The organism is Gardnerella sp. DNF01189, from assembly GCF_049244195.1.
Classification (GTDB): Bacteria; Actinomycetota; Actinomycetes; order Actinomycetales; family Bifidobacteriaceae; genus Bifidobacterium; species Bifidobacterium swidsinskii.
On record NZ_CP058385.1, the window covers coordinates 692,059 to 749,729 of the forward strand.

Consider the following 57,671-nt stretch of genomic DNA (forward strand, 5'->3'; position numbering starts at 1 on the left):
CAGGTTGTATAGCGGCAAAATCTCTTGATTCATATCAAAAGACATTCCTTCAAGATTCTTCACTTTCGCAGTTACAACGCGATAGTTAAACAGCCAATCAGCAGGAGCATCCTCGCTAATAATTCGCGCAGCTTGAGCAAGCAATTTATCTGACTCTTTAGGATTCGCACAAAGCATAGCTTTAGCATACAAATCCTGGACTTGCTTATTGTCGTATCCGTAGTAATACGTAGGATCCGCCCACTGCCCAAAATCGTGACTCTCATTGTGATCAACCATCGACAAATCATACTGCTTATTCTTATAAACATCCTGAAGCCAAGTAGTAAACTCAACAATATTAACTTTCAAATTGATTCCAATAGGCTTCAATTGCGAGCGCAGCTGATCGCCAATTTGCGTGCCGTAAATATTCGGATAAGTAAGCGTCAAATCCATAGGATGTGATTCGTCAAATCCGACTTCCTTCATTAACTCCTTAGCGCGCTGCAAATCATGCGGATACAGCTTAGTTAAATCCTCATAACCAGGGTCAAGAGAAGGAATTGGACCGCCAAGAGCTAAATCCGTGCCGCCACGAGATGCAATAATTTGCTTGTGATCAATCGCGTAACGAATAGCTTTGCGCACGCGCTTATCTTTAGTACGTTCGCCTTTCATATTCATCGCTAGAACAAATTTATCTGTGCCATTACCTGCACTTACATCGTAACGCTTGGAATCATCTTTAAAAGGCTTAGCAAGTTGACCAGAAATAGGAGCCAACGCTTGCACAGAGCCGGAAGAAAGTGCGTCAACTGCTGCGTTATCGTCAACAAAATAGCGAACTACTATCTTATTAGTTTGCGCACGATGAATACCTTTATAACGCGGATTTGCTTTTAAAACAACACGATCATTTGGCACAAATTTGTCAATTAGATACGGTCCAGAACCGACTGCTTGAGTTTTTGCATCATACTTTGCGTTTTTATCAAAAACTAAACCTGAACGACTGCAAAGTGCCCACAAAAGCTTAGCATTTGGCTCTTTAAGAGTGATTTCAAACGTGTAATCATCTTTTGCTTTAGCAGACTCAACTTTTCCAACCATGTTAGAGCCGCGATATTTTTTAGCAATAAGCTCGTTAAACGACCATTCCGCATCATGCGCAGTAAGTCTATCGCCATTAGAAAATACAGCGCCCTTACGCATGTGGAATGTGTAACGCAAACCATCTTTACTTATTTCCCAGCTTTGAGCTAACGAAGGAACTACCTGATTAATATCATTGCGAGCAACTAAGCCTTCATACACGTTACCAATAAGCAACTGGTCAAGCGATGAACCTGATTGGTTACGGATATCAAGATTCGTAGGAGCTAACTTTAGACCTATAGATACAGTTTTGTTCGAAATTTCCGATACTGAATTTGATTTATTTGGTTTATTAGATGTAGTAAGAGTTGCAAAAATTGCACTAAACACCACTACCAAAACAATAGCTAAGCTAAATAGCCATATCTTGCCCATTTTGCGTTTCGAGCCTGAATAAGCATATTTTTCAGCTTCATTCAGCGAAGAGTCAGTGCTCGCAGCGAAAGAAGTGCTTTTGTTAGCTTCATCGTTAGTTTTACCGGAGAATTTTTCAGTCGCGCCGTTTTCTTCGTGCACGCTTTCCTCAGGTTTGCTGTTAGACATACCATAAACCTTTCTTAATGGCATATAAACATTATTTATTTGTTATTATTTATTTTTTATTTATTCTTTATTTATTCTTTATTTATTTTTGTCTTATAGCTCGCCGCTTTATTGGAAATGCACATTTGCAAACATAACTATTTGCATACCACATAAACCCAAATACAAGTCGACTGCATTACTAATCGTAGTCGATTGACAAGCCAGTCTCACCTATGGCGCGTCCAAAAAATCAAATCATATTTTGTATATTTTTGTAATATTTTTATACCAATACATATGAGATATATCCTACGAATGTGGTTAAATTCCAACAGAACGTAAACTTGCAAACGTACGCAATAATCGACATAAGATTACAGCGTAGAAGCGCGCAAATTCACGAAATATTAAGATGCATACACGTATCTCATATGTTAAAACTAAAGCGAGGAATGATGGCTGAGAACTTGAATACTACGGTAACTGTGAACGAATCCTCGGATCCGCAAAATAAAAGCGGCGAAGACCGTACAGCATTGAACCGCCAATTGGCGCAAATGCTTAAGGGTGGCGTAATTATGGACGTCACCACCCCAGAGCAGGCGCGAATTGCTGAAGATTCTGGCGCATGCGCAGTTATGGCTTTGGAGCGTATTCCTGCCGATATTCGTGCAGCAGGCGGCGTTTCTCGTATGAGCGACCCGGCTATGATCCACGGCATTCAAGAGGCTGTGTCTATTCCTGTTATGGCAAAATGCCGTATCGGTCACTTTGTTGAAGCACAAGTGCTTGAGGCTATCGAGATCGACTACATCGACGAAAGCGAAGTGCTTTCTCCAGCCGACGACGTGTATCACATCAATAAGCGCGATTTTGCTGTGCCTTTCGTTTGCGGCGCTAAGGATTTGGGTGAAGCTTTGCGCAGAATCAACGAAGGCGCTTCCATGATTCGCACTAAGGGCGAGCCAGGAACTGGAGACGTGATTCAAGCTGTGCGTCACATGCGCATGATGAATTCCGCAATTCGTAAGCTTACAAGCATGCGCGAGGATGAGCTTTTTGAAGAAGCCAAAAATTTGCGCGTGCCTTTCGAACTCGTAAAATACGTTGCACAAAACGGCAAGCTCCCTGTTGTTAACTTCGCAGCCGGCGGCGTTGCTACCCCAGCCGACGCTGCTTTAATGATGCAGCTTGGTGCCGAAGGCGTATTCGTTGGCTCCGGTATCTTTAAGTCTGGAGACCCAGCAAAGCGTGCTGCAGCAATCGTTAAAGCTGTAACTAATTACAAGGACGCCAAGATGATTGCTAAGCTTTCCGAAAACTTGGGCGAAGCTATGGTTGGCATTAACGAGCAGGAAATCAAGCTTTTAATGGCTGAGCGAGGCGAGTAATTTTGTCAAACTCACCTACCAATACTGATAACTCCGCTCATACTGTAGCAGTTTTAGCTGTTCAAGGTGCTTTTCTTGAACATCGCTTAATGCTTGAAAAATTAGGCGCACACGTTATTGAACTTCGTCAAGCGCGCGACTTGGAGCAGTCTTTTGACCGCTTAGTACTTCCGGGCGGCGAAAGCACTGTGCAAGCTAAGCTTCTTCGTGAGCAAAATATGCTCGAACCTTTGCGTGAGCGCATTGCAGGAGGAATGCCTGTTCTTGGCACTTGCGCAGGTTTGATTTTGCTTGCGAAAAACGTGGAAGGTGACGAAGTAAACGGTTTTGGCACTTTAGACGTAACAGTTAAGCGCAATGCTTACGGACGTCAGCTCGGAAGCTTCCATTGCGAGGCTGAGTTTGGTGAGCTAGGCAATGTGCCGATGACGTTTATTCGCGCACCTTACATTGCAGAAGTAGGCTCTAATGCCAAAGCTCTTGCAACTGTAGAAGGTCATGTTGTCGCCGCGCGCCAAGGAAAGCAAATCGGCACATCCTTCCACCCGGAGCTTGACAACGATACGCGAATCCACCAGCTTTTCCTGGATTTGTAATCTGATTCGTAAGCGCACCGATACAAAAAGCCTTCGCAGTAGCAATATCTGCGGAGGCTTTTTGATTACAGACACTCGCGCAGTGCTCAATCTGCACCAGTGCCCGAAGACCGGTAAAATCAGACACTAACGCAGAACGCATACTGCGCTAGTAACTAAAAATTGGCATTATACGTTACTCACGCAGAACGCAATCTGCAATAGCAACAAAGTTTTTAACGCGGACGTCAAAAACTTTGAATTTTATGTAATTTGCACAGTAAACGTATACATGCACGACAAACGTAATGCAATCGTAATACAGTGTAAAACGTTTATATAATATTGTATAACAGTGCAACACATTATAGAATGTAATAAAAGTTGATATATGAATATAAAAGAGCTAAAAAAAAAACAAATCAAAATTAAACAAAATTAACGAGTCAAGAAAACTAACGCGCTTATAGAAGCAAAAATTATAAGTATAAAATCAAGGAGCATATTATGGCAATCAGCGCAACTACAACAGCAACAGCAACCCCAGCAGCAGCAAAAACCGCAGCGAAAACCGCAAGCATCAACGTGCGCGTCACCAAGGATGTTAAAGCGCAGGCAGAAGAATTATTCGCAAGCTTCGGCATAACTCTTAGCGAAGCAATAAACATGTTCTTGCACAAGTCACTTATGGTAGAAGGACTCCCCTTCGACTTAAAACAGCCAAAATACAATAAAAAAACAATCGCCGCGTTTAAGGAATACGACTACATGAAAGCACATCCAGAAGAGTACAAGCGCTACGACAATGTTACCGAAGCATTGGAGGACGCACTAAAATGAGTCTAAAAGTCGTATTATTAAATTCATTCAAAAGAGATCTTAAGCGAATCAAAAAACGAGGATACGATATAAGTCTCTTAGATAGCGTCGTGCGAATGATTGCGTCGCAAGAGAAACTTGCTGAAAGATACTGTGACCACGCACTTACAGGCAACTATTTAGGATTCCGCAATGCCATGTAAAACCAAATTGGCTTCTTATATATCGCATAGATAACGATGATGTGGTATTTGTGCTTTCTCGCACGGGAACACACTCAGACGTATTCAACGAGTAGCGCTGCGAGTTGCTAAGCGTTGAAATCACAGTGTGCTTTCAACGCAAGCGAGGTCTGCCTTAGTCTCAATTGACGAAGGCAGGACAGATTTGTGTGGTAGTTCATTGGGAATTCGGTTGTGTTTTGCTTGCGCTGCGATTTAGCGCTGTTTGTTGTGCTTGCCGAAGGTGGAATCGTCACTTCGGAACCGAGCAAAGAAGCCGGTTGCCGCACTTACAGCAGATTTAATCATCGAGCCACTTACAACAGGATGCGCGAAGCAGTGCTTAGCACCAGAAGCAATATCAAGCGCGCCGCCACCAAAAGCCTTCGAAAACCCAGCTAAAGCAGAGCTTGGAAGCACAGACGCAACCCATCCATGACGACCAAATGCCCCAGCAACAGCGAACATTGAGAACAGTCCAATAGACAAGAACGTGAACATAATAGCCGACTGGCCGCCGGTATGAGGCAAAGGCACTGGCTGAACAAAGGTCTCCAAATAGTACATTGTAGTGAAGAACACTAAAGGCGACTTTTGATTATCAGACGCAGCAACATCTGCACCTTCGCTAAGTTCTGTCCAGTCGCAGTTAGTTCCTGTTCTGGCTGGCTTCTTAAACCAAATCTTATAAGTACTGCCCTGTTCCTCGGTACCTCCAGGTTCTCCGCTTTCTTCATCACTGCCATCACTTACAGATCGCGATTCTCTTGCGGATCGCGATTTCCCTACACGCGATTTCAACTTTGCACTACGCGAGCCAGAATTAGAATCTTCTCCTCCATCAGGTTCTCCACCAGGTTCCTCACCACCAATAACTTCGCCCGATTGAGAATCTATAGCACTTCTAAACTTTGAAGCGAAACTATTTTTTACAATTCTGTACGCATAATCCTGCGATTTTTCATCCTGCTTCTTCTCTAAATTACTCGAATTATACAGTGCAGGAACATAGTAAGTATAAGTAGTACCACCCGAATCTATATTGCAATCACATGTCATATTGTCATTTTTCATATCGCCAGGCTCCATTAGCTTGGCTTTAACAGGAATGTAGTATGCAATCTTTTTAAGATCATCATCGTTTGAAATTGTATCTAAAATCGTAACATTATTAGTTACGACTATATTATTGCTGTGACCATTCTCATCGAGGGAGAATATGTAACCACTAGCAAAATTTGCGATAGGATCATCATCAGGATTATTCTCAAAACCACTAGACTTCAAGTTATTCGCAATCAGCGTGCCTTTAAAACCACTGAACATACTATCAACAGAAAAGTAACGCTGCTTCCCTTCGTCATCCGTGTATACAGGTGTATCCGATTTTGTAAAAGCCTTATCGCTGAAATCTAATATAAGACTGTCGCCGCTTTCTGCTCCTGCATTGGAAAACATTGAACTAAGATTCGTAACTTTTGAAATATTCCACTTGCTTAAATCTGCAGCGCCAGTAAGTTTTTTGCAATATGCAAACATGCTAGACATGTCCTCAACATTGCTAACATTCCACTTACTCAATCCACTTATATCAGTCAGCTTATCAAAATCAGAACCGCTAATCTCATGGCTGAACATGCCGCTCATGTTCTTAACACTGCCAACATTCCACTTTTCTAGACTTTTAAGGTTACTCAAGTTAGTACAATCTCTGAACATGCTACTCATGTCCGTGACACTGCGAACATTCCAATCACTTAATGCACTTATATCAGCCAATCCTTTTATACCAATAGGATTAGGATCATCTCCGGAACCGTAGATATCCGTAGCGCAACCACTGAACATGCCGCTCATGTTCTTAACATTACTAACATTCCACTTTTCTAGACCTTTAAGGTCACTCAAGCTATTACAATCTCTGAACATGCTACTCATGTCCGTGACACTGCTCTTATCATTCAACCACTTACTCAAAGACTCAAGACTAGTTAAACCATTACAACCGATGAACATGCTGTTCATGTTCTTAACACTGCCAACATCCCAACCACTCAAAGGTTCAAGACCAGTAAGACTGCCGCAATTGTTAAACATGTCATGCATGTCAGTAACACTGCCAACATTCCAACCGCTCAAAGGTTGAAGATCAGAAAGAAAACTGCAGTTATAGAACATTCTATACGTGCTAGTTAATTTGCTTGTACTGCTCTTACCGCTTGTATTCCAATTAGATAATCCACTGATACTATCGAGGCTAGAGCATCCTGCAAACATGTCACCCATTTTTTTAACGTTACTAACATTCCAATTTTCTAGGCCCTCAGTATTTTTAATCTTGTCGCACAGCGCAAACATTGCCATCATATATTCAACGTTCTTTACAGTCCACTTTTTCAAAAATCCAAGCGAACTAATACCCTTGCAGTATTCGAACATACCAATCATTGCCACAACGCTTTTCGTATCCCAACCTTCCAAACCAGTAAAATCTGTTATGCTGGCGCAACCCTCAAACATTCTGTTCATGTTCATAACATTGCCAACATTCCACTTACTTAAAGGTTTAACCGAATCAATCGCCATCTCACCTGCATACCCGTCTACTGGATTCAAAGCATCATGTTGATTTTGGTTCTTAATAATAGACGCGAACATTCCAGACATACTTCTAACCTTGCTCACATCCCAATCTTCCAACCCTTTAAGCGATTTCAAGCTCATGCACCCCTCGAACATGTTGCTCATGTCCGTAACATTGCTAACATTTCTAGCCGCGCTATCCTTGCTAGCCTCCCTAGCCCAACCGCTCAAACCACTAATATCATCTAAAAACGTGCACCCCTCGAACATGCTCTTCATGTTCGCAACACTGCCAACATTCCAATTAGCCAAACCGCTAATATCTTCTAAACCAGTGCACCCCTCAAACATGCTTTGCATATTCGTAACCTTGCTCACATCCCAACCGCTCAAAAAACTAAAATCAGTTAATGAGGAATCCTTAAATAGGTAGGACATATCTGTAACATAACTTATATCGAAATTGTTTATGCTATCAATGTTACTAATATTTTTCCCTGAAAAAAGACCCACACCATTCTTTGACAAATGCCCGTACGCATATACTCTACCTCTGTAAAAACCAAGCGATACTTCTGTAGGAGAAAGTTTTTTTATTCCATTTATAATTTCACCAAACTCATCACCGTGATGATCAGCACTAACGGCACACTTGTCTGCTCCGGATGGAGGTTCGATTGAAAGAGTCTCGATTGTTTCACCTGAAGTTACCATGGCATTAGCCACGCAAGCAGGAAGCTTTTTAACTTCTTCTAGGCTTAATTTCTCACCATCACCAGCGCTGCGATCTTTGCCCTTAGCTTTGTTAGCGTCTTTGCTATCTTTTTTAGAAGCTTTGTCAGCATTTTTGTCAGATTTACCAGATTTTACAGCATCTTTACTGGCATCTTTGCCAGCACCTTTTCCAGCAATTTTACTGGCATCTTTGCCAGCATTGCTGTTATCTACAACCCCCCCCCATTAGATTCATTACCAGCTGCCCCATTAGCTGCCCCATCATTTCTCTTACCTTCTTTTTTATCTACCTCTTTAGCCTTATCCCCTTTAACTTCTTTACCAGCTCCCTCTTTAACTTCTTTACCAGATCCCCCTTCACCCGACTTATTTTGACCCCTATTATTCTCAACAACAGCAGACAAGACAGCAGAAAACAATGGATTCTTCGTTACGTTGGCATAAGCTATCGCAGGCAACACAGTTACGCTTAAAATCATAGAAGCTACGCATGAAACGGCACCAATTGCTGAAAGAATACGATGTTTCCTACTACTCATCATCAAACTTCCTCTCAAATGTGAACGAATCCACAGCCAGCGCATAAACAGTATGCAAAACAAATACATACCCAAGACGGTTCACCGGCGAACGTAATCTTTACACACAACCATCCACCATTATACGCCTAAACCCGAAAGAATAATATAACAAATTTATATAACAACCTATTGCACCAAAGTCGCACTACCGCACTATCGCAGGTTGCGCTTATAAATTTCAGCCATACCTTTGAAAATAAGATCCGGATCGTAATAGTCAATCGATTGCACGTCATTTTCAAAAAGCCTACCCAAGCCACCAGTAGCAACTACCTTAAATGGCTCGTCTATTTCAGTTTTAAACTGTGCAATTGTACGCTCAATTCCACCCAAGAAGCTGTAATATAATCCAGCTTGCATTGCGAGTTTAGTAGATTTCGCAAGAACAGACTGCGGTCTAGCTATTTCCACTTCTGGAAGCTGAGCCGTGTTATCCCAAAGTGCCGCAGCCGCAGTACGAATACCTGTGCAAATAAGTCCGCAAGTAATAGCACCACTTTTATCTATATAGTTGTAAGTTGTTGCCGTACCAAAATCAATAACTAGTACAGATCCTCCATATTCACTAAACGCACCAACGCAATCAGCTAAACAATCCGCGCCAAGAGTTCTTGGCTCATCAATACGAATATTCATACCGGTTTTAACACCAGGGCCTACAATCATAGGATCAATATGAAGAAATTTGATAATACTAGCGCGGAATGAATGCATAACTTTCGGCACAACAGAAGCAACGATAACATCTTCAACATCGTTTATTGTAAATCCGCTTAAATGCAAAAATTGCGCAATCATAATGCCATACTCGTCTGATGTATGATTAGACTTTGTTGTCATACGATAAGTGCCAACAATTCGGTTATTTTCCAAAAAACCCAGCACAATATTCGTATTACCAATGTCTACTGCTAATAACATGTGTGTCTACTTCCTATATTGGCATTTACGGATTAATTAAGTTAATCTGCAATCACGTGCGCACGTATTGTATGTGTATGTATACTATCCTATTGTATTTATACTACTTTTGCTAATAATCTTACATTTATACAAAATTAAGCTGCTTTTATGAAATCACTTAATTGTAATAAGTTACGAAATTATCTAACTACAAATCCTTGATTGTAACCATATTCTTGAAGATCTTTTTCCCACAATAAAAGACCATCTTTTAAAGAAATACGTTTACCAGGATCATCTGGAAGCCACAATTTACTTCCATCATCTTGAGTAACACCAGCATCAATCATGGCTTGCACGTTTAATCTAGCTAAAGATTTAACACTCCAGTCATATGCTCGACCCATAGTTGCTCTAAAATCACTTCGCGAGTACACTTCAAAAGGTAAATACCTGTATCCCGTATCCACGCGATTAGCGGCATCTGCAAATACACGATTAAACTTCTGACCGCCAAAATAGGGTATATCAATGCCTCGTGAATCACGAATAGTAGCTCTATCTAAAAATGACTTATCTCTAAGCGTAACAACATCTGCAGGAAACGCTCCACCATTGACACGAGTACGAATTCCATGCATATCATGGCATACAAAATTCACAAATCGCATTGCTGCTTCAGGCTTACGACTCGATTTAAGCACAGATAACGAAGAACCGCCCATTTCTGCATTACGCTTTTCTCCGTGCATAGTTGGCACATTCGTCACCTTCCACAATCCTGCAGTTCCAGGCACATTTTCCAGAAGCAAAGACGGCATCCAGGCTCCTGAGAAAACAGAAGCAATTTTTCCAGCTCCAACACCGTTCTTCCAGCGTTGACTCCAAGTTGTAGTTCTAATGTCAATCAAGCCTTCATCAATCATTGATTGCCAGAACTTTGTGAACTCTTCAGTACCCTTATCTTTACTCAATCTAACAGTAACTGTTTTCCCATCATGAGAAGTCATAAACGGGTGTCCACCTGCAAGCCAAATCATAGCGTTATAAAAACTTGCGTCACCTGAGTCTGCTGCAATATACACACCGATATCTTTAAGCTTACGAGCAGCATGACGGTAATCTTCCCAAGTGTGTATTTTTGTGGCATCTACACCAGCCTGCTTAAATACGTCATCATTATAAAACCAAGCCATTGGGCCAGAATCCATTGGTAAACCGTAAACACGTCCACCAAGTTGCACAGAAGACCATGTTCCAGGAGTATAGAAAGTGCGAGTATTTTTCACACGATCAGTAATATCTAAAAGCTGTCCACTTACCGCATATTGCGGAAGAGCAAAATATTCTAATTGAACAACATCTGGCATACCATAGCCATCTTGAATAGCGCTATTAAGATTGCTATATCCGCTAGTATCCTTTACAGTTACGTGAACATCCGGATTATGTAGTTCAAATTCTTCAGCAAGTCGTTTCATGCTTGGTTCCCAAGACCAAACACTAATTTGAGTTCTAGAATCTTTAGTTCCGCATCCGCAAGAAAATAGCAAAGAAAAAACACAAAGTATCGACAGAAGCAAGCGCGAAAAATGATTGCGTTGTTGCAAAATTCTTGCAAATGCAGACATAAGATTTGCCATCCGTTACTTTATGTTACTCAACGTTGTTATGCGCTTACTCAACAGTTACAGACTTTGCAAGATTACGAGGCTTATCAACATCATAACCTTTTAACTTTGCCATATCCATTGCAAATAATTGCAATGCAACTACATCTACAAGAGGACTTAGCAAAGTTGCACATTTAGGACGCCAGAACACAATATCTGCATAGCGAGAAGCATCTGGATCACCCTCTTCTGCAACAGCTATAGTGAAAGCTCCGCGCGCTTTAACTTCTTCAATTCCAGAAATAACTTTCGCATGAAGCACATCACGACCGCGAGAAGATGGCACAATCACAACTACCGGCTCACCTTCATCTACAAGCGCAATAGGACCGTGCTTAAGCTCACCTGCAGCAAAACCTTCAGTAAAGGTATACGCAATTTCCTTAAGCTTCAACGCACCTTCTAGTGCAACAGGATAGCCAACATGTCGACCTAAGAAAAGGAAAGATTTAGCTTCCAGAGTATGCTCAGCAGCTTTCATAATTGATTCAGATTGTGTATCAAGTACATGCTGAATTTTATCCGGCATCTCTTTTAATTGCGCAACGATTTGCTGAATTTCGTCGCGATACATAGTGCCTTTTACTTGCGCCAAAAACAGACCAAGCATATAAGCTGCAACTATTTGCGCAACAAAAGCTTTAGTAGATGCAACTGCTATTTCGGGACCTGCATGCGTGTAAAGAACTGCATCAGATTCGCGCGGAATGCTAGAACCTTGCGTATTGCAAATTGCAAGAACCCTACTTCCCTGCTCGCGCGCGTGACGCAAAGCCATAAGAGTGTCCATTGTTTCGCCAGACTGCGATATTGCAACCACCAATGTTCGATGCGTCAAAATAGGGTCACGGTAGCGAAACTCGTGCGCTAATTCAACTTCTACAGGCACACGAACCCAATGCTCAATAGCATATTTTGCAACCAATCCGGCATAACTTGCAGTTCCGCAAGCAACAACAATAATTTTGTCAATTGCGCGCAACACGTCTTGGCTAATATGAACTTCGTCAAGAACAATATTTCCCTGAGCGTCAAAACGCCCGCGCAAAGTGTCTGCAACAGCGTGCGGATCTTCATGAATTTCCTTATCCATAAAGGAATCCCAGCCGCCTTTTTCTACAGCAGACGCATCCCAGTCAACTGTAAAACAAGTAGGATTTTCAACAATATTATTGTCAAAATCAGTTAGAAGCAAAGATGCTTTGCCACTGCCATCTACATCTCCAATGCACACAGCTTGATCTTGACCAACTTCCAAGACTCGATCCGTATAAGCAACAAAAGCTGCAACGTCAGAGCCAAGGAAATATTCACCGTCTCCAAGACCTACAACCAACGGCGAATCGTGACGAACAGCAGCCACAATACCTGGCTGACGAACGTCAACAGCAAGTAATGTGAAAGCTCCTTTTAACATTTTTGCAGTACGACGAAGAGCTGTAAATAAATCCGGCTTGCCAGTTTCGTCTACAATATCATTCGCAATTTTACCAAGTAATTTTGCAGCAACTTCAGTATCTGTTTGAGAAGAAAATTCGTATCCTTCTTCGTGAAGCTGCTCTTTTAATACAACAGCATTTTCAATAATGCCGTTATGAATAAGCGCGATTTTGCCATCTGCACTAGTATGAGGATGCGCATTAATGTCACAAGGAGCACCATTAGTAGCCCAACGAGTATGACCAATAGCTGCACTCGCCTCAGGCATAGGATTTGCATCAATATCATTGCGAAGAACAGATAAACGACCAGCTTTCTTTCGCACAGTCGCACATTTCATTCCAGGAGCAACTAAAGCTACGCCCGAAGAGTCATATCCGCGATATTCTAGACGCTCTAACCCACCTAAACAAACTTCTAAAGGTTTTGCACAAACTTTTCCAAAACCTGCGTATCCTACAATGCCACACATAATCTTCTATTGTACGTTATGCGAGCGAGCGCACGCCAGAGAAGCACACAAAAACTACGCAAAACTACATAAATAAGATGTGTTTCTTACGTAAATTACAATACGTGATTTAGGAAATCTTTAAAACGATCAGTTTGCGGACTAGTAATAATATCTGCACTACCCTGCTCAACTATGACACCGCCATCCATAAACACAACCTGATCTGCAACCTCACGCGCAAAACCAATTTCGTGAGTTACTACAATCATAGTCATGCCATCTTTAGCAAGATTTCGCATAACGGTTAATACTTCACCTACAAGCTCTGGATCTAACGCGGATGTTGGCTCGTCAAATAGCATAATTTCCGGTTTCATAGCAAGAGCGCGAGCAATTGCAACGCGTTGCTGCTCACCGCCTGAAAGCTCTGCAGGATAATGGTTCATACGCTCATCCATGCCGACTCGCTTTAACTCTTCAATAGCTAAATCGCGCGCTTCTTGAGCTTTCATATGCATAACATGAATAGGAGCTTCCATAACGTTTTCTAAAGCCGTCATATGAGGGAATAAATTAAAACGCTGGAATACCATGCCAAGCTTCGCACGCTGTTGAGCAATTTCTTTGTCGTTAAGAGCCTGCAGACATTTCTCACCTTTATGCATTACTTGCTTTACACCGATGCGCTCGCCATAAATACTTATACTTCCTGCAGTCAAAGTTTCTAGTTGATTAATTAAACGCAATAATGTCGATTTTCCTGAACCGGACGGACCCAAAATAACTGTTACACTACTTGGGTTCACTGTCATATTAATACCGTTAAGTACATGCAATTGGCCGAAAGATTTTTGCACATCGCTAATAGCAACCGCAGGAAGATTAGATTTTGCTTCTACCATTTATTCACATCCAATTTGTTTATTTCATGCAAAATTTAAAATTTACAAAGAAAAATATTAAAATTTAAGCTATTATGCGCTTATTTAAGCATTAAATCCGAGCATAGCAGCATCATTTCGTCCTTTAACATTTTTCCGTTTAGCATCTAATGATTGATCGCCGCGCTGATCAGAATCAGTATTAAGTTGAGCATGCTTTACAATATCTCTTGCTTCAAAACCTTTAGCAAAATGCTTCTCGAGCATGTATTGCAAAACCATCAAAATGGAAGTAATAATCAAATACCAAATACTCGCAACAAGAAGAAGCGGAATTGGTTTATAGATACGGTTAGCAATAGCATTTGTAGCAAATTGCAATTCAAGAGTAAACGGAACTGCAAGAACTAACGAAGTCGTTTTTAGCATACCGATTGTTTCGTTACCAAGCGGAGGAACAATAATACGCATTGCTTGAGGAAGAATTACACGCCTCATAGTTAAAGCTCTACCCATTCCAAGAGCCTTAGCAGCTTCAACTTGTCCACTATCGACAGCTTCCAATCCTGCGCGAACAATTTCCGACAAATAAGCTGATTCATTCAAAGACAAACCAACTACAGCAGCAGTAAGAGAAGTCATAATTACATTAGAATCAATAGACCAAAATTCTACAGAAGTAAAAGGAATGCCAATACTAATTCTCGGCACAAGCACTGCAAACATGCCCCAAAATACAAGCTGCGTATAAACAGGAGTACCACGGAAAAACCAAATAAAGAACCAACTTACGCCACGAAGCACAGGATTAACTGACTTGCGCATCATCGCTAAGCCTACCGCAAACACGATTGAAATTACCATAGCAATTAGCGTAAGAAGTAACGTCCAGCCAATACCAGAAAGCACATTATCGCTTATTAAATATATTCCGACTACTTGCCATTCAAAACGAGGGTTAGTAATAATACTGTAAAGAAGCGAACATGCTATTACAGCTACAATGACTCCGGCAATAATAGGTCCTGGCTTTTTTACTGGCAAAATACGTTCAGAGTTAGTTACTCCGGACTTGCTCTTAGCAGAGTTACCAATTAAAGAATTCAAAATATGCTCCAATAAGTACGTTTATACAAAAACAGCAAAGTAAAGAAACAATCTGAGCCGAGAATTCAATCACGACTCAGATTAACAATATCATTTTAGATAATTATTCAATTATTTGATAGCTAAAGTTTCATAGCTAAAGTTTTATAGTTTTGGATTAACTACAGACTTTTCAATAGCAACATCTTCAACGCCCCACTTCTTCAAGATATCCTTGTAGACGCCGGACTTCATAAGCTTATCAATGCCAGCTTTTACAGCCTTCAGCATCGCTGCATCACCCTTTTTAACAGCCGCTCCCATTGGTTCAGAATCCTTGCTGTTTTCCAAAATTTCAAGCTTTCCAGGATTTTTAATTGAAGCGTAACCTGCAACAGGAGTATCTGCATACATAACATCAGCGCGACCGGAAAGAAGTGCAGTAGTTGCGTCAGTTTGCTCCTTGAAGCTCATGATTTCAAGAGGCTTATTTCCTTTAGCTGCGCACTGTTTCTTTGCTTCTTCCATAATAGGTTCGCCAACAGTTCCAGTTTCCAAAGTTACTTTCTTGCCACAAAGGTTCTTTGGATCTACTTTAGTAGGATTTCCCTTACGCACTTCAAAAGACAAACCTGCGTTTGCATAAGTAATAAAGTCTACAGACTTCATACGCTCAGCATTTACTGTAAAACCAGAAATACCGACATTATATTTGCTTCCTATTGCTGGAATAATTGAGTCAAACTGAGCATGCATAATTTTTGCTTTTAAGCCCATGACCTTTGCAAGAGCCTTCGAAAAATCAATTTCGTAACCTACAGGAGTTTTACCGTCTGCAGCAAAGAATTCTGCAGGGGCATAACTTACGTTTACACCAACAGTTAACTCTCCTGTTTTTGCAACTGGTGCTGGTACCAAGGCTGCAACAGCATCATCTTTTTGCACATGACTTACATCATAGCTACGAGCAACATCAGGGTCTGCTTCTTTAGAATCAGCAGGTCCACATGCAGCAATACTGCCAATCATTACTAAAGATGCAACAATAGCAACAGGCTTCATAGATTTAAACATAGTTCTTCTCCTCATGTATGTACTAAGAATCTATAATTTGCATTAATGTGTATAACTATACACGATAACCCTACAAATTCAACAGCCTTTTATACGATTATTGAATATACAAAGATACTCATGCGGTACATCTGCACAATAATTATGCTTTTCATAAACAAAAACTGCATATTATTCGCAATAATGTATAATATGTGCGTGTCGCATTGCCTCACTTTTTATCACGTGCGAAGCAAGCAAGTGTTTCACAAACGCATAAAAAAGAAGCGTCAACTCTTAATCAATACTACGAGAACGCAGATTACGGTAACGCATTTCACGCAAAGCCTCTCGCTTATCTTGCTCCTCACGCAAAGCCTGACGCTTATCAAATTCCTTTTTACCGCGCGCTAAAGCAATTTCTACTTTTACGTAGCTTCCCTTAAAATACAAACGCAAAGGCACAACAGTGTAGCCTTTCGCCTCAGTTTGCCTAGAAAGCTTAGCAATCTCAGCAGCGTGAAGCAGAAGCTTACGCTTGCGCTTAGGAGCATGATTATTCCATGTGCCGTTTAAATATTCAGGAATATTTGCTCCTTCAAGCCACATTTCACCACGACGATCAATATTCACAAATGATTCAGCTAAAGAAGCACGCCCTTCGCGAAGTGACTTAACTTCAGTACCAGTAAGAGCAAGACCTGCTTCATAACAATCTTCAATTACATAATCATGATGCGCTTTACGGTTTTGTGCCACAGTAACAGTGCCATCTTGCGCAGGCTTATTTGCCATAATTCCCCTCCAGTACACATCACACACAAAAGAAACTTGCCATAAGATACTACTATCTTATGGCAAGAACAATAAGTCGTAAACTTACAAAGTTTTCAATTTCAACAAATTGAAAACTTTGAAGTACTTATATTTAATAATGCACATACTCGTAATCGCCTGGATTATAAATAGTTTCATAAGCAGGGAATGTCGAAAAACCAGTTCCACCTTCAGAAATAAGAACTGATCCATCAGCATTCACACGTTCCACAACCGCAACATGTCCATATTGCCAATCAGCATTCCAATTACCAACACGTTGACCACGAGCAAACACCATAACAGCACCAACATGTGGAATTCTATTAACTAAATATCCAAACCTACGACCAGTATTCGCCCACTCAGCACCATTACCCATGTAGGAGCCAACAGGCAAACCAAGTTGCGAACGACGCAAATAAGCCCATAACGTGCATTGACGAGCAGGATAAGCAGAACCACCAACAGTGTTTCCAGTATTATGCCCGTAGCAGAACTTAGAACCTTCTGCGCAATTTCCAGGAACAGTATAATTCATACCATTAGCAGCACCATTAGAAAGTTGCATCGGAGGAAGGTAAACATTCTTTCCAGAGCTTCCATTCAATTGCTGGCGATTACCAGCATTCGGATCAGCCTTAGCGAATGACTTATTAGCAAGAGCACGCGCTTGAGCATCGATGGCAGATTTCATTGCTACAATTTCTGCAGCCTCACGCGCAGACTGAGAAGTCAAACTACTCTTTTGACCTTCCAGCTGCTTACGAATCTCTTCACCATGATCTCGCAAACTTTGCAAGGACTTTTTGCGATCATTGGCGGCTTTCGCAGCGATTTGAGCACTTTGCGCTTGAACATCCGCCTGCTGCTTTAACTTGGTTATTTCTGCTTCAATAGCAGCCAAACGCTGACGACGATTCATAGAAGTATTCAACTTAATAGCAGCATCATTAGCAGCATTTGCTTCACTTCTAGCAACAGCAGTCTCGGATTGTAACTTTCCAACAAACTGTTCTGTAGTAGTTGATTTAGTCACAATATCCATAACATTAGATGCCTGAGAACCATGGAAACTCTTACGAGCAAGCTGTGCTACAGCAGCCTTAGCATCATCAAAATCTTCACCAGTTTTTTTAATTTTCTCTTCCAAATCACGCTTATCTTTTTGTGCAGACTCTAGACGCTGCTGCGTTGATTCTACAAGACTGCGCGCCTGAGAAGCTTGCTCTTCTGCTTGTTGAGCAGCTCGTATTTGATTTGGAATTTTATGCTCATTTAAATCATTCAATTCAATGATCTTATTTGCAAGTTGTTTACTTACACCAGCAAGTTGGCGCTTCAAATTCTCGTTTCGTTGTATTTTGCGCCTATATTCCTTCATGTTGACAGCACTTGCTGTAGACGCATTAAATAATGCACCAGCAACACCAGCAAACATCATTGAAATAGCAACTATTAAACTCACTACAGTGTGAGTGCGTCGAATTGCATACATGCTATGTCGATCTTCGCTCATATCACTTCCCTTTCAACATCACTATTGCGAATTATACCGTAATGCAAGGAATCACGCGAGTTTCTACTTCAAATCTTCTAAAATATTACTTTCACAATGCTCATGCGAAAATAACGCAAATAATTACGCACCTATTATTTTGCATTTTAAGCTTTTAAGTATCGCCTCAAAGCAATAGCAGAAGCAACTATAGATAACACTACTGCACCAGCTACAAGTATTGGAACGCATAGCCACACAGTTGTTTGAGTAACAAATGGCATCCAACGCACATTCTGCGCAAGCCAATCAGTTACAAAAACTTTAACTACTAAACTTAGCGCAGCACCAGCAAGTAAAGAACCCACAAACGACGCGAACGCTCCTTCAAGAAGAAACGGCATACGAATAGTCCAGTTAGAGGCACCAACTAAGCGCATAATTTCGGTTTCTTGACGACGGCTAGCAGCAGACATTCGAATCGTAGTGCCAGTAAGCATAATCGCTACAACAACCATAACTGCTGCAAGCACAATTGTCACAACAGTAGCGCGATTAAGCACACTGAAAACAGGATCAAAAATCTGACGCTGATCAACAACTTCTTCCACACCATCGCGTCCAGAAAGAACTTCTGAAACAACCTGATATTTCATAGGATTAGTAAGCTTCAAGCGCAACGAATCTTGCATGTCTGCCGCAGTTAAAGTACGTCCTTGATACATTCCGTTAGGATATTGCTTTAAGAATGTGTTTTTATAAAATTCATTGCGGCTAACATAAGTGATATTTGAAACATCATCGCCTAATTCTTGGTGAATAATATGCTCCAATTTTACAATTTCGGCATTAGTAGGCGCTTTTCCAGAAGCACAAGAAGGAGATTGGCTAGTTCCATCCGGGCACAGCCAGGCAACCACTTCTACTTTGTCATACCAGTCACCTTTTGCCTTGGTAATCTGCGCTTGCATAAGCACTGAAACACCAATAAAAAGGAAAGAGATGAACGTTACAAGCATAACCGAAAGAATCATCGAAACATTACGACGCAAACTAATGCAAGTTTCGGAAAAAATAAATCGTAAACGCATTACTCTGCTCCTTCAGTTTTATTAATGTCATTATTGCTATCGTCAACACTAATGTTCTCATTATTAGTATTTTCAGCTGCAACAGGTGGCTTAGGCGGAGCTGGAGGCATAGGAGGAAGCTGAGATTTACGCTCAGATTCAGCATCGGATTGTAACTTACTTTCTGCTTCTGACTGCAACTCATCGCCGGTTTCGGATTGTGATTCTTCGCTCACTTCAGAGTTTTCAGCAGTTTCGTGAGATTCGTGAGATTCATTAGTTTCTGCAGTTTCGTGATTATCAGCAGTCTCAGCAGTCTCAGCAGTCTCAGTAGTCTCAGTAGTATTAGCAGTTTCTGCAGTTTCAGAATTTCCGGCAACTTCAGAGGATTCTTTATTATCTTCCGAAATCTCAACTTCTGAATCATTCTCTTCAACATCTTCATCATCGTTTGAAGAAATCAATCCTCGTCCCCAAGTCATCGTTGTTTCCAAAGACTGGAACACTTCGCCGTAACGACCAGTTCTGCCAGAATGAACAGACTGAGCCAAACGTGCGATTCCTTCATTTTCTGAAGTGTCACTCTTCAACGATTGCGTTACCACGTCAACAACTTCACGCGCCTGAGCAGCACGTTGAGCTTTTTTAGAAAGCCTCTTATGACGTTCAGTATGCTCAGATTGAGCAATTGACTTTTGAGCACCACGATCTGATTGATCTTGAGAATTTTCAACAGTTTGTTGTGCTTTAGAATTATGCTCAACTTCACTATCTGGGAAATACAATGCAGAATCATATGATCCTTCACGCTCATCACGCACAATTTTTCCAGCATGAAGCTCCACAACTCGCTTACGCATTGAGTTCACAATTTCCTCATTATGCGTAGCCATAACAATCGTTGTGCCAGTTCGGTTAATAGCATCCAAAACTTCCATAATTCCAAGAGAAGTAGTTGGATCCAAATTACCAGTAGGCTCATCTGCAAGAATAATTTGAGGGTGATTGACGTATGCGCGAGCAATTGCAACTCGCTGCGCCTCACCACCAGAAAGCTCGTGTGGGTAATTATTTTCTTTACCAGTCAAACCAACCGTTTCAAGAACACGAGGAACAAGTGAACGAATCGTAGACCGACTCGTGCCAATCACTTCCAAAGCAAAAGCAACATTTTGGTAAACTGTTTTATTATTAAGCAGCTTATAATCCTGGAAAATAAAGCCAAGAGATCTACGATACTGCGGCACTTGTCGGTTAGAAAGTCTGCGCAAATCGTTACCAGCTACGTGAATTTCCCCACCATTTGCTTCTTCTTCACGAAGCAGCAAACTAAGCAATGTAGTTTTACCAGAACCGGAAGCGCCAACAAGAAACACAAAATCTCCGCGATCTACATGCAAAGACACATCGTCTAATGCAGGACGTGTACCTCGAGGATATATTTTTGACACATGATCTAATGAAATCAGCGACATTGTTTCAATTCCTTCCGAAGATTATGTGTAATTGTTGGTTTTTAGTTCTAGCTTTAGTTTTGTTTAAGATTCTGCTTCAGCTTCTTTTTGAGCTGCAACTCGCTGCTCGTGACGCCAACGAATGCCAGCTTCAATAAAACCGTCAATATCGCCGTCAAAAACAGCTTGAGTTTGTGAAGTTTCGTAACCAGTGCGCAAATCCTTCACCATCTGATAAGGGTGAAGCACGTAAGAGCGCATTTGATCTCCCCAACTTGCCTTAATATCTCCAGCAAGTTCCTTCTTTTTTGCAGCTTCCTCAGCATGCTTAAGCACAAGCAAACGCGATTGTAAAACAGCCATTGCAGCTGCGCGGTTTTGAATCTGGCTGCGCTCATCTTGCATAGAAACAACCAAGCCGGTTGGCAAATGCGTAATACGAACAGCAGAATACGTAGTGTTCACGCCCTGACCTCCTGGCCCTGAAGCCTGGAAAGTATCCACGCGAATATCCGAATCTGGAATATCAATATGATCTGTAGCTTCAACCAAAGGGATTACTTCCACTGCGCTAAAGCCTGTCTGTCGACGGCCTTGATTATCGAATGGCGAAATACGAACCATTCTGTGAGTGCCGCCTTCTACAGAAAGACGACCATACGCGTACGGGGCATCCACTTGGAAAGTAGCAGATTTAATACCAGCTTCTTCCGCATAAGACGTGTCCATCATCTTAGTTTTGTAGCCGTTTCGCTCAGCCCAGCGCAAGTACATACGAAGAAGCATTTGAGCAAAATCAGCAGCATCCACGCCGCCCGCACCAGAGCGAATCGTAACAACTGCAGAACGAGCATCATATTCGCCGTCAAGAAGAGTCTGAACCTCCATATCGTCCAACTCGTGAGCAATAGAGCCAAGCTCATCTTGAGCCTCGCTCATAGAATCAGCATCGCCTTCTTCTTGGCCAAGCTCAATTAAAGTCTTAGTATCTTCAATGCGCTGATCTACAGCTTGCAAACGCTTCAACTGAGACTGAGCCGCGGAAAGCTTACTCGTAACCTGCTGAGCATGCTCAGAATCATCCCAAAGCCCAGGCTCAGCAGCCTGCTTTTCTAAATCAGCAATCGTAACTTTCAACGAATCAACGTCTAGTGCTTTAGAAATCGAAGAATACTTTGCTTCAACATCATTTAATGCTTGGGAAAAATCAAATTCCGCCATTTACTTAAAGTACCTCTTTACATACCTGTTTTACGCAATTACTACTCGCAAAATACTTACAAAATCAACTATTTATAAGTTTAGCGCACGGTCAAAATCTCAGGACCGTTTTCCGTAATTGCAATCGTGTGCTCGCTGTGAGCACCGCGAGAACCATCAGCAGAGCGAAGAGTCCAACCATCCTTAGGATCCTGGTAAATTTCGTCAGTAGTCTTTAAGAACCATGGCTCAATTGCAATAACTAAACCTGGGCGAAGCTTGTAGCCGTGGTGAGCAGTGCCATCGTTAGGAACGTGCGGATCGCCATGCATAATATGACCGACTCCGTGACCGCCAAACTCAAGGTTTACGCTATAACCATACTCGTGAGCGACGCAACCAACAGCTGCAGAAATATCACCAAGACGGTTGCCAGGCTGAGCCATATTAATACCAGCCTCAAGGGCTTCCTCAGTGCACTTAATTAAACGTAAATCCTCAGGATCAGCATGATTTCCAACCACAAAACTAATAGCGGAATCACCAACCCATCCGTCAACGTTAATTGCCAAATCAAGAGTCAACAAATCGCCGTCTTTAAGGTTATAATCAAAAGGAACTCCGTGAAGAACAGCATCGTTTACAGAAGTACAAATATAGTGCGCAAAAGGACCTGTACCAAAATCAGGAGCGTAATCAACATAGCAAGAAGACGCACCTTTGCGGCTCATAATACGCTGGCGAACGAAATCATCAATCTCAAGAAGATTCGTGCCAACTTTGGTCATTGCTTTCAAGTCTTTAAGAATACTACCGACGAAGCGACCTGCAGGCTTCATCGCTTCAATTTCAGATGGAGTTTTAAGTTCAATCATGCTTCAAGACTAACGCGCAGGCACGAAAATAAAGCAAAATATAGCGAAAATACTAACTAATAGTGTCGCTTAATACTTGTAAGCTAATCACATGTCTAACAACAATAATAATAGTAATAATAAGGAATCGCAGAAGGAAATTTCTGCTGTAGATTTCGACCCTGCCTCCTTCTCGTCGGCTACTCGTCCACAAGACGATTTATTCCGTTACGTAAATGGTCCTTGGATTGACACTTACACTCTCCCAGAAGACAAACCAATGTATGGTGCTTTCCACAAGCTTGCAGAAGATGCAGAAAAGCAAATTCGAGATATTTTAGAAAACGAAAATTGCCCAGCCAAAAAGTCGCAAACCTTATACCGTAACTATTTGGATACCGCATCTATTGAAAAAGCTGGAATTACGCCAATTAAGGGCGATTTAGACGCTGTGGATTCAGCAGAAACTAAGGAAGATTTGGTTCGCACTATTGGCGCGCTTAATCCGTACGGCGGTCCAGATGCAATGTTTTATTTTGGCGTTTACGGAGACCCTAAAGATCCTAAGACGAATATTATGCATATTGAGCAATCGGGATTGGGCTTGCCAGACGAAGCATACTATCGCGAAGATAACTACGCTCCAATTCGCACTGAATATGTAAAAATGGTAGCTTCTTTGCTGCGCTTAGCAGGCTACGGAGACGCAACTACTACACAAGCGCAAGCCGAGCGTTTCTTGAATGTTGAAACTAAAATAGCGAGCTACCATTGGGATAACGTAGCAACTCGCGATTCTCAAAAAACTTATAATCCTTGCAATTATGCCGATTTAGCAAAAACTCTTGAAGCGCTTAATCTCGACGCTTTCTTAGACGCTACTCAAAAAGCGTACGATAATTGCGAAGAAGCAACAAATCAGCCAATCAACCTTCGTGAAGCTTTTAACAAAGTTGTAGTTCACGAGCCAAGCTTTATGGAAGGTTTGAATAAGATTTGGCAAGAAGCCGACTTAGAAGATTTAAAGCTTTGGGCGCGCGTGCACGTGATTTTGCGCTGGGCAAGCTTACTTAGTGAAGATTTTGCACAAGCGCGATTCGACTTCTACGGCAAGGTGCTTTCTGGTGCCACAAAGCAGCGCGACCGCTGGAAGCGAGCAGTTGGAGTTGTTGACGATGCCTGCGGCGAGGAAGTTGGACGCGAATACGTGCGATTGCATTTCCCTGAGTCTTCTAAGGAATATATGCAAGGCTTAGTTGACAATCTTATTAACGCTTACCGCGAGTCGATTTCTCACAGCAGCTGGCTTGGTGAGGAAACTAAAGCGAAGGCTTTGGAAAAGATTAGTAAATTTGAGCCAAATATTGGTTACACAAACCATTGGGTTGACTACTCTGCGCTAAATATTAAGGAAGACGCTGACTTAGTTGATAATATGCGCGAAGTTTATCGATTTGGCTTTGGTAAAAATACTGCAAAAGCCGGAAATCCTGTGGATCGCGAAGAATGGCAGATGACTCCGCAAACTGTGAACGCTTACTACGATCCTCTGCTGAACGTAATCGTGTTCCCTGCTGCTATTTTGCAACCGCCATTCTTTAACCCAAGCGCTCCAGACGCAGCAAATTACGGTGCTATTGGTGCCGTGATTGGTCATGAAATCGGCCACGGTTTTGACGATCAGGGTTGCGAATACGACGGCGACGGCGTGCTTAACAATTGGTGGACTGAAGAAGACAAAGCTAACTTTGCTGAGCGCACTAAGAAGCTTATTGAACAATACAATGCTTTTACACCAACGCAGCTTATCGTTAAGTACTCTCACTTGAAGAGCAAAGAAGAGCGCAATGCGATGCCTCACGTAAACGGTGCTTTAACAATCGGCGAGAATATTGGCGATTTAAGCGGCGTGACTATTGCGCTTAAAGCATACGCTTTCGCTTTGCAAAAGAGTGAAGGGCATGAAATTGACGGAAGTGAAGATGCGATTCGCGAAACTTTGCTGAACGCTCCTGAAGTAGATGGTTTCACTGCTTTGCAGCGATTCTTCTTAAGCTACGCGTTAGTATGGCGTTCCAAGGCTCGTAATGAAATTGCGGAACAGCTGCTTCAAATCGACCCGCACTCCCCAGCCGAATGCCGCACTAACGGCATTGCTCGTAACGTAGACTTGTTCTACGATGCCTTCGACGTTAAAGAAGGCGACGAGATGTGGCTCGACCCTGCTGAGCGCGTGCACATTTGGTAAGTTGCGAATAAATCGCAAATAAGTCGCTATAAGTCAAAAATAAGTCAAAATAGAAGCCTGCAGACGCTTAATAAACGTTTGCAGGCTTATTATTTTCTATTTTTATTAATATTTTTAGTAATATTATTGTTTATCTTTTGAATTATCAGAAGATTTTTCACTTCCGCAAGTTTTACTACGCGCAATATACTTCACGTGCAAACTATTTTTAGAAATCATCCTTCTTTTAAGAAAATCCAAGCTACCACTGCAATTGCGCACAAAACAAGCACGCTTAAAATCGCAGAAATAATCACAATAAATTTATACATTGAAGCATTTTTCTTCATAGCTTTCGCTAACTTTTTATGATGCTTATGCTTCAAATGCTTCTTTTTAGCCAAAGCTTTTTTCTTCTTAGCTTCCTCGTCTTTACGCTTCTGCTCTTCCTTCTTCTTTCGCTCCTCTTCAGCACGCTTTTTTGCTCTTCGGGAGATTCTGGGCCAATCTTTCCATCCGGATAATCAATATCACCGTTATATTCCGACAGTGTCAACGCTCCAACAACACCATAAGAGCCACCCGAAGCCTCTCCGTAACCAAAAGAAATATTGCTAGGATTCAAAATCTGATACAAATGGCCATTATCTTCGTTAAAACTTCCGCCGGTTGCGCGCAAAGCCGACTCTTCATCTTGAATCCACAATTGCATAGAACCAGCAAGATCCACACCCCAACTTAAATTTTCACCCCACGCCTTTCGGCCAGTGTAATCAGGTTCACTCACACCATCTGGGCCAAAATGGCCAAACTGCCCATGCTGAGCGGTTTCTTGCGCGCGACGGAAAAGCATCCTCTTCATTTGCAGAATCCTACTGAATATTATTAACATACGCTTCTTTAGTAAGACCGTAGCGGCTCACGTAATCTTGCAAAGGAACGCCATTAAAATACGTGCTGCGATCATCGTAAAGCCTAGATCTTGCGCTTCGAATAGAAGAAAGAACGTAACGCGCTACATTACTTGACTGAATAAAAGCTGCAGAAGAAGCAAAATTAGTTGTTTGAATTATTGGATTCTGATGATACTTATGATGATATTCGCGATTATACGCCTGATGATACGCCTTAGAATGTTCTAAAGTAAAATCAGCAAAATTTTGCGATATTGCACACGCAGCTAGGCATACAGCCGAAATAACAAGGATACTAACCCAACTTATGCGCATATTAGATTTATGCTTTGCATATTGCTGATTATTTTCCACCATAAATATCTTCTTCACTGCATTCAATATTTTCAATACGTTTGCTCAATACTACCCTGCAATGAGGAATGATTACGCATGTACAGTTAATTGTTGAGCTTTTACTAAATATTTTTCTGTAGTCAAGAGATTAATTACATTGTGGATAAAACCTAGGTTTTAACCACAATAGAAAAGTTTGCTGGCAAAGTTGTTGCGCAAAGTTCATAGTTGTTATTACTGCGGCATTTCCTCGTGGCTGCGAAGCTCAGAGGCAATGATGGCTCTGTATTTCGGGGCTGAAATGGCTGCAGTCCAAATTGTGAAAGGACTATGAAATATGGCACAACAACAGTCGACCGTGACTATTAGTGGATACGTAGGCGCTGAGCCTGTAAACTTTGGGCGAAGTGAAAATTCTCCGGCTTGTTCGCTACGAATCGCGAGCACGCAATCATATTACCGCAACGACGAACAGCAATGGCATGAGCGTCCAACTACTTGGATGACTGTGAAAGCGTATAGGACTTTGGCTTCAAACGTGCTAAAAAGCGTTCATAAAGGCGATGCAATCGTTGTATATGGCAATTTGAGTACAGAAAGCTGGACAAAAGATGGAAACGATTATAATCGCGTAATTTTGGAAGCTTCTGCTATTGGGCACGATTTAAATCGCGGAACTACGCAATTTACAAAGCGAAACGCTGATTCCGCTAAAAATGATCATACGAAAGAAAGTAATCAAGTACAGCAGAAGAACAATGCACAACAAAATAACTCTAACGCAAACATTTCGAATGACGAATTTGGAGGCGAAACTGATATTTAAGGAAAATAAAATCGCAATTCGAGAAATCCACTAAACTCACACCACAATAAATTAATATGAATACAATAAAATAATGCCGCCAAGAATCAATATTCCTGGCGGCAAATTGCGAAAAATAGACCCTTACTTAAGCAGAGCGTTTATTCGAGCAGCGATGCGGCTTGCAGCCTCGTCAACTGGAACTGCTTCAACGTTTGAGCCGTTACGATCGCGGATTTCAATCGTACCGTTGTTCACGGTATCGCGACCTGCTACAGCAATCAGCGGTACGCCAACAAGCTCAGCATCCTTAAACTTTACGCCTGGAGAAACCTTTGGACGGTCGTCAAAGATTACTTCGATTCCCTGCTTACTAAGCTCTTCAACAACCTTTTCAGCAGCGTCGAAAGCAACTTGATCTTTGCCTGTTGCAACAACATGAACTTGAGCTGGAGCAATTGCCATAGGCCATGCGAGACCAGCGTCGTCGTGATGTGTTTCTGCCAAGCATGCGATCACGCGGCTAACGCCAATACCGTAGCAACCCATCCAAACTGGCACAGCTTTACCATTTTCGTTAAGAACGCTTAAGCCCAAAGCCTTAGAATACTTTAAGCCAAGCTGGAACACCTGGCCGATTTCCACACCGCGTTCGAAGCTCAACGGACCGGAACCATCTGGGCTCATATCGCCATCGCGAACCTGGGCTGCTTCAACAACACCGTCCGCCTCAAAATCGCGGCCGTAAACAGCGTTGTAAACGTGCTTTCCGTCTTCGTCAGCTCCTGTAATCCAAGCACTTCCCTTTGCAACGTGAGCATCCATCAAGTAGCGAACAGGATTTTCAATACCCCTACCCTCTTTGCGAGCTTGAGGACCTAATACGCTAAAGCCAATGTAGCCCTTAACAAACTCAGGATGAGACTTCAAATCATCCTCAGTTGCTTCTTCGATTTCTGCAGGAGCAAACTGAGCTTCAAGACGCTTCATATCTACTTGGCGATCCCCTGGAATACCAATCGCCACGATTTCGCGCCATGGCTCCTCATGCTCGCCGCCTTCAGCATCTGCCGGATGCTTAACAGCAATAATCAAGTTCTTCAAAGTGTCGTCTGCTTGCCATTCGCGACCATCTTTACGCGAATGCAAGTCGTTAGAAACCTTAACCAAAGCTTCAATCGTCTTAGCGTCTGGAGTTTCGAGAGATTGCGCTGCAGGAGTTGCCGAATAATCAACATCTTGCATTTCTGGAGTGGTAAGAGCCTCAACATTCCAAGCTTTTCCTGAAGGTGCGAGCGCAAAAGTATCTTCACCAATTGGCATTGGAGCCAAGAACTCTTCGGAATCAGAGCCACCCATTGGGCCGGAAACAGCGTGAACAATCACGTATTTAATGCCCAAACGGTCGAAAATTCGAGCGTAAGCAGCGCGCTCCTCAACGTAAGCAGATTTCAAACCATCTTCGTCAATCGAGAACGAATAAGCATCCTGCATAATAAACTCGCGACCGCGAATAAGACCAGCGCGCGGGCGGAACTCGTCGCGATACTTCGTTTGAATCTGATACAAAGTAACTGGTAAATCCTTGTAAGAAGAATACATATCCTTAACGAGAAGCGTGAAAACTTCTTCGTGCGTTGGAGCAAGAAGATAGTCAGCTTGGTGGCGATCCTTAAGACGGAAGATATTGTCGCCATATTCTTCCCAACGGTTGGTAGCCTCGTAAGGCTCACGCGGAAGAAGTGCCGGGAAGTGAACTTCCTGCGCACCGATACCGTTGATTTCGTCGCGAATAATCGCCTGAACCTTGTTCAAAACCTTAAGTCCTAGCGGAAGCCAAGTCCACACACCTGGTGCAGATTTACGAATATAGCCTGCGCGCTGCATAAGTTTTGCGGAAGTCACGTCCGCGTCTGCAGGATCCTCGCGCAGCGTACGAAGGAATAGCTGAGACATACGAAGTACATTGGAATTCATGCGTTCCAATCTATTTGCGCATGAGGACATAAACACTTGTTTACACGCATCAACAAAAGTAATACTCGATTAAATCATAACGTGCAAAAATATAACAAAGCGACCAAAACGACTCAGCCGCGAGTAGTTTATGCCGTGCGCAAGGCAAAAGCTTATAGAATATTAAAACTCGTCGTCGAAAGAAAATTCGTCCGTAACGCCATCACCGGCACTTTCAAAAAGACTAAACTCCTGCTGATCCGCAAAATCACCATCTGCTTTTTTAGCAACAAACGCGGAAGCTCCATCGCTAGCAAGCAGCTCACTTGCGCACCTTGACGCCTCACGCAAAGATCCGTCTAGCAGTACAGCATCCGCCGAAACGCTAAACGCGCGCTCGTTAATACCCTCTAAGTAAAGACCTTGCAGATTTTCCACACGCGAAAGCGCAACGTAACCCATTCCGGGAGCGAAAGTTCTACGCAAATCCATTACCGCAGCATCAAGCGTCATACCTTGCGATTTATGAATCGTAATTCCCCACGCGCAACGAAGAGGCACTTGATTTACGCTAGCAAGTACAGTCTCACCGTCCGTCATTTCCCACGCTGCAGGCTTAAGAGTTACAATATTGCCGTTTTCAAACTCAACAATCGGCCATCCGCCCTTAGATTCAGGCGCAAAACGCAACACACGCCCAACAGAGCCGTTTACATACTGCTTTTCCTGATCGTTTCGCAACGCCATCACAGCAGCCCCAGCCTTTAAAACTAAACGCTCCGGAGCAAGCATATTCTTTTTTAATCGATCAACGAGATTTTTAGGTCCTGCTTCCGTTGCAACGAATTCGTGAGACTCAGCATTAATTTCCGCAAGCTGCATATTATTTAAGCCATCTGCTTGCGCGTTCGTTGGGAAAAGATGTACTGCAACTTCGTCATCTTGCGGATACTCACCAAGGCGGCTAGCAAGCACTTGCTTATCGTCGTCACTCACGAGACCGCTACGAATATCCGTCAAAACTTCTAGCAACTTGCCGTCATCCTGACGATGTTGCTCAGTTAAGTAGCACACAACAGGTTTCAAAGCGTCCCATGCAAACGATTCCGTAATATAGCCTTCCGGATTTTTTCCAGCTGCAGCATACTTTTCGCGCGACGAAATAAACTCCGAGCTCGGCTCGAACACGTCACGATTTCGCATAGAAGTGCTAACAGGCGGCAATTGGAAGAAGTCGCCCGAAATAACTACTTGAAGCCCGCCGAAAGGAGCGGGATTTTTGCGCACCTTCCGGCAAACTTCATCAACCATGTCAAAAAGCCACGCGTGAATCATGGAAACTTCGTCCAACACGAGCACGTCCGTGGCTTTTATGCGCTTTCCTCGCCTAGCTCTAATTGTTTTAAGAAGCGTATCCGTAAGCGCGTTTGAAACTCCAACTCCACTCCACGAGTGAATGGTTTGACCGTTTAAGTGCGTTGCCGCAATACCGGTAGAGGCAGTTACAGCAACGCTTAAACCGTTCTTTCGCATTGCGCGAATAGCTTCGTTTAATACGTAGGTTTTACCTGCACCCGGAGCGCCGGTAATGAACGCGCTCGCGCCAGCGTTGATTATGGTTAAGGCTTCGGATTGCTTCATTGGCAGTACCTTTTATTGCGTTTAGTAGTCGCGCTTTATTTAATAGTAGCGTTGTGTTTAGTAGTCGCGCTTTTCTGCGGAATTTGCGTCTTCTAATGCCTCTCCGCGACGCTCATAGTCACGAAGCAAGCTCGTGCTTTCAATATGTTGCGCACCGGCTTTTGCTTGAGACTCGCTTGGGCCTGGTGCTGGAACGAACATCATATCGCGGTAGTAACGAAGCTCGTCAATCGACTCAATAATATCCGCGAGCGCACGGTGACCGCCGTGTTTTGCCGGCTTATTGCGGTAAACGTCCGGGTAAAGCCTGCGCGAAATTTCCTTCAACGTACTTACGTCGATTACACGATAGTGCAGATTTGCCATTAAATCTGGCATGTAACGGTCGAGGAACTTTTTGTCGGAACCGACGGAGTTTCCAGCAAGATGAGCTTTTCCGCGAGCTGGAAGGAAGCGCTTTACGTACTCAACAACCTGCTTTTGTGCCTCTTCCAAAGACAAACCGTTCTTATTCCACTCGTCAACAAGTCCAGAAGAAGTGTGCATATTGCGCACAAAATCGTTCATATGAGCCACAGCAGCGTCGCTTGGCTTAATCACTAAATCAATACCGTCGTCCAAAACTTTCAAATTAAAATCAGTTGGAACTACAGATACTTCGCATAATTCGTCATGGAAAATATCGAGTCCAGTCATCTCGCAATCAATCCAAATTAAGCGCGACTCTTCCGGCGTAAACGTAAGATCTTCCTTAGCTTCAGCCATTTTCGTTCCTTTCCTAATATTTTTTCGAACCCATCAGCCTACATCTTCGTACCGACGAAGCGCGTATTAAAAACGACGAAAAGCAGACAAGTTGTGAGTAACTTGCGTAACTTTTCGCCGTTTAGTGCAAAATTATTTGCGATTTATACGCGACTTAGTTGTGGAAACCGCTGTAGTTTGGTGCTTCTGCAGTCATCACAATATCGTGAGGATGAGATTCGCGAAGGCCAGCATCAGTAATGCGAATAAAGCGGCCGCGCTCTTGCATTTCCTTAATATTGTGCGCACCAACGTAGAACATTGACTGGTGTAAGCCGCCGAGAAGCTGGTAAAGCACAGCGTTAAGCGGACCGCGATATGGAACTTCACCTTCAACGCCTTCTGGAACCACCTTGTCGGAGCTGGTAACGTCTGCCTGGAAGTAACGATCCTTCGAATAAGACTTCTTACCGCGAGGAGCCATTGCACCAAGCGAGCCCATGCCGCGGTAAAGCTTGTACTGCTTGCCGTGAAGAAGAACCTTCTCGCCTGGAGCTTCCTCACATCCAGCCAAAGTGCCGCCGAGCATAACAGTGTCCGCGCCTGCAACCAAAGCCTTAGCAATATCGCCGGAATAGTGAATACCACCGTCTGCAATGCATGGAATACCAGCAGCCTTGCAAGCCTGAGCCGCATCGTAAACTGCGGTAAGCTGAGGCACGCCAACGCCTGCAACAACGCGCGTAGTGCAAATAGAGCCTGGGCCAACGCCAACCTTTACAGCGTCAACGCCAGCGTCAATCATAGCCTGTGCGCCTTGGCGAGTAGCAATATTTCCGCCAATAATTTGCACGCCATCGAAAGCCTTATCTGCCTTAATGCGGCGAATCATGTCGAGAGCCAAGCGAGCCTCGCCGTTTGCAGTATCGACCACAAGCACGTCAACTCCAGCTTCCATAAGAGCGCACGCACGCTGCCAAGCATCACCCAAGAAGCCAATACCAGCAGCGACGCGCAAGCGACCCTGATCATCCTTAGTAGCATCCGGATACTGTTCAGTCTTCACAAAGTCCTTAACAGTAATCAAGCCTGTAAGCTTACCTTCAGCATCAACCAAAGGCAACTTTTCAATCTTGTTATCCGCAAGCAAGCGGTGAGCATCTTCCTTAGAAATATTTGAAGGACCGGTGACGAGATTTTCGCGCGTCATCACGTCCTTAACTTTCAAGCGATCGTAGTCTTCGGAAGCAATGAAACGCATATCGCGGTTGGTAATAATACCAACTAAACGATTTTCGCTATCCACTACCGGAAGACCAGAAATATGGAAACGCCCGCACAATTTATCTAAATCGGCGAGCGTAGCATCTGGGTGAACAGTAAGCGGGTCGGTAATCATACCGGATTCACTGCGTTTAACAATATCAACCTGCGCAGCTTGATCATCAATAGAAAGATTGCGGTGAAGTACTCCAATGCCACCGTTACGCGCCATGGCAATAGCCATATCGGACTCGGTAACAGTATCCATAGCTGCCGAAATAGTCGGCACTTTCATGGTAATTTCGCGAGTCAGACGAGTGGAAGTATCCACTTCGGACGGAATAACATCAGTTTCGTTTGGAAGCAAAAGGACATCGTCATAAGCGAGACCGAGCTTCTCGAAAATTGGTGGAACAGGAGCATACACGGATTCCGTGTTCATATCAGTTGTAGCCATAGGGTTACTATACGTTTTTGCTATGACGTTTGCCGAAACGCACCCTCCAAACGCGGGCGCGACGACATGCTTGAGCGCAGCACAGCGCGCGCGAAAGCAACTCGGAGCGGAAACTCGCTCAAGTTGGAAGTCCAATGGACTTCCAACGCGAGTTTCGTAAGCGAGCGCTTATAGCGCGAGCGTACTCGCACGTTTTGAGCGCCACGCCACATTAAGAAAAACAAAATTAAGCAGTTGTTACGAATTGCGAAGTTCGGGCAGGCGACAACGCAAGTACGGCATCATTGTGAGCACAGTAAGTAGCGCAGCAGCAAGAATCATTCCAACAAGCACATACACAGCTTTAAAGAACAAAATCATAATAGAGCCAAACGCAATTAGCGCAGCCCATCCCCACAAAATCAGCACAGCACCCTGCACAGAATGCCCAATGCGCAGCATGCGATGATGCAAGTGCATGCGATCCGGATGCATTGGCGACTGCCCTTTAGCAACACGCCTAAAAATAGCCAAGCACATGTCAAGAACCGGCAAAAACAGCACAAGAATCGGCAACAAAATCGGCATAAATACAGGCAAATAAATACTCGTATGAACGGCGGAAGGATCCAAATGGCCGGTCATAATAATCGACGCGCAAGTAATTAAGTAGCCGATTAACATGGAGCCTGAGTCACCCATAAAAAGTTTTGCTGGATGCCAATTGTGCATAATAAATCCAACGCACATACCTACCATTGCAACGTCAATAAGAGTTGCCATTGAAGCGTAGGATGGCGACGTGCGCGCAAGCATGTATGAGTATGTTGCGAAGGCAATGCCGCCGATTGCAACGATTCCAGAAGCCAGTCCGTCCAGCCCATCTACAAAATTTACTGCATTAATTGAAGCAACGATTAGTATTGCAGTTATTGCGATTGACACGCTTGGAGATGCCGTTACGAGCGATCCTAGCGGCAAAGTTACGATTTGCAACCCTCCCCACGCTACAAAAACAGCTATAAGCAGCTGACCGGCAAGCTTTAGCATCCAATCTAGATCCCAAATGTCGTCGCATACCCCAAGCAGGCATATCATAACGGCTCCTGCTAGTACAACCCACGGCTGGTGCGTTCCTGCAAAAAGCCCGGAAATAAATGGCATAGAACTAGCGAAAGCCATCGCAACTGCGAAACCAAAAAGCATACCTACACCACCCATACGTGGCGTTGGAATAGTATGCACATCGCGCGCGCGAACTTTGCCAACAGCACCCATACGGATTGCAAGGTGACGAACAAGCGGCATAATAAGCCACGTAGCACCGCCTGCAATTGCTGCAATAAACAGGTATACCCTCATGAATGCGTCCTTTGCTATGCGATTACTTCGTTGGTTTTAGCAGCGTTTGCTAAATTTTCGCTTGCTTATTTTGATTGTAGCGATTTGTTAGTACCAGAAATTTAGTACCAGAAATAAGTTAATAAACTTACTCACTTAACGCATTACGAATTTCACTCTCCGAAATCACACCTTCGCGCAAAATCACAATACCGTCTTTATCGCTTGAATTCGCGCCAACTACCGTGCTTGCCACGTGCGAGCAAGTCGGGCCTGCGTTCAAATACAGCGGAATTTCGTTGCCGAAAGCTGCAAATGCTTCTTCTACACTGTCTGCACTTTCGTTACCGCTGCGATTCGCGCTAGAAGCAGCCAGTGGACCGGTGACTCGCAAAATTTGCATTAATTCAGGGCAATCCGGCACGCGCACGCCTTGAGTTGCTTGAGTTTTCGCATCGTTTTGAGCATCAGTTTCATTCGTTTTGCACAGCGTTGCAAGATTTGAAGCAACTGAATCCTTCTTCGCACGCGCAATCGGAGAATATCCGCCCGGAAGGAACTTTTTACCTAGAATATCCAGCGGAGAAGGCAAATAAAGCCCAAGTTTTTCTAAATCTTCCACTCCACTCATTAAAATTTGCAGCGCCTTTGTGCGCGGTCTGCGCTTAAGCTCGTAAATTTTTGCAACAGCAGCTTCATTGAATGGATCGCAAGCAACGCCGTACACGGTGTCAGTCGGCACTACGATTACGCCGCCTTCGTTAATAATTTGCGCTGCCATTTGCAGGGATTCTTCGTTGATATTGCAAATTTTGCTCATTTTTGCCTCTTTTATTGCTTATTTTGCTTATTTTGCTTATTTTATTCTGTTTGAGTCAAGTTTTATTTTTGATTAAAATTTTACTTTTCCGCAAAAGTGTACCGCGGTCTGCCAGTTAAGTCGTTTCCAACGCGCGCACGCAAAAAACCTACGCTTTCCGCATACTTTTTAAGCGCATCCCCTTGCGAAATATCGTGCTCCATAACCATCGCTCCCCCAGACTTAAGCAGCGCAAAAGCCGCACGCATAATCTGCTCCGGAATAAGCAAGCCGTCCGCAGAACCGCCATAAAGAGCAAGCGGAGGATCATACTCTCGCACTTCAACCTGTTCTGGCACTTGACTTTCCGGCACGTAAGGCGGATTCGTTATTACTAAATCTACTTTGCCACAAATTGCGTGAAGTTCCGGCGTGCAATCCGAAATATGCGATTTGGTTGCGTCTGCAAGCACGGCATGATAGCGACTGAAAATCTGAATATTTTCCCACTTTTTTGCAGCTTCTTCGAAATTTTTTTGCAAATATTGGAAAGCTTCAGGAGATTTTTCTACAGCCCATACTTGCGCGTCTGCAACTTCCGCCGCAATCGACAATCCAATTGCGCCCGATCCGGCGCATAAATCGACTACCGTCGGCTTGCTAATACCAGACTCTCTAAGCCAATCCAATCCAGCTTCAACAACAATTTCCGTTTCCGGCCGCGGCACAAAAACGCCCTTACCAACTTGCAAATCCAAGTAGCGAAAAGGCGCGCGACCAACAATATGCTGCAACGGCTCACGAGAAGCACGCCTAGATACAAAATCGCTATATTTACTAGCATAATCTTGCGAAAAATCGGTTAAATCGCCAAGTATTAGCGCCTTGTTCAGCTCAGCTAAGCTTACGCCGCAAGCATGAGCCAGCAGCAAGCGTGCATCATATTCTGCTGACTCCACGCCTGCAGAATCAAGCTTTTTAACAGCATCGCGCAAAACTCGCAAAAGTTCTTGCATTTTAAGAATTGCTTGGTTATTTCAGTAATTTTACTTGACTTACTTGGCTTGCGCTAAGCGGTCAGCTTCATCCGCCTGAATATCACTGTCGATAACAGGCTGCAAATCGCCGTCAAGAACCTGATCAAGATTGTAAGCCTTGTAATTCGTGCGATGATCCACAATACGATTTTCTGGGAAATTGTACGTGCGGATTCGCTCAGAGCGGTCGAGCGAACGCACCTGTGAGTGGCGCATATCCGCCGCTTCTGCTGCCTCCTGCTCGTGCTTCATAGCGAGCAAACGAGACTTTAACACGCGAAGGGCTGCCGCACGGTTTTGAATCTGCGACTTTTCGTCTTGCATGCTAACAACAATTCCGGTTGGAATATGTGTCATGCGAACCGCAGAATAAGTAGTGTTCACGGACTGCCCACCAGGGCCGGAGCTCATGAAAATGTCGATCTTCAAATCTTTTGGATCGATTTCGATTTCGTCGTCATCTTCGTCTGCTTCTGGGAACACGATTACGCCAGCTGCGGAAGTTTGAATACGTCCCTGCGATTCCGTAACTGGGATTCGCTGCACGCGATGCACTCCGCCCTCATACTTCATGCTTGCCCACACGCCATCTTCTGGAGCAGGCGTACCTTTTGCTCGAATCGCAAGCTGCACGTCTTTTACGCCGCCAAGTTCCGTTGAATTTTCGCTTTGGATTACGGTAGTCCAGCCGCGCTTTTCCGCGTAACGCATGTACATACGCAATAAATCGCCAGCAAACAAAGCCGCTTCTTCGCCGCCTGTGCCAGCTTTAATTTCCATAATCATATCGCGCGCATCATCCGGATCCCTAGGAATTAATGCAGTGCGAAGCTTTTCTTTTGCTGCTGGAATCTGCTCTTCTAAGCGCTTAGCTTCTTCAGCGAAATCTGGATCGTCGCTTGCCATTTCGTTTGCGGCTTCAAAGTCGTCGCAAAGCTGTTTGTAATTTAGGTAAGCGTTTACGATTGATCCAAGTTCTGCGTGCCTACGACCAAGCTTACGAATAGCGTCCGGATTTGACGCAACTTCCGGGCTTCCCATACGACTTTCAATATCGCGATACTCTTCTAACGCGGTAACTGCTGCCGGGAATTGTTCCTCTACTGACTCAGCCATCATATTCCTTTGTAGTCACGCTTAACGCGGATTGTAAATCAAAAATTTAAATGTTAAATATTAAACACACATGTTTAGCACATAAAACGCCAGCCCCGATTCCGCGAGTTACACGAAAGCAGGGCTGGCGTCACAAAAGCTACTTAGTCTTCTTACCGTAGCGCTTCTCGAAGCGAGCCACGCGACCGCCGGTGTCGAGAATCTTCTGCTTGCCGGTATAGAATGGGTGGCACTTTGAGCACACGTCAACCGTCATGTGATCGCCATCAGCGGTAGAACGAGTTACGAAAGTGCTTCCGCAAGAGCAGGTAACCTGCACTGCGTGATAGTCGGGATGAATACCCTGCTTCATAATGTCTCCTATGGAATTCGGGCGACCCGGGTCGCAAAGCCCCAATAGCTAAGCGTGAACCGGAACCTTCGTAATTCTAGTCACCACCCTCGACGCGCTTATAATCCGCATAAAAATGGAGCGCATGAAAAATTCAAACGCTCCAAATTTAAATAAATTATTTATTATTGCGACGCTTGCGATGGTGTTTGCCAGTCTTTACAACCGCGAGACCAATTGCTGCGATTGCTGCCGACAAAATACCAGCGGATGCAGAAGAAACCGTATTGCTACCAGTTTTAGCTAATTCCGGCTTTGCTTCAGCAGTTTCTTTTACATCCTTTTCTTGCTTCTTTTCATTCTCAATAGTTACGTCATATGAAGTATAAGAATCAAGAGAAGGAATAGCTTGTTCAGGCGTTGGAGCAGGTTTACTCTCAGAAATCACATCAATTTCAACAGTAATTTCCGCTTCGCGACCATACTTGTCGGTAGTAGTAAACGTTAGCTCAACTTTCGGCTTGCCGTCAACAATCTTAGGCGTGCCAGAAATCTTGCATTCAGTACCAGCGCAATTTGCGTTAATGCCGTTTACAGAAGTTAAGCCTTGAGCAACTAACTCGTTAATAGTTACTTTCTTGCCGTCTACTGTAACCGTTGTGTTATTAACATCTCCTTCAGTCATGTTTTGCAATCTGAAGTTCGTTAAAACACCCTCGCGAGCAGAACCACTAAACTTAAACTTCATAGGAGCCATCTTCTCGAAGTTTGCAGTAATAATGGTTTCGCTTTCTGGGAATACCATTGCAATATCGGCGTCAGTAATACCAGCTTGCACAAGTAAATTCTTCAAAGCTTCAATAGTTGAGTGTTGTGAATTACGAATTATTTTTGCCGTATATGACTTTCCTAATGTTTCAGCAACAATAGCCAATCTATTACGACTTGCTTCATAACTCATATTCTCGTTATTTATAGCTTCAGCAAGAATATTCTTTATAGCCGCAAATGTAGAATTCTTAGATTTGCGGATTACATTAGCTGTAAACGACATGCCATAGCGTTCAGCAATCTTAGCTAATGTTTCACGCTCAATATCAGTTGATTTGTGGTTATCAGCACTGTTATAGATGGTATCAATATGTTTAGAGTAAGATACTTCATCCCAATTCTTGAATATGTAACCTTTGTTAGCAAGAACGTCTGGAATATAATTCTTTATTTCAGACATTCTATCTTTACGCACCCAGTATGTATGCATTGGTGACTGCATAGTTCCGCCATTGCCAGCTACATACGTTACCTTTGTGTAGTTTTCTAAAATGAACTTTCCTGCTTGGCTGCCAGCTGAAGGCAAATCTCGCTCTGCAATCACATTCGGAAGCACTTGAATAGGTACATTTTCATAACGTACTATCTTTGCATCCTTCTTATTTGGATCAGATGTTTCAACCTTCACTCTAACGGTAGTAATTCCAGGCTTCGCAATTCGAACAGAATTGGCACCGGAAGAATAAACTACACCAGCACCGTGCATGCCCGCAATCTCTAGGTTATTAGGATCAACACCAGACACAAGCTCATCAGGAGCAGGAACTTCATCTCCAACACTCTTAACAAACTGAGATACATTCACAGGCATATCAGCAATCTGATTTGCAACATATACGCGAATTTGTCTATTCTTATTTGTGTCAGTTGACGGAACAGGCTTGTTGCCTGCATCATAAACTTCCCACTTGCTAAAGCCCTTAAGCTGTTGCTTTAACTCATTAGTTTTATTATTAACGTCATTTTCATATGTAGTACTATCGGACTTAAAGTAGATAACTTTCGGTTTGTATGAGCCATCATCCCACTTCCTTCCGAAAGCTGGTAAGAACACATACGGCACGTAGTTATCTGGAATTTTCTCATTACTCTTCGCGTCGATGATGTTCATCACCTTTTCATACACTGCTTGGTATGTAGTATTTTCAGAGTACTTTAATTTACGAATCTCATCATTCGTTAACAACTTTTCACCATTCGCGTTTTGCACATCAACGCTAGTTGCAGATGCTGGTTCACTTACCATCAAAGTAGTGACAGGAATTTCAGGTTGATTTGCTGAGCCTCTTCTTACACTCGAACGAGCATTAGAATTATCATTATCAACAAAATTCTCAAGCTTCCTCCAGCCTTTGAACACGTAATGGTATCCATCAGCGTCATAATTCTTGCCAACAGCTTGCGGAGCTTTTACGCCCGTAACATCGTCTTTAAGAACGTAGTACAGCTTAGTAGTATCTTTATCAAGGCTGCCCTGATCTTTATGATCAACTTGATTGGCATTTATAAAGTTGACCTTAACATACTTATCCTTATTGAGAACAAGATCACGCTCTGCAGCAACACCAGTAAGAGGATTAGTATCGCCAGGCTGATGTGAAGGCTGAGTACTATCTGGTTTCGGTAGGCTCTTATCGTACATCAACTGGTAAAGCACCTTTAAGCGTCCTACAAGTCTATAAGTCTTGTAATCTGCTGCATCCTTATACTTAACTGTAACTTTCAAAGGAACAGTGTACAAAGCAGGCTTCTTAAGCATCTTCTGCTTTAACTTATTTTGTTCAGCTTCAGTTGGCAAATCATATTCGACTTTTATGTCTTCTATGCCATTATTCACAGCAGCATCTGCTTTGAGCTGAGACATATTAGTTATAAAATCGGTTAACTTTGGAAGCGTGTCAGGCTTATCTTGCACAGCGACCAAGTAATCAGTCTGCACTGTTGGCTCTGTCCAAGGGGTTTGATCTGCCACGAACTCTTGGAATGGTTTATCAACTTTCCAATTCGAAACATCATCTATAGGCGTTACTTCTTCTTTGCCATTAATCATGCTGCTTCGATTCCAAGTTCCCTTAGCATTGGTTAGGTTCTCTTGAAGCCTTGTCAACGCACTAGTCTGGTCGCTAGCACTGTAAGGAATTTGCGAAAGATCAGTACCCTTCTTTACGTAGAACACCTTAGGGCCGTCTGTGCCGTCCTTCCACTTTCGTCCTGGAGCAGGCTTGAAGATTGCAACTACAGAATCTTCTGGAACTGTTCCATTGTCGGACGAGCTGGAGAAGTAGTCGATTCGCTTGTAAATAGCGTGGTAAGTTACGCCGTCTTGCAAATTTACTTTCTTGTAGCGGTCGCTTGAATTTATGTCAAACGTCTGCTCTTGTTTTGGATTTTCAGCAGTTGGCTTTACAACATTAGTCGCCCAACCCTTAAACACGTAGTGGTAATGCTGGTCGCTGTAATCATTGCCGAAAGCTTGCGGCACGCGGATTCTAACTTCCTTGCCCTTATAAACGTACGCAGTAAGCGTAGTTTTTTCACCAGCAGGATGATTGGCATTATCTCCATCGTGACCAATAATAGTGCCTTCATCATTCTTGCCGGTGAAAGTAATCGGCGCATACTCGTCAATATGCGCTTTGCCGTAGTCAGTAGCTTTAAACTTATCCCACTCGCTTGCGTACACCAAATCCGGCAGCACGCGGTACAGCACTTCAGCTTCAGCAATGTTATTGCCAAGATGCACTTGCACTTTAATCTTGTGTAATCCTGGAGTGTTGTCAAACTTTTCGCCAGGCGCAAAGCTGAACGTAGCACCATCTGGATAATCACTAGCATTCGTTATAAGCTTCTTAGCATCATCACTACTTCCAGTACTAATCTTCTCAATTGGCTTAAGCACTTGCGGAGCTGCAGCAACAGGAGCTTTAAGCTTGAAGTGAGCAATGTAAATTACTTCAGGATTGTTCTGCTCTTCGGAGCGAATCGGCAAGCGATTCACACCATCGGAATACTGAAGCGTATGCGAGCCAACTTCAGACGAACCGACTTTTGAAGTCCAACCAACAAACTCAAATCCAGGCTTTGCTTTTACTGTTGGAAGTGGCATTTGATAAGCTTTTGTGCCCTTAATTGCGTCGTACACAAGAGCAGAGTCGTCAGCTACATCCTTGTTCTGCCAGTCAACAACGCTGCCCATAGAGTCTTGACCATCAGCCACTTTGAACACGTAGCGCGTGTAGTGATCTGGACGAGCTTGCTTATCGTCATTGCGTTTAAGCACGCGAACGTCTTTATATTTGAAGATGAATGTATCTTCTCTAGTCTGCTTACCTTCGCTATCAGTAGTATAAGTAATATTCTGCTGTGTGCTTTCCGGCACAAAGCCTTCAATCGGCTTGTAGAATACTACGTCGTACTTTCTGTTTACAGAGCTGACTTCGCTTTCTGGAAGAAGCTCCTTACCGTTTTGATCAATATACTTTACCTTATACTTGCGCGTATTGTACGTTTGGTAAATAAACTCGCCAGTATTCTGCTTCTCATCACTCGAAGCTTCAAAGCTCGTGAACTGCTTATCTGGGAAGTGCGTTTCGTCGCTGTAGACTGCTTCCGCATTGTAGCGCAAATGCTCGCGCAAGCCGGAAACCGTTTGAGTAGAAACGTGATCCACCATCGCGGCTTTTTCTGCGTCTGAAAGACCCTCTTTCTTATAGTCAGCAAACGTTACGCCTGGCTTTAAGAATATGTGCTTAAAAGTACCGTTGTAGCGAGTATCCTTAACCCACACTGCATCAAGCTTTATATCTTCTACTACTTTATTGCCAAAAGCGTACGGCAAAGTCGTGCCGTTCTTTTTAATCTCCCAGCCGTAGAAGTCGTAGCCTTTGCGCGTTGGGGTGCTTATCTTCTTTTCGTCAATAACATGGTAGCGAGGGAACTTCTTTTCCGTAACTACGTCGGAGCCACTTATTTCATTGCCGTTGTCGTCGGTTTTCGGCATATGGTAGTCAAACGTTACAGTGTGCTGAATATCAGTTGGAAGACCCCACGCAGCGTAAAGCTTAATGCCGTTGACTGGCATTGTAATATCTTTGTTTTCGCCATTTATAAACTGAGTACCAGCCTGATCAACAGCCCAGCCTTTAAACACATAGTCTTCTGGCAAATCAGCAGGGCGAACGATGGAGTAAGTCTTGTTATTAAGCGTGAAAGTGTACTTGCCGTCGAACTGCTTAGACGTATTACCGGCATCGTCTTTAGTTACAGAAGCATCATAAGATGTATCGTTTCCGTATAGCTCTTTGTCTTCGCCCGTCAAATCTTTTTTGCCGCGCTTAGTCAAACTATACTCGAACGGCAGGCTCTCTGTAGCAGCGCTACCGTTTGTAGCTATAGCCTTGCCATCCGCATTATAAAACTGCACATCGTACGACTTGCGGTTGTACCTAAATTCAAGTAGTTTGTTAGTTTCAAATTCAGTTGCATCACCAGAATAATCTTCTTGTTCATCTACTGGAACGCCCCTATACTTTCGAAATGCTAAATGATACTTTTTAGCAAAAGCATTCTTCTCATCATCACTTAAATCATCCCAATTCCCATGACCATGAGATTCGTTATACCACTCTTCCCGATTATCTTCAAAGTCGAATGGATCTAACGAATCACCAACATTTTTCTTATCATAACCATCAGCAGGATTAAAACCTGCAATAGATGGAGCTGTATATAAATAACCCGAATTGTCAGTATCATCTTTGCTATATGAATCAGTTGAAAGCTCATAATCATTGTCGTCTATATCATCGCCACCGTTTTTAGCAGACGCAATACTTTGCTTCCTAATAATCACCTGTATAGGCGCACTTTTACTACTGATATCAGCCGTAAGCAGACGCTGATTATCTTTTAGCTCGTATTGCTGTGCACTAGGATTCGAAGGGTCATCACTAATTTTAGGCGCTTGATTATTACCTTGTACACGGAATTTAGGATCAGCAAATTCTTTTATAGTAAAACGATACGGAGGAGTGTCACGATAATTCACTTCACCTGCATATCCAAGCTGCCATCCTAAAGAGCCTATATTTTCTTCATTAAAATCTAATTCATTTATATCAGGCCAAATATCAGTAAGCTTTTGACCGTAACGAACTTTTACGCGGTAGCCCTTATGGTCAATTTTGTTGCCATCGTTATCTTCATTTTCGCTATCATACTTCGTTGAGCAATTGCCACCATCAGCATAGCAATAAATAGTTGTTTTGCCGCTTTCGTCTTTTCTTTTTATAGCAGCATTGTTACCCCTATCTACGCCAGTAGGCTTAGCAAAAATAAGCTCGTAAGTCTTGCGGTCGTAAACTAAGTTAAGAGTGTTGTTTAAGTCGTTCGCGCAAAGCTGCGATTTACTACGTTTGCCTAAATCTGGGTGACCCGGCACAAAATCATATTGCTCAGTGTTAAGCTTTTTAGTAAGCTCCTTATTCACATGGAAGTAGCGTGTGAATATATCCTTGCCTTTGTTTGAAGCGTCACCAGGATTCGCGGTATCATACCCGTCTAAGCTTGTTACAGGCGTATCGTTCATCCAGTTGAACTTTGAAATTAAGCCGTCTTTGTAACTCTTATCCTTCGTGCCTTGCAACTCTTCTTTCGTTAAGCCAAGCTCTGGGTTTTCTACATAATTATCTTCGTTTTTACCATTAAGCTTACTAGTATCATTAGCAACGCCGGCATCATTCATCTTATTAAGCGCAACGTCACTCTCTGTCTTCACGTTCTTGCGCTCAACAAGACCAACAAAGTCGTAGTTTGCAAGCGAATCCGGATGCTCTTTGTCAACCAAATCCGCTTTTTGCACCCACACGTTCACGCGGTAGCTAGTAGTATTGTTCGCTTCCCAATTAGCGCGGAATTGCACATTGTGATCCGGCATCTTGTAGTCATCAAGAGAAACAATAGTATTCTCAGCATAAAGCGGATCACTCTCTTTGCTAGGATCTACTAAAGACCATCCTTTAAAAGTGTAACCTCGCCTAGTTGGTTTCGTAACTTGTGGCACATCTTGCTGGTAATACACTTTTTGAGCAGTAACATCCGTGCCGCCAGCAGAATCGTAAGTAACTTCATACGCCTTACGGTAGTAGCGAAGGTTCAAAACTAGCTTATCTTTTTCATCTTCAGAATCCGAAAGCGGCGAGCTAATAAGATTATGCTCCGGCTCGTAGCCTGGAATGTACAGAGCTACAGCACTCACATCTGAACCAACAGTGCCAGTAACTTCAGTGACGTGGATACGTTCTTTTTTGCCATCTTTGTAAGTTACTTCAATAGTCTTGCCAACGCCAAGATTTGGAGCATCGTGAAACTCATCCTTATGATCGAGATCCTGCACCAAGTGACGCACATAGTACTTAGCTGTTTTAGGAGCGTAGTTGATATTCAACTCGCCGTAGTACTGAATACCGTCGTCCGAACCTGACTGCGTAGACGATGGATTCTGCGAAGATTGAGCACTGTTGTTGCTTTCAACAGCCTGCCTTTTCTTTACAGCGTAATCAGTAATCAGCTTCTTGCTTAAACGCAAGTAACGCTTAGCATCCGCATCCGTACCGTCGTCAATAACAAACTTGTCTTCGCTGTTTTTAATGTAGTACTGGTAATCACCGGAGTGATATACGGACGGACGGTATCCAGCAGCCTTTGGAAGCTCAATGTATTCGTACTTGCCATCTTTGCCTAGATTATCGAAGTCTTCTTGATCAATTGTAAGCTCATACGGCTGCACAAGCTGCTTATTCGCAGCACCACCAATCGTATAGCGAATTTTCAAATTGTAAGTGGCTTTTGGCTTTTTGTCGGTTTGTACCTGTTCGTTGGCTTGCTCTGTGTTTTCAGCAGTTGGATGCTGCTCATTCGGCTTAATTACCTGGCTGTTTGGATCAGTTGCTGCGTTATTAGTTGTTGTGCCAGCGTTCGATGTAGAAGCAGGTGAAGGATGCTCATTGTTCGAAGCAGGCGTAGTGCTTTTCTCTTCGCCTGAGACGTTTGCATTTGCACCTTGTGCAGTTGTATTTTCTGTACTTGGTTTCGCTGTAGTTCCAGCACCAGCGTTAGACGCTGTACCTGTTGAAGGTGCAGGAGCAGACGGTGCAGTCGTATTATCTACAGTGTTCGCAGTCGGAGCTGCAGACGCATTATTTGCAGACGGTGCAGTCGAGGTTGCAGGCGCACTTGTTGTAGTAGTTACACTATTCCCGTCGGAAGCACCATCGCCGCTCTCAACAGACCTACGAACACGCACTCTTGGCGTATTTGCATCGCTTGCCGCATTCGTATTTTCTGCGTGAGTGCTTGAAGATTGTGCGCTTGTATTCTGCTCGTTTGCAGGCTTTGCGCTTTCAGTATTTACAGGCTGCGTATTTGCTGGTTGTGCAGGCTGCTTATTTTCACCTGGCTTAACCTCAGCAGGCTTAACGTCACCAGCATTTTCTTCCGGTTGCTTTGCTTCCGGTTGCTTTGTTTCTGCAGGTTGCTTTGCATCTTGTTTTGCAGTTGACGTTGATTCTGGCTTTGCAGTCGGCTTCAAAGTTGGAGTCGACTCTGGCTTTACTGCTGGATGAACTGGCTGCACTGGCGCAGGCGCACTTACTGCATAAGAATGTCCGAAATTAACCTGTTCTGAAGAACTACCTAACTGCGAGTCAATTCCATCACGCTGTTGCACTTCGTGTTGTTGCGATTCGCGCTGCTTTGCTTCACTCTTATTTATTTCACGCTGCTCAATCTCACGCTGTTGTGCTTCACGCAACTTTTGCATTCGTGCATCATGGCGCGCAAGCTCTACAAACTTTTGAATTTGTGCACCCTTATTGAGTACGCCAGCACCCCACCGCTGCATATTCAATTCATCTACATCAGGCTTTACCTTTGCCCATTTTTGCGTCGTATTAGACGCATCGATAATATCTTTTTGAGTAGGCTGAAGCGCGGAAGCCACAACAGATGGAAGCATCATTGCCAAAGTTGAAGCAACAGCAACTCCAGCAACTCCCTTACGCAAAGCACGAGAACGCTTCACTGCATGAGCCTTACGAAGTGTTCTTCTTGGTGCCATATCACCATATAAATCTTTACGCTCTGCCATTATTTCTCCTCACTCCAACCATTTTCAAGTAAATCGCGCATACTTATAAATCTTCATATATATTATATATGAATACAGTATACGGGCATAAAATAAACATTTGTTATAATCTTTTATTCGTTACAAATCAACTACAACTCATATTTACACTTGGCAAATAAAATCACCTAACTAATAATATACTAATCAATACCCCCCCCCCAAAAAAAAATCATCCAAACGACTATGCCGTGAGGAATAAGCTCAGTGAGGGCGCCCATATCATCATGCGTTAGACGAACTGCTATTCCGTGAGAAATAAGCGCTCAAGCAATTCGTCGCATTAAAATATGATACAATATAAAAACGTGTGCTCTAGCGCAACGATTGTTTGAAAAATCAAAAGGGGTCGATCGGTTTCGACGGCGATCTGTTCGCCGCGGGGAAGCGTGCCGAGAATGCGAAAGTCCACTCGTAAACGTCCTTTCGCAAAAGAATAAGTGCTAAATCTAATCGCACTGAGTTCGCTCTCGCTGCCTGAGCTTCGCGCCAGGATTAACCAGTGAGCAGCTGCTCCGTTCACCCACTCACGTCTTCGGGGTGGTGCTGAACGTCATGAGAAGACTTGCTTGAATTGCTGGGCTGCAGGGCAATTCAGGGACTTTTACTGTAGATATGCTCGCCATGAATTGTCTGCGATAACATGGGGGCAGAAAAACTGCCGCACGGCCAGCAGACTACGCACGTAGAAGACCGAGGGTACGGTCACCGGACCGGGGTTCAATTCCCCGCGACTCCACAAACGCAATAACGCCACTGCTCACACAGTGGCGTTTTTTGTAGCAAAACCCAATGTTTCCAAGATTTAAGTTAAGCTTCGAAAGCATCTCCGAGATGGTGCTGAGTAGCGTGCTCAGTAGCATCAGAACTATTGCAATCAAACTCCCCCGCATCCGCAGCATCAACAATCGCGAGCGCAGCTTCCGCAAGATCCGGTCGCAACGCGTCCAACCAGTGGATGCGAGCATCCCTACCAAACCAACCCATTTGTTTGCGTGCAAGTCGTCGAGTTTTTTGTGCAATATCCGCAAAAGCCTCATCCTCGCTCCACACGCCATCCAAATAATCCATGATCTGCTGGTAGCCAAGAGCACGAGCTGCAGTCACACCCAATCGCCCTCGAATCGCGCGCACCTCATCCACAAAACCCTGCTCACGCATAATTTGCGTACGTAAATCCACGCGCTTATCTAAATCTTCACGACGCAAATCTAAGCCAATTTGCACGCAATCAATCACATACTTATACTTCGGAAGCGTTGCGGAATAAGGCTTTCCCGTAAGCTCAATCACTTCAAGCGCGCGAATTGTACGTCGCGGATTGCGCGCATCCATATGAGCCGCAGCAACCGGATCCTTTTGTTGCAACTCATCAAACAGCGCACTCGCTCCCTCTTTGCGCTCGCGCTCCTCCCAAGCTGCACGAATAGACTCATCCGTGCCTGGAAATGTAATATCATCCACAGCAGCACGAGCATACAATCCCGATCCTCCAACTAAAATCGGCCTCACACCACGCGATTGCAACTCACTAATACACTGCCTGGCCAAAACTTGAAATCGCGCAACCGTCATCATTTCTTCAGGATCAATTATGTCAAGCAAATGGTGCGGTACTTCCGCCTGCTCCTGCGCACTCGCCTTAGCCGTGCCAATATCCATATAACGATACATTTGATACGCGTCTGCGTTGATGATTTCCGCACGAATCCCACGCTCAGCTAATTTTTTCGCAAGCGCAATACCAAGACTAGTTTTGCCTGAAGCCGTAGGACCAACTATTGAAATTACTTTAGGAATATTATCCTGCTTATTTTCAGACAAAATACACTCCTCGTCAAAATACTTTGCTAGATTTTGCTTGCGCTCAATTACCTAAGATATTTATATCACGCTTTGCAAAGAATATTACATTTACATACGCACTCCCAGACGTTTAGCAGTTTTTATAGTATTATTAAAAGACGTGATACTTGATCGTCATAACCGCGTAAACGCAGCAGAACTCTATGCGCGTCTTCATAGCAACGAAGCAGCTAATGAAAGCAGCAACGTTAGCAGCAATGTTGACAATACAAAAAACCAACAAAATTGCTCCCAATGCGGCAAAACTAATTCGCTTATGCTTCCTGAAGACCAAATCGACGAATTTGTAAACATGATGCAAATTTACGAAGGAGCAATGTACGAAATAAGTACAAAGCTCGAGATTCTAGATAGCGAATTTCAGGTGCGGTTCTCTCACGACCCAATTCATCACATGGAGCGTCGTCTTAAATCAGTGCACTCAATTTTTGAGAAACTGCAAAGGCGTCATCTAGATATTTCCACACGCTCTATACGCGATAATCTTTTCGACGTAGCTGGAATTCGCGTAATTTGCAACTACTGCGACGATGTGTATTCTGTAGCGCAATATCTTTCTAAACAAACAGACATTCAAGTATTGCAAGTTAAGGATTATATTAAGAATCCAAAATCTAATGGATACCGCAGTTTGCACGTAATTTATGCAGTTCCTGTGTTCTTGTCTTCTGGAGCACACTACACGCCAGTTGAGGTGCAATTCCGAACTATTGCTATGGATTATTGGGCTAGCTTGGAGCATGCTTTAAGATACAAAGCCGGTTTGCCGGATGCAAAGTTGGCTGAGCACTCTCAAACTTTGCTCGATTGCGCGCATAGCTTGCAAAATATTGAAACACAAATGCAAGGTATTCACCGCGATATTAATGGTGCTCCTCAAGTTGAAGAAGCACCTAATAGTAAGGCATAATATAAATACGAAGCGCAAGCTTATGCCATATTAGGCGTAATCTTATGCAAGATTAAAACCAGCTTATTGTACGAACGTATAAATTATGCTGTATTTTTTTAGCATTTTCCCAGATGCTTTAATTATAATTATGTGAGAACGTTGTCTTGACAGCGTTTTATTTCATAGCTGTTAAGGAGAAATAATGACAAACTTTACTCAAGATTATTACAGAAGCGGTGCTCCTGAAGTTATTGACACTCAGGCAACATATGCTTTTGAAGAAGCAAAAAGAGTTTCAGTAGGACGCACTTATGGCGAAATGACGCTTGGATTGATTGTTACAACTCTTGTGGCACTGTTCACTCAGAGCGGTAATTTCTGGCTTAGATTTATGTTTGCAACCCGCGGATGGGGTTGGATAATGTTGGCAATTGCTCAGGTTGTGATAGCAGTTGTTCTTGGAACACGCTTAATGAAAATGAGTGAGACAACAGTACGAGTTTTGTTCTATGCTTATGCTGCTTTAACAGGATTTACTTTAAGCTCAGTCTTTCAAGTATTTAGCCTTGGATCTGTGGCATTAGTATTTGCTTTAACTGCAGGATTCTTCCTGTGCTTGACAATGCTTGCACTTACTACAAAAAAGGATTTGCTTAAAGCTGGTCCAATTTTAATGGTTGCATTACTTGTATTCGTTGTTGCGCAAATTATTATTTCGTTTATTGGGCAAGATACTGGAACAATGCGTCTTATGGCTGGAATTGGCATCGTTATTTTTGCAGGTTTAACAGCTTACGATGCTCAGCAAACTCGCGCATTACTTGCACAATATGAAAATCAGCCTGAAATGGTTAAGAAAGTATCTATTTTCTGCGCATTCCAACTGTTCTTGGACTTCATTAACATGTTCATCTACTTGCTAGAGTTGCTTGGAGATAATAGAGATTAGCAATACTAAACTAACATACGTGTGTTAGTTGCTTAGCTATTTAACCCTGCCAGATTAGTATTTGGCAGGGTTTTATTATGCTCTCTGTACTCCAAACGCGAATGCGTTAACAGTGCCGAGCGTTACTAACACCCATCTCTCACACACTTCTCAAATCACCTACCAGAGACAGACACTAACGCAGTACGCAATCTGCACCAGTGTCCCAAAACAAGCAAAATGAGACACTGACGCAGAACACAAACTGCACCAGTGTCCTAAAACAAGCAAAATGAGACACTAACACAGAACACAAACTGCACCAGTAACGAAAAAACAGTGGCGCTCACGTGGGTAACGCGCTCGCTTACGAAACTCGCGTTGGAAGTCCCCAGGACTTCCAACCTAAGCGAGTTTCCGCTCCGAGTTGCTTTCGCGCGCTAAATCGCAGCTCTCAAGCAGGTCGTCACGCCAACGTGAGCATCAAATCCCACGATTGGAGCTCCAAACCCACCAAAACACTCCAAACAAGAGAACACTACCCCACTAATCTGCCCTGCCTTCGTCTTTATTGACGAAGGCAGACCTCGCTTGCGTTGAAAGCACACTGTGCTTTCAACGCTGAGCAAGCTCGGCGCTCCGAGTTGCTTTCGCGCGCTAAATCGCAGCGCTCAAGCAGGTCGTCGCGCTGATAAAACAAGCACATACAACAAAAGACCCCACGAGTTTCCTCGCGGGGTCTTTATTAAGCCTTAGCTAATATTTTTCAGTTAGAAAAAATACTAGGCAAGAATCTTGGTCACACGACCGGAACCAACGGTACGGCCACCTTCACGAACTGCGAAGGTCAAGCCCTCTTCCATTGCGATTGCCTGGATCAACTCAACAGTGAAGGTTGCGTGATCGCCTGGCTGAACCATCTCAACGCCGTCTGGCAAGGTGATAACGCCGGTGACGTCGGTGGTGCGGAAGTAGAACTGTGGACGGTAGTTGGAGAAGAACGGCGAGTGACGGCCACCTTCGTCCTTGGTCAAGACGTAAACTTCGCCTTCGAACTTGGTGTGTGGGGTCACAGAACCTGGAGCAGCCACAACCTGACCACGCTCAACATCGGTACGGTTGATACCACGGAGAAGAAGACCAGTGTTATCGCCAGCCTCGGCCTCATCCATCTGCTTGTGGAAGGTCTCGATGGAGGTAACGGTGGTGGTCTGAGTTGGACGCAAACCAACGATCTCAACTGGGGTGTTGATTGGGAGCTTACCACGCTCAACACGACCGGTGACAACGGTACCACGACCGGAGATGGTGAACACATCCTCGATTGGCATCAAGAATGGCTTGTCAAGATCGTGAGTTGGGGTTGGGATGTACTCGTCAACAGCCTTCATGAGCTCCTTGACGGTCTCTACCCACTTCTCGTGATCTGGAGCGTCATCATGCAAAGCACCGTAAGCAGAGGTGCGGATGACTGGGCAGTCGCGATCGAAGCCGTTTTCTTCGAGGAGGTCACGAACCTCTTCTTCGACGAGGTCGATAAGTTCTGGATCATCAACCATATCGCACTTGTTCAAAGCAACGAGGATCTTCGGGACACCGACCTGCTTAGCGAGCAAAACGTGCTCACGGGTCTGAGCCATAGGACCATCGGTAGCAGCAACCACGAGGATTGCGCCATCCATCTGAGCAGCACCGGTGATCATGTTCTTCACGTAATCAGCGTGGCCTGGAGCGTCCACGTGAGCGTAGTGACGCTCAGCGGTCTGATACTCGATGTGTGCGATGTTAATGGTAATGCCGCGTTCCTTCTCTTCTGGAGCGGCATCAATCTGATCGAAGTCATACTGAGGGTTCAGATCTGGATACTCGCCATGCAGCACCTTAGAAATAGCCGCGGTCAAGGTAGTCTTACCGTGATCAACGTGACCAATGGTACCAATGTTAACATGCGGCTTAGTACGCTCGTACTTTTCCTTTGCCATGTGTTTGTCCTCCTGGACGTCTCGTAGTTTGCCTCACACATTTGTGAGAGGTCTTTCGCTACATATTACTGGGTTTCTGGGTTAGGTGCCACTTCGGTGCCAGAACCCAGTCAACGTAGGAAATTCTAGCGTTGACCGGGGACAGAAAACACCGAAGTAGCGTGCGCTTTATTCGCCGCGCTGAGCCTTAATAATCTCGTCCGAAACGGCCTTCGGGACCTCCGCGTAAGAGTCCATCTGCATGGTGAACATTGCGCGGCCCTGAGTCTTGGAACGAAGATCGCCAATGTAGCCGAACATTTCGCTCAGCGGCACCTTGGCGTCGATAACTTTCACGCCAGTGGCATCAGTCATAGACTGGATGTTACCGCGACGAGAGTTCAAATCGCCCATGACGTCGCCCATGTACTCTTCTGGAGTACGGACTTCGACAGCCATAATTGGTTCGAGAATTACCGGATTAGCCTTAGGAGCAGCTTCCTTGAAGCACATGGAACCTGCAATCTTGAAGGCCATTTCCGAAGAATCGACATCGTGAGTCTGACCGTCGGTGACGGTTGCCTTTACACCCACAACTGGGAAGCCAGCCAAAACGCCGGATTCCATAGCTTCCTGCACGCCTGCATCGATTGAAGGAATGAATTCCTTGGTGATGTGGCCGCCGGTAACTTCGTTGACAAACTGGTAGGTTTCGCCAGATTCTGTGTCGAGAGGTTCGAAGTTCATCAAAACCTTTGCAAACTGACCAGAACCACCGGTCTGCTTCTTGTGAGTGTATTCCTGGTTCATAACAGCCTTACGAATCGTCTCACGGTAAGCAACCTGTGGCTTACCAACATTCGCTTCGACCTTGAACTCACGACGCATACGATCAACGATAATGTCAAGCTGAAGCTCGCCCATACCGGAAATCAAAGTCTGACCAGATTCCTCATCGGTCTTAACCTGGAATGTAGGATCCTCGTCAGAAAGCTTAGCCAAAGCCAAGCTCATCTTTTCCTGATCAGCCTTCGTCTTTGGCTCCACAGCAACCTCAATAACAGGATCTGGGAATGTCATGGATTCCAAAGAAATTGGGTTCTTTTCGTCGCACAAAGTATCACCAGTGCTGACGTTCTTCAAACCAACGAAGGTGTAGATGTTACCAGCTTCAGCTGAATCTACAGGATTTTCCTTATCAGCATGCATCTGGAAAATCTTACCAACGCGTTCCTTCTTGGACTTCGTGGAATCGTACACGGAATCGCCTGGCTTTACTTCGCCAGAGTAAACGCGCACGAACACGAGCTTGCCATAGAATGGATGGGTTGAAATCTTGAATACCAATGCTGCGAATGGATCTGTATTAACTGGCTTACGGTCAATTTCAACAGATTCGTCGCCTGGCTTGAAGCCCTTAATAGATGGAACATCTTCTGGGCTTGGGAGGAAGTCGACAACAGCATCCAGCATTGGCTGAACACCCTTATCCTTGAATGCAGAACCGCAAGTTACTGGGAATGCCTTACGCTCAATGGTAAGCTTACGGATACCAGCGCGCATTTCTTCTTCAGTAAGTTCGCCAGTTTCGAGGTACTTCTCAACCAGCTCATCGTCAGCTTCAGCAACCTGATCCATAAGTTCAGCACGATACTGTTCTGCACGTTCCTGCAAATCTTCAGGAATGTCAACGGTGTCATAGTGAGCACCCATATCGTCCTTAACGTCATTCCAGACGTAAGCCTTCATACGAATCAAGTCAACAACGCCAACGAAGTCGTTTTCAGCACCGATTGGAAGCTGAATAACGAGTGGAGTTGCACCGAGCTTCTCCTTGATGGTCTTGACGGAATAGTAGAAATCAGCGCCAAGCTTATCCATCTTATTGATGAAGCAGATACGTGGGACGCTATACTTATCAGCCTGACGCCACACGGTTTCAGACTGAGGTTCCACACCTTCCTTACCATCGAAAACTGCTACAGCACCATCGAGCACGCGAAGGGAACGTTCCACCTCAGCGGTGAAGTCCACGTGACCTGGGGTATCGATGATGTTGATCTGATAGCGGTCATCAACGTCATGAGTTTGACGCTTCCAGAAGCAGGTAGTTGCAGCAGACTGAATAGTAATACCGCGCTCCTGCTCCTGAGCCATGAAGTCCATGGTAGAAGCACCATCATGAGTTTCACCGATTTTGTAGTTCTTACCAGTGTAGTAAAGAATACGTTCGGTGGTAGTAGTCTTACCAGCATCAATGTGCGCCATGATGCCGATATTACGAACCATATTCAGGTCGTTAAGCACATCTTGTGCCATATTCTTATCCTTAGCTCTTTAAGATACCGATTATCTTGTGGATTACCAGCGATAGTGAGCAAAAGCCTTGTTTGCTTCTGCCATCTTGTGGGTATCCTCGCGGCGCTTCACGGAAGCACCCAAGCCATTGGAGGCATCGAGAATTTCGTTGGCCAAGCGCTCAGCCATAGTCTTTTCACGACGAGCGCGTGAGAAGTCAGTAAGCCAGCGGAGGGAAAGAGTGTTTGCGCGAGCAGGCTTAACTTCGACTGGAACCTGATAAGTTGCACCACCAACGCGGCGAGAACGAACCTCAAGATTTGGACGAATGTTATCAAGAGCGCGCTTCAATACAGAAACTGGCTCCTGCTCGGTCTTTGCCTTCACCTGCTCAAGAGCGGTGTAGACGATGTTTTCTGCGATGGACTTCTTACCATCGAGAAGGATTTTGTTAATCAACTGAGCCACGACGGTCGAGCCGTAGATTGGATCAGGAAGCAGTTGATGCTTTTTTGCAGGTCCTTTACGTGACATGTTTTACTTCGCCTTCTTTGCTCCATACAGGGAACGACCCTGCTTGCGGTCCTTGACACCCTGGGTATCTAATGCGCCACGCACGATGTGGTAACGCACACCTGGGAGATCCTTCACACGGCCACCACGCACGAGCACGATGGAGTGCTCCTGCAAGTTGTGACCTTCGCCTGGAATATAGGCGGTTACTTCAATACCAGAGCTGAGGCGCACACGAGCAACCTTACGAAGCGCGGAATTTGGCTTCTTAGGAGTGGTGGTGTATACACGGGTGCATACGCCACGACGCAGCGGGCTACCCTTCAAGGCCAAAGTCTTTGACTTTTTCGGCTTGGCCTGACGTCCTTTACGGACAAGTTGTTCAATCGTAGGCAACTTAAGTTCTCCGATTCATTGTTATCTTCTATTTGGTGAAAACCGCCACACTGCAGCACACCATAACCAAAGAATCGGTTAAAGAGTAAAAGCCACAGTCCACCGGCCCGATGGCCCTCGCGCCTCCAGCCACACATTACTGCGCGCTATCTTTGGCACTTGGGATATCCCAACCAACACGCCTATAACATAAGGCACGTTGTTGGCACACACAAATTGCTATTATACACCTAATCTTGACAATGCAATTAATAAAGTTTTAAAACCCTATTTAAGAATTGGACGCACAGGAGCAGACACATCTAAGCTGCGTTTATTGCCAATTTTACTAGGATCATCAATAATCTTGGCAACAATAGCTTTCTTTAACTCAATCTGAGACGAATTGCCCCATATGATAGTTTTTTTAACATCCCCTAATTCTGTTTCGACAGAATCTTGAGTTTTTGCACTAACTTTCGTAACTCTAGCTCGCAAAGATTCCGAAAGTGAACTAACAATTTTTACAGCTTCAAGTACCGCTCTATTATTCAAACTTCTTTGCACATTTGAAACTTCGATAACAGGTATTCCTTGCGTTGGAACTTGAGCTACGGCATTTAACACGCGACCTTTAGCGTCAACAGCAGTTAATTTATTGCTATCTCGAGTTTTGAGCATTGCTGCAGGACGTTGCGCATGTACAGAAACATGCAAACCATTAGGGAAATTCTTAGAAACTTTTGCTTCAGTTACACCAGGAATATCGTTAAGTTGGTTAATTACTTCTTGAGAAGAAACTAAAAATAGCGATTTACCAACCTGAGTTGACGCAATTGAAGCAATTTTTTGCTCACTCACCCACTCGTTAGAACCAGAAATACTTATATCGTTAGACTTAAGAAGAAAAACTGGCGAGAAGAATAAAAACCAAACAATCGCTGAAACAGAAGCAATCACTGCAAGAATTGCAAGAATTCGTTTAACAGTAAATTGCAAATAAGCAGATTTACGTTCTTTCAAACGCTCTCGAAAATTAATTATTCTAGGACGAGTAATCATTCCAAGAGAACCAGAAGTTTGACTTAAAGTTTTTCTTACAAAATCAAGCTTCGGCAAAAGTCTAGCGTCAACAAACTTACCTTGATGATTTTTTTCATTGATATCAGCTACTCGTATTTGCGATGTGTTTTGGCTGATTATATGCCTTTGAAAACGCTGGTCTTTGCGCAACGACGAAGCAGATCTAGGTTTAGAAATATGAATTTTTTCATCACGCGTTTTTTTGATACTAGATTTTTTTATATTAGATTTTCCGATATTAGATTTCGCACCACGAGCTACACCACTACGTAATTCATTATTAAGCAATTCAGCACTACGAGACGCACTGCTACGAGACGCAATGCTGCTGGATTTATTACTACGAGACTCTTCAGTACGCGCAATATTAAGACTTGAAACGGTACGACGATGCGAATTATTTGCATCAGCATCGTACGATTTGCTTGACCTCACGCGACCCATAATTACCTCTCGTAATAATCTATTTATATTTTAATCGCTTAATTTCAAAACACTACAATGCTTCTAGCATAACAGACGTCATAGCAGTAATACTTCCTGCACCAACTGTAAGCAGCACATCACCAGATTTTGCACGCAAAGTCAGTTTCAACGCAGCTTCGCGCATATCGTCAACCGCTTCAATTTTTACATCAAGATTCTGCGATTTTGCAGCTTTAACAATAGTTTCAGCATTAATATTTGGAAAATCTTCCTGCTTTTCGCGAGCTGGGAAAATTCCTGTAACAATTACATCGTCTGCAAGAGCCAAAGATTTTGCAAACTCATTAGCAAAAGCCTGCGTTCTGGAGAACAAATGAGGCTGAAACAGCACGCGAAGAGTAGAAGAAGTGTACTTTCT

At 43.8% G+C, this 57,671-nt stretch carries 42 protein-coding genes, 1 other RNA gene and 2 pseudogenes (2 of these 45 only partly in view); 10 read left to right on the forward strand and 35 right to left on the reverse strand.

From position 1 onward, the window contains the following. Window positions 1-1,680, reverse strand: the 5' portion of a protein-coding gene (locus HXT41_RS02910) for an ABC transporter substrate-binding protein (protein WP_410311083.1). 12 nt of this gene lie to the left of the window's left edge; the window shows 1,680 of its 1,692 coding nt (coding positions 1-1,680); its start codon is at window positions 1,678-1,680; the stop codon falls past the left edge of the window. Between the two features lie 437 nt (window positions 1,681-2,117). Between HXT41_RS02910 and pdxS the strand changes: the two genes are divergently transcribed. From pdxS to HXT41_RS02930, 4 genes and pseudogenes are all read left to right on the forward strand, one after another. After that, window positions 2,118-3,053: a pyridoxal 5'-phosphate synthase lyase subunit PdxS gene (pdxS, locus tag HXT41_RS02915; RefSeq protein ID WP_076002965.1), complete on the forward strand. Its 936-nt coding sequence runs from the start codon at window positions 2,118-2,120 to the stop codon at window positions 3,051-3,053. Between the two features lie 2 nt (window positions 3,054-3,055). Next, a complete protein-coding gene (pdxT, locus tag HXT41_RS02920) occupies window positions 3,056-3,649 on the forward strand; it encodes a pyridoxal 5'-phosphate synthase glutaminase subunit PdxT (protein ID WP_004108408.1) in 594 nt (197 codons plus the stop codon). Window positions 3,650-4,135: 486 nt separating this feature from the next. Then, window positions 4,136-4,468, forward strand: a complete 333-nt coding sequence (locus tag HXT41_RS02925; RefSeq protein ID WP_248893456.1) for a type II toxin-antitoxin system RelB/DinJ family antitoxin — start codon at window positions 4,136-4,138, stop codon at window positions 4,466-4,468. Further along, window positions 4,465-4,745: pseudogene (locus HXT41_RS02930) on the forward strand (type II toxin-antitoxin system YafQ family toxin). The gene HXT41_RS02925 and the pseudogene HXT41_RS02930 overlap by 4 nt, the downstream one beginning before the upstream one ends. Before the next feature lie 139 nt (window positions 4,746-4,884). Here HXT41_RS02930 and HXT41_RS02935 read toward each other — a convergent pair. Further along, complete coding sequence (locus tag HXT41_RS02935; protein ID WP_421788805.1) at window positions 4,885-7,965, reverse strand: BspA family leucine-rich repeat surface protein; 3,081 nt, start codon at window positions 7,963-7,965, stop codon at window positions 4,885-4,887. Here HXT41_RS02935 and HXT41_RS02940 point away from each other — a divergent pair. Continuing rightward, the gene (locus tag HXT41_RS02940) at window positions 7,964-8,215 is read left to right on the forward strand and encodes a hypothetical protein (protein WP_410310331.1); all 252 of its coding nucleotides are present in this window, start codon (window positions 7,964-7,966) and stop codon (window positions 8,213-8,215) included. The two genes, HXT41_RS02935 and HXT41_RS02940, sit on opposite strands and share 2 nt — an antisense overlap. Here the strand turns inward: HXT41_RS02940 and HXT41_RS02945 are convergent. The 13 genes and pseudogenes from HXT41_RS02945 to map form a co-directional block, all read right to left on the reverse strand. Continuing rightward, a complete protein-coding gene (locus HXT41_RS02945; RefSeq protein ID WP_410310330.1) occupies window positions 8,196-8,528 on the reverse strand; it encodes a hypothetical protein in 333 nt (110 codons plus the stop codon). The genes HXT41_RS02940 and HXT41_RS02945 overlap by 20 nt on opposite strands. A gap of 192 nt (window positions 8,529-8,720) precedes the next feature. Next, window positions 8,721-9,488 carry a type III pantothenate kinase gene (locus HXT41_RS02950; RefSeq protein WP_012914375.1) on the reverse strand — a complete coding sequence of 256 codons (768 nt, stop codon included), beginning with the start codon at window positions 9,486-9,488 and terminating at the stop codon, window positions 8,721-8,723. Window positions 9,489-9,670: 182 nt separating this feature from the next. Continuing rightward, window positions 9,671-11,101 (reverse strand): ABC transporter substrate-binding protein, encoded by a 1,431-nt coding sequence (locus HXT41_RS02955; RefSeq protein WP_410310438.1) that lies wholly within the window; start codon window positions 11,099-11,101, stop codon window positions 9,671-9,673. 46 nt (window positions 11,102-11,147) lie between these two features. Beyond that, window positions 11,148-13,055 carry a glutamine--fructose-6-phosphate transaminase (isomerizing) gene (glmS, locus tag HXT41_RS02960; RefSeq protein WP_410310329.1) on the reverse strand — a complete coding sequence of 636 codons (1,908 nt, stop codon included), beginning with the start codon at window positions 13,053-13,055 and terminating at the stop codon, window positions 11,148-11,150. A gap of 95 nt (window positions 13,056-13,150) precedes the next feature. Then, on the reverse strand, window positions 13,151-13,939 hold the full coding sequence (locus HXT41_RS02965; protein WP_421788806.1) for an amino acid ABC transporter ATP-binding protein: 789 nt from the start codon (window positions 13,937-13,939) through the stop codon (window positions 13,151-13,153). Window positions 13,940-14,023: 84 nt separating this feature from the next. Next, complete coding sequence (locus HXT41_RS02970; protein ID WP_102155694.1) at window positions 14,024-15,025, reverse strand: amino acid ABC transporter permease; 1,002 nt, start codon at window positions 15,023-15,025, stop codon at window positions 14,024-14,026. Window positions 15,026-15,169: 144 nt separating this feature from the next. Beyond that, window positions 15,170-16,078: an ABC transporter substrate-binding protein gene (locus HXT41_RS02975; protein WP_004108432.1), complete on the reverse strand. Its 909-nt coding sequence runs from the start codon at window positions 16,076-16,078 to the stop codon at window positions 15,170-15,172. A gap of 276 nt (window positions 16,079-16,354) precedes the next feature. Further along, on the reverse strand, window positions 16,355-16,852 hold the full coding sequence (smpB, locus tag HXT41_RS02980; RefSeq protein WP_004107461.1) for an SsrA-binding protein SmpB: 498 nt from the start codon (window positions 16,850-16,852) through the stop codon (window positions 16,355-16,357). A gap of 133 nt (window positions 16,853-16,985) precedes the next feature. Further along, window positions 16,986-18,392 (reverse strand): CHAP domain-containing protein, encoded by a 1,407-nt coding sequence (locus tag HXT41_RS02985; RefSeq protein WP_174182534.1) that lies wholly within the window; start codon window positions 18,390-18,392, stop codon window positions 16,986-16,988. A gap of 146 nt (window positions 18,393-18,538) precedes the next feature. Then, on the reverse strand, window positions 18,539-19,462 hold the full coding sequence (ftsX, locus tag HXT41_RS02990; RefSeq protein ID WP_076002972.1) for a permease-like cell division protein FtsX: 924 nt from the start codon (window positions 19,460-19,462) through the stop codon (window positions 18,539-18,541). 442 nt (window positions 19,463-19,904) lie between these two features. Beyond that, a pseudogene (ftsE, locus tag HXT41_RS02995) lies at window positions 19,905-20,916 on the reverse strand (cell division ATP-binding protein FtsE); the annotation flags it as partial. A gap of 63 nt (window positions 20,917-20,979) precedes the next feature. Then, window positions 20,980-22,116 (reverse strand): peptide chain release factor 2, encoded by a 1,137-nt coding sequence (gene prfB, locus HXT41_RS03000; protein ID WP_076002974.1) that lies wholly within the window; start codon window positions 22,114-22,116, stop codon window positions 20,980-20,982. 80 nt (window positions 22,117-22,196) lie between these two features. Beyond that, window positions 22,197-22,970, reverse strand: coding sequence for a type I methionyl aminopeptidase (gene map, locus HXT41_RS03005; protein ID WP_119504494.1), 774 nt, complete (start codon window positions 22,968-22,970; stop codon window positions 22,197-22,199). A gap of 91 nt (window positions 22,971-23,061) precedes the next feature. On the opposite strand from map, the gene HXT41_RS03010 reads away from it, so the two are divergent. Continuing rightward, window positions 23,062-25,197 (forward strand): M13 family metallopeptidase, encoded by a 2,136-nt coding sequence (locus HXT41_RS03010; protein WP_119504495.1) that lies wholly within the window; start codon window positions 23,062-23,064, stop codon window positions 25,195-25,197. 215 nt (window positions 25,198-25,412) lie between these two features. Here HXT41_RS03010 and HXT41_RS03015 read toward each other — a convergent pair whose 3' ends face one another. Genes HXT41_RS03015 through HXT41_RS03025 form a run of 3 tightly spaced genes read right to left on the reverse strand, consistent with a single transcriptional unit; the run spans window position 25,413 to window position 26,447 of the window. After that, on the reverse strand, window positions 25,413-25,580 hold the full coding sequence (locus HXT41_RS03015) for a hypothetical protein (protein WP_421788807.1): 168 nt from the start codon (window positions 25,578-25,580) through the stop codon (window positions 25,413-25,415). Then, on the reverse strand, window positions 25,559-26,038 hold the full coding sequence (locus tag HXT41_RS03020; protein ID WP_421788808.1) for a CAP domain-containing protein: 480 nt from the start codon (window positions 26,036-26,038) through the stop codon (window positions 25,559-25,561). The genes HXT41_RS03015 and HXT41_RS03020 overlap by 22 nt, the downstream gene beginning before the upstream one ends. A 10-nt stretch (window positions 26,039-26,048) precedes the next feature. Continuing rightward, window positions 26,049-26,447 (reverse strand): hypothetical protein, encoded by a 399-nt coding sequence (locus tag HXT41_RS03025; protein WP_421788809.1) that lies wholly within the window; start codon window positions 26,445-26,447, stop codon window positions 26,049-26,051. A gap of 316 nt (window positions 26,448-26,763) precedes the next feature. On the opposite strand from HXT41_RS03025, the gene HXT41_RS03030 reads away from it, so the two are divergent. After that, window positions 26,764-27,252 (forward strand): single-stranded DNA-binding protein, encoded by a 489-nt coding sequence (locus HXT41_RS03030; protein ID WP_033888461.1) that lies wholly within the window; start codon window positions 26,764-26,766, stop codon window positions 27,250-27,252. Between the two features lie 123 nt (window positions 27,253-27,375). On the opposite strand, the gene HXT41_RS03035 is transcribed toward HXT41_RS03030, so the two are convergent. The 10 genes from HXT41_RS03035 to HXT41_RS03080 form a co-directional block, all read right to left on the reverse strand. Beyond that, window positions 27,376-29,208: a proline--tRNA ligase gene (locus tag HXT41_RS03035; protein ID WP_421788810.1), complete on the reverse strand. Its 1,833-nt coding sequence runs from the start codon at window positions 29,206-29,208 to the stop codon at window positions 27,376-27,378. Between the two features lie 162 nt (window positions 29,209-29,370). Beyond that, a complete protein-coding gene (locus HXT41_RS03040; protein ID WP_421788811.1) occupies window positions 29,371-30,828 on the reverse strand; it encodes an ATP-dependent DNA helicase in 1,458 nt (485 codons plus the stop codon). 57 nt (window positions 30,829-30,885) lie between these two features. Next, a complete protein-coding gene (gene orn / locus HXT41_RS03045; RefSeq protein ID WP_116440503.1) occupies window positions 30,886-31,593 on the reverse strand; it encodes an oligoribonuclease in 708 nt (235 codons plus the stop codon). 154 nt (window positions 31,594-31,747) lie between these two features. After that, window positions 31,748-33,292 (reverse strand): IMP dehydrogenase, encoded by a 1,545-nt coding sequence (gene guaB / locus HXT41_RS03050; protein ID WP_004108463.1) that lies wholly within the window; start codon window positions 33,290-33,292, stop codon window positions 31,748-31,750. Between the two features lie 237 nt (window positions 33,293-33,529). Beyond that, on the reverse strand, window positions 33,530-34,633 hold the full coding sequence (locus HXT41_RS03055; RefSeq protein WP_004108465.1) for an MraY family glycosyltransferase: 1,104 nt from the start codon (window positions 34,631-34,633) through the stop codon (window positions 33,530-33,532). Between the two features lie 127 nt (window positions 34,634-34,760). Beyond that, window positions 34,761-35,432 (reverse strand): L-threonylcarbamoyladenylate synthase, encoded by a 672-nt coding sequence (locus HXT41_RS03060; RefSeq protein WP_116994645.1) that lies wholly within the window; start codon window positions 35,430-35,432, stop codon window positions 34,761-34,763. An 80-nt stretch (window positions 35,433-35,512) separates the two neighbouring features. Continuing rightward, on the reverse strand, window positions 35,513-36,427 hold the full coding sequence (prmC, locus tag HXT41_RS03065) for a peptide chain release factor N(5)-glutamine methyltransferase (RefSeq protein ID WP_116994644.1): 915 nt from the start codon (window positions 36,425-36,427) through the stop codon (window positions 35,513-35,515). Between the two features lie 39 nt (window positions 36,428-36,466). Further along, window positions 36,467-37,564: a peptide chain release factor 1 gene (gene prfA, locus HXT41_RS03070; RefSeq protein ID WP_012914392.1), complete on the reverse strand. Its 1,098-nt coding sequence runs from the start codon at window positions 37,562-37,564 to the stop codon at window positions 36,467-36,469. A gap of 139 nt (window positions 37,565-37,703) precedes the next feature. Continuing rightward, window positions 37,704-37,916, reverse strand: a complete 213-nt coding sequence (gene rpmE, locus HXT41_RS03075; RefSeq protein ID WP_004118797.1) for a 50S ribosomal protein L31 — start codon at window positions 37,914-37,916, stop codon at window positions 37,704-37,706. A 157-nt stretch (window positions 37,917-38,073) separates the two neighbouring features. Continuing rightward, window positions 38,074-46,872, reverse strand: a complete 8,799-nt coding sequence (locus tag HXT41_RS03080) for an InlB B-repeat-containing protein (RefSeq protein WP_421788812.1) — start codon at window positions 46,870-46,872, stop codon at window positions 38,074-38,076. Between the two features lie 384 nt (window positions 46,873-47,256). Here HXT41_RS03080 and ssrA point away from each other — a divergent pair. Beyond that, window positions 47,257-47,653, forward strand: a transfer-messenger RNA (tmRNA) gene (ssrA, locus tag HXT41_RS03085). Window positions 47,654-47,721: 68 nt separating this feature from the next. Here the strand turns inward: ssrA and miaA are convergent. Next, a complete protein-coding gene (gene miaA / locus HXT41_RS03090) occupies window positions 47,722-48,735 on the reverse strand; it encodes a tRNA (adenosine(37)-N6)-dimethylallyltransferase MiaA (protein WP_116994643.1) in 1,014 nt (337 codons plus the stop codon). A gap of 142 nt (window positions 48,736-48,877) precedes the next feature. Between miaA and HXT41_RS03095 the strand changes: the two genes are divergently transcribed. Then, window positions 48,878-49,687 carry a GTP pyrophosphokinase gene (locus HXT41_RS03095; protein ID WP_410310321.1) on the forward strand — a complete coding sequence of 270 codons (810 nt, stop codon included), beginning with the start codon at window positions 48,878-48,880 and terminating at the stop codon, window positions 49,685-49,687. A 184-nt stretch (window positions 49,688-49,871) separates the two neighbouring features. After that, on the forward strand, window positions 49,872-50,618 hold the full coding sequence (locus tag HXT41_RS03100) for a Bax inhibitor-1/YccA family protein (protein WP_004108493.1): 747 nt from the start codon (window positions 49,872-49,874) through the stop codon (window positions 50,616-50,618). 761 nt (window positions 50,619-51,379) lie between these two features. On the opposite strand, the gene tuf is transcribed toward HXT41_RS03100, so the two are convergent. The 6 genes from tuf to murC form a co-directional block, all read right to left on the reverse strand. Next, window positions 51,380-52,579, reverse strand: a complete 1,200-nt coding sequence (gene tuf, locus HXT41_RS03105) for an elongation factor Tu (RefSeq protein ID WP_004118785.1) — start codon at window positions 52,577-52,579, stop codon at window positions 51,380-51,382. A gap of 168 nt (window positions 52,580-52,747) precedes the next feature. Continuing rightward, the gene (gene fusA / locus HXT41_RS03110; RefSeq protein WP_004107409.1) at window positions 52,748-54,877 is read right to left on the reverse strand and encodes an elongation factor G; all 2,130 of its coding nucleotides are present in this window, start codon (window positions 54,875-54,877) and stop codon (window positions 52,748-52,750) included. A gap of 42 nt (window positions 54,878-54,919) precedes the next feature. Beyond that, window positions 54,920-55,390 (reverse strand): 30S ribosomal protein S7, encoded by a 471-nt coding sequence (rpsG, locus tag HXT41_RS03115; RefSeq protein WP_012914396.1) that lies wholly within the window; start codon window positions 55,388-55,390, stop codon window positions 54,920-54,922. 3 nt (window positions 55,391-55,393) lie between these two features. Next, window positions 55,394-55,765 (reverse strand): 30S ribosomal protein S12, encoded by a 372-nt coding sequence (rpsL, locus tag HXT41_RS03120; RefSeq protein WP_003813881.1) that lies wholly within the window; start codon window positions 55,763-55,765, stop codon window positions 55,394-55,396. A 267-nt stretch (window positions 55,766-56,032) separates the two neighbouring features. After that, window positions 56,033-57,271, reverse strand: a complete 1,239-nt coding sequence (locus HXT41_RS03125) for a cell division protein FtsQ/DivIB (protein WP_004108502.1) — start codon at window positions 57,269-57,271, stop codon at window positions 56,033-56,035. A 52-nt stretch (window positions 57,272-57,323) separates the two neighbouring features. Continuing rightward, window positions 57,324-57,671 carry the 3' end of a UDP-N-acetylmuramate--L-alanine ligase gene (gene murC / locus HXT41_RS03130; RefSeq protein WP_421788813.1) on the reverse strand. 1,215 nt of this gene lie beyond the right edge of the window, so only the last 348 of its 1,563 coding nucleotides appear in the window; its start codon lies beyond the right edge, outside the window; it ends in the stop codon at window positions 57,324-57,326.

Bases quoted from the DNA above. Each gene is read 5' to 3' on its own strand.
- pdxS (WP_076002965.1), top strand. From the start codon at position 2,118: ATGGCTGAGAACTTGAATACTACGGTAACTGTGAACGAATCCTCGGAT.
- HXT41_RS02925 (WP_248893456.1), top strand. From the start codon at position 4,136: ATGGCAATCAGCGCAACTACAACAGCAACAGCAACCCCAGCAGCAGCA.
- HXT41_RS02940 (WP_410310331.1), top strand. From the start codon at position 7,964: ATGGCATTAGCCACGCAAGCAGGAAGCTTTTTAACTTCTTCTAGGCTT.
- HXT41_RS02935 (WP_421788805.1), bottom strand. From the start codon at position 7,965: ATGGTAACTTCAGGTGAAACAATCGAGACTCTTTCAATCGAACCTCCA.
- HXT41_RS02945 (WP_410310330.1), bottom strand. From the start codon at position 8,528: ATGATGAGTAGTAGGAAACATCGTATTCTTTCAGCAATTGGTGCCGTT.
- HXT41_RS02950 (WP_012914375.1), bottom strand. From the start codon at position 9,488: ATGTTATTAGCAGTAGACATTGGTAATACGAATATTGTGCTGGGTTTT.
- HXT41_RS02955 (WP_410310438.1), bottom strand. From the start codon at position 11,101: ATGTCTGCATTTGCAAGAATTTTGCAACAACGCAATCATTTTTCGCGC.
- glmS (WP_410310329.1), bottom strand. From the start codon at position 13,055: ATGTGTGGCATTGTAGGATACGCAGGTTTTGGAAAAGTTTGTGCAAAA.
- HXT41_RS02965 (WP_421788806.1), bottom strand. From the start codon at position 13,939: ATGGTAGAAGCAAAATCTAATCTTCCTGCGGTTGCTATTAGCGATGTG.
- HXT41_RS02975 (WP_004108432.1), bottom strand. From the start codon at position 16,078: ATGTTTAAATCTATGAAGCCTGTTGCTATTGTTGCATCTTTAGTAATG.
- smpB (WP_004107461.1), bottom strand. From the start codon at position 16,852: ATGGCAAATAAGCCTGCGCAAGATGGCACTGTTACTGTGGCACAAAAC.
- HXT41_RS02985 (WP_174182534.1), bottom strand. From the start codon at position 18,392: ATGAGCGAAGATCGACATAGCATGTATGCAATTCGACGCACTCACACT.
- ftsX (WP_076002972.1), bottom strand. From the start codon at position 19,462: ATGCGTTTACGATTTATTTTTTCCGAAACTTGCATTAGTTTGCGTCGT.
- prfB (WP_076002974.1), bottom strand. From the start codon at position 22,116: ATGGCGGAATTTGATTTTTCCCAAGCATTAAATGATGTTGAAGCAAAG.
- map (WP_119504494.1), bottom strand. From the start codon at position 22,970: ATGATTGAACTTAAAACTCCATCTGAAATTGAAGCGATGAAGCCTGCA.
- HXT41_RS03010 (WP_119504495.1), top strand. From the start codon at position 23,062: ATGTCTAACAACAATAATAATAGTAATAATAAGGAATCGCAGAAGGAA.
- HXT41_RS03020 (WP_421788808.1), bottom strand. From the start codon at position 26,038: ATGAAGAGGATGCTTTTCCGTCGCGCGCAAGAAACCGCTCAGCATGGG.
- HXT41_RS03025 (WP_421788809.1), bottom strand. From the start codon at position 26,447: ATGGTGGAAAATAATCAGCAATATGCAAAGCATAAATCTAATATGCGC.
- HXT41_RS03030 (WP_033888461.1), top strand. From the start codon at position 26,764: ATGGCACAACAACAGTCGACCGTGACTATTAGTGGATACGTAGGCGCT.
- HXT41_RS03035 (WP_421788810.1), bottom strand. From the start codon at position 29,208: ATGAATTCCAATGTACTTCGTATGTCTCAGCTATTCCTTCGTACGCTG.
- HXT41_RS03040 (WP_421788811.1), bottom strand. From the start codon at position 30,828: ATGAAGCAATCCGAAGCCTTAACCATAATCAACGCTGGCGCGAGCGCG.
- orn (WP_116440503.1), bottom strand. From the start codon at position 31,593: ATGGCTGAAGCTAAGGAAGATCTTACGTTTACGCCGGAAGAGTCGCGC.
- guaB (WP_004108463.1), bottom strand. From the start codon at position 33,292: ATGGCTACAACTGATATGAACACGGAATCCGTGTATGCTCCTGTTCCA.
- HXT41_RS03055 (WP_004108465.1), bottom strand. From the start codon at position 34,633: ATGAGGGTATACCTGTTTATTGCAGCAATTGCAGGCGGTGCTACGTGG.
- HXT41_RS03060 (WP_116994645.1), bottom strand. From the start codon at position 35,432: ATGAGCAAAATTTGCAATATCAACGAAGAATCCCTGCAAATGGCAGCG.
- prmC (WP_116994644.1), bottom strand. From the start codon at position 36,427: ATGCAAGAACTTTTGCGAGTTTTGCGCGATGCTGTTAAAAAGCTTGAT.
- prfA (WP_012914392.1), bottom strand. From the start codon at position 37,564: ATGGCTGAGTCAGTAGAGGAACAATTCCCGGCAGCAGTTACCGCGTTA.
- rpmE (WP_004118797.1), bottom strand. From the start codon at position 37,916: ATGAAGCAGGGTATTCATCCCGACTATCACGCAGTGCAGGTTACCTGC.
- HXT41_RS03080 (WP_421788812.1), bottom strand. From the start codon at position 46,872: ATGGCAGAGCGTAAAGATTTATATGGTGATATGGCACCAAGAAGAACA.
- HXT41_RS03100 (WP_004108493.1), top strand. From the start codon at position 49,872: ATGACAAACTTTACTCAAGATTATTACAGAAGCGGTGCTCCTGAAGTT.
- tuf (WP_004118785.1), bottom strand. From the start codon at position 52,579: ATGGCAAAGGAAAAGTACGAGCGTACTAAGCCGCATGTTAACATTGGT.
- fusA (WP_004107409.1), bottom strand. From the start codon at position 54,877: ATGGCACAAGATGTGCTTAACGACCTGAATATGGTTCGTAATATCGGC.
- rpsG (WP_012914396.1), bottom strand. From the start codon at position 55,390: ATGTCACGTAAAGGACCTGCAAAAAAGCATCAACTGCTTCCTGATCCA.
- HXT41_RS03125 (WP_004108502.1), bottom strand. From the start codon at position 57,271: ATGGGTCGCGTGAGGTCAAGCAAATCGTACGATGCTGATGCAAATAAT.